Source organism: Lentzea sp. NPDC059081 (assembly GCF_042738015.1).
GTDB lineage: Bacteria > Actinomycetota > Actinomycetes > Mycobacteriales > Pseudonocardiaceae > Lentzea.
The window spans coordinates 493,806-548,819 of the sequence record NZ_JBHYGW010000004.1 but is presented as its reverse complement, the minus strand read 5'-3'; the positions used below and the strand labels follow the sequence as shown (position 1 = coordinate 548,819).

The following is a 55,014-nucleotide window of genomic DNA, read 5'->3' as shown; positions in this document are numbered from 1 at the left end:
GGCACGAGGAGGGCGCGACCCACATGGCCGACGGCTGGTCGCGCACGACCGGCAACGTCGGCGTCGCCATCGGCACGTCCGGTCCGGCCGGCACGAACATGATCACCGGCCTGTACACCGCGCAGGCCGACTCCGTGCCGATCCTGTGCATCACCGGCCAGGCCGCGGTCTCCAAACTGCACCAGGAGGCGTTCCAGGCCGTCGACATCGTCTCGATCGCCGCGCCAGTCACGAAGTGGGCCGTGCAGGTCAAGGAAGCCGCGCAGATGCCGTGGATCTTCCGGGAGGCGTTCCGGATCGCCCGCTCCGGCCGGCCGGGGCCCGTGCTGATCGACCTGCCGATCGACGTGCAGAAGCAGGAGATCGAGTGGGACTCGACGATCGACGAACCGTTGCCGGTGCCGAAGAACGCCCCGAGTGAGGCACGGGTCGAGCGCGCTCTGGAGATGCTGCTGGCCGCCGAACGTCCGCTGTTGCTCGCGGGTGGCGGTGTCATCCTCGGCGAGGCGTCGGCCGAGCTGCTGGAGCTGGCGGAACTGCTGCAGGTCCCGATCCAGGCCACGTTGATGGGCAAGGGCGCGATCGACGAGGACCACCCGCTCTACGCGGGCATGACCGGCATCCAGACCTCGCAGCGCTACGGCAACGCGTCGTTCCTGGAGTCCGACCTGGTGCTGGCGCTGGGTGCGCGTTTCGGCGACCGGCACACCGGCGATCTCGCCACCTACCGCGGCGACCGGAAGTTCATCCACGTCGACGTCGAGCCGACGCAGATCGGCAAGGTGTTCGGGCCGGACCTCGGGATCGTGGCCGACACCAGGCTGTTCCTCCAGGCGTTGCTGGAGAAGGCACGTGCGCACGCCCGCCCGGCGGGGGCGTGGGTCGAGCGGTGCCAGGAGCTCAAGCGGACCCTGCTGCGGCGCGAGGACTTCGACACCGTGCCGGTCAAGGCGCCGCGGGTGTTCAAGGAGATCAACGAGTTCTACGGCCCGGACACCTACTTCGTCACGGCCATCGGGCTCTACCAGATCTGGTCAGGCCAGCACCAGAAGGCGCACAAGCCGCGGCACTACCAGGTCTGCGGCCAGGCCGGTCCGCTCGGCTGGGAGATCCCGGCGGCGATCGGGGTCAAGAAGGCCAGGCCGGACGCAGAGGTGGTCGGCATCGTCGGCGACTACTCGTTCCAGTTCCTGGTCGAGGAGCTGGCGGTCGGCGCCCAGTACGACGTGCCGTTCGTGCTGATCATGCTGAACAACGAGTACCTGGGCCTGATCAGGATGGCCGAGGACCACGGCGGCTACGACATGAAGTACGAGGTCGACATCCACTACGACACCACGGGCTCGGACAACGTCAAGATCATGGAGGCCTACGGCTGCTCCGGCATCCGCGTGGCCGATCCGGGCGAGATCCGCGGTTCGCTGGAGTGGGCCCGCAAGGAGGCCGACCGCACGCGACGGCCGGTGCTCGTGGAGATCATGATCGAACGCGAGGGCAACACCGCGAACGGCACGTCGATCGCCGCGATGAAGGAATTCGAGCCTGTCCCGTGAGTCACGTGATCGTCGCGCCGGACAAGTTCAAGGGATCTCTCACCGCCCCGCAGGTCGCCGCCGCGGTCGCGCGCGGCCTGCGGGAGGCGCTCCCGGACCTGGACGTGCGCCTCCTCCCGGTGGCCGACGGCGGTGACGGCACGGTCGACGCCGCCGTCGCCGCCGGGTTCCTCAAGGTCGGGCGCTGGGTCACCGGGCCCGTCGGCAAGCCGGTGCCCGCGTCGTTCGCGGTGCGCGGCACGACGGCGGTGGTCGAGGTGGCCTCGGCGGCCGGGCTGACGTTGCTGGACCGGCCCGCGCCGCTCGACGCCACCAGTCACGGCGTCGGTGAGCTGCTGAAAGCCGCGTTGGACGTCGGGTGCTCGACGATCGTGCTCGGCCTCGGCGGCAGCGCGTGCACGGACGGCGGCGCGGGCATGCTCGAAGCGCTCGACGGGACGTCGTTCGACGGTGTCGACCTGGTGCTGGCCTCCGACGTGGACAACCCGCTGCTCGGGCCGGACGGCGCGGCGGCGGTCTACGGGCCGCAGAAGGGAGCTTCACCCGAACAGGTGGAGATCCTCGAACGGCGGTTGGCCGGGTTCGCCGAGCGCATCGGACCGGAGCACGCCGCACGGCCCGGTGCGGGGGCGGCCGGCGGGATCGGGTTCGCGGCGCTCGCGGTGCTGGGCGCGCGGTTCCGGCCCGGCATCGAGGTCGTGCTGGAGCTCGCCGGGTTCGCCGAGGCCGTCGCCGGCGCGTCGCTGGTGGTCACCGGCGAGGGCTCGCTCGACGCGCAGACCCGGCACGGCAAGGCGCCGTACGGGGTGGTGCGGGCCTCCGGTGACGTGCCGGTGGTCGCGGTCGCGGGACAGTGCTCGGTCGAACCCGGTGACCTGGGGCTGAAGGCTGCCTACGCGTTGCTGGACGTCGAGCCGGACGTCACCCGCTGCATGGCCCGTGCTGATTCGTTGTTGCACGTCCTCGGCGGTCGCATCGCCCGCGACTGGCTGTCAGAGTGAGGGACATGGACCTGGTCTTCCGCGCCCGCAGGGTCGTGACCCCGCAAGGCGAGATCGCGTGCGACGTCGGCGTCGTCGACGGCAAGGTCGTCGCCGTCGAACCGCGCATCGAGTCGCCGAACGTCGTGCACCTCGCGGACGACGAGGTGTTGCTGCCCGGCCTGGTCGACACGCACGTGCACGTCAACGACCCCGGCCGCACCGAGTGGGAGGGCTTCGAGACTGCGACCCGCGCCGCGGCGGCCGGTGGCGTCACGACGATCATCGACATGCCGCTCAACAGCATCCCGCCGACGGTCGAGACCGCCGCGCTGGAGATCAAGCGCAAGGCCGCGGCGGCCGTCTCGGTGGACGTCGGGTTCTGGGGCGGCATCGTCCCCGGCAACCTGGCGGACCTGAAGCCGTTGCACGAGGCCGGGGTCTTCGGCTTCAAGTGCTTCCTGCTGCACTCGGGGGTGGACGAGTTCCCGGCCGTGACGACCGCCGAGCTGGAGCTCGCGCTGCGGGAGCTGGCCACGCTCGACGCGTTGACGATCGTGCACGCCGAGGACGCGCACACGGTCCGCGACTCCGAACCGGACTACGCGGGGTTCCTCGCGTCCCGGCCGCGCGAGGCCGAGAACAAGGCGATCAGCGACGTCGTGGCGTTGACCCGCAAGACCGGCGCGCGGACGCACATCCTGCACCTCTCGTCGTCGGACGCCCTGTCGATCCTGGAGGCCGCGAAACGGGAGAGCCTGCCGATCACCGCCGAGACCTGCCCGCACTACCTCACGTTCACGGCGGAGGAGATCCACGACGGGCAGACGGAGTTCAAGTGCTGCCCGCCGATCCGCGAGGCCGAGAACCGCGAGGCGTTGTGGCAGGGCCTGCGCGACGGCGTGATCGACCTGGTCGTCAGCGACCACTCGCCGAGCACCGCCGACCTGAAGGCGGGCGACTTCGCCACCGCCTGGGGAGGCATCGCGTCGCTGCAGCTCGGCCTGCCCGCGGTGTGGACGGGTGCGCGGGACCGCGGCTTCCAGCTCACCGACGTCGTCCGCTGGATGGCCACGCACCCGGCCCGTCAGGCCGGGCTGGAGTCCAAGGGCGCCATCGAGGTGGGCAAGGACGCGGACCTCGTGGTGTTCGCGCCGGACGAGACCTTCGTGGTGGACAGGGACAAGCTCCACCACCGCAACCCCGTCACGCCGTACCACGGTCGCACCCTGCACGGCGTCGTGCGGCAGACGTGGTTGCGCGGCAGGGAAACCGGTACCACCCGGGCAAGCTCGCCCGAAGGAAAGCTGCTCAGAAGAGGAGAAGCATGACGGAGTGGACCCGGCTGCCCGATCTCGCCTCGCGCGCGGTCGGTGGTGGTGTGGTGTGGGCGAACGACGAGCTGTTCGCCGAGCGGGAGAACCTGATCAAACCCGCCGAGCCGGTCTACCAGACCTACACCTTCGGTCACAAAGGTCAGATCTACGACGGCTGGGAGACCCGGCGCCGTCGTGAGCCGGGCGTCGACCAGGCCGTCATCCGGCTCGGCATGCCCGGTGTGGTGCGCGGGGTCGTCGTCGACACGGCGTTCTTCAAGGGCAACTACCCGCCGTTCTGCTGGGTCGAGGGCGCGCAGGCCGACGGCTATCCGAACGCCGACGAGATCACCGAGTGGTTCCCGCTGGTCGAACGCTCCGCGCTCAAGGGCGACGAGAAGCACTACTTCGACGTACGGGACGGACGCCGCGTCACGCACGTACGGCTCACCATCGACCCGGACGGCGGTGTCGCGCGGTTGCGCGTGCACGGAGAACCGCTCGCGGACCCGCGGCTGCTCGTGGCCGGCATCGACCTCGCCGCACTGGAGAACGGCGCGGTCGTCCTGGGCTGCAGCAACATGTTCTACAGCTCGCCCAACAACCTCATCGCGCCCGGCCAGGCCACCGTCATGGGGGAGGGCTGGGAGACCGCGCGCCGCCGGGACGACGGCAACGACTGGGTGTCGCTGCGCCTCGCCGCACCCGGTGTCGTGAACCTCGTCGAGCTCGACACCAGCCACTTCAAGGGCAACGCGCCGGGCTGGGCGTCCGTCAGCGCATGCGACGAGCGCACGGACCCGGACACGTGGGTCGACCTCCTGCCGCGCACGAGGCTCCAGCCCGACACACGGCACCGGTTCGTCGTGACCGCCACCGAGGCGACGGCCGTCCGGCTCGACATCTACCCGGACGGCGGCATGGCCCGGCTGCGCGTCGTCGGCACCCCTACGAGTGACGGCCTCGCTCACCTGCAGGACATGTGGGCCAAAACGACTGACTGACCGTGGTTGTACGACCACAGAATGATTCTGTCCCCTACCTGAGTTGGTTGTTCACGTCACACGATCGGTGGAAGCGTTTCCTCCCGCAAGGTCGGGGACCTAGGGAGGAAATCCATGCAACCGATGATGCGCGCCGTCGGGGCCGCGCTCGCGAGTTCCGCATTGGTGTTGGGTGCGAGCCAGGTCGCGGTCGCGGCTCCGGAGGGGCAGCCGGAGTTCGGGGTGGGCGCGATCGACTGGAAGCCGTGCGAGGAGGTGCCGACGATCGACTGCGGTTTCCTGACGCTGCCGATCGACTACGCCAAGCCGGACGGTGAGAAGTTCCAGCTGGCCGTGTCGCGCCGCAAGGCGAACGACCCGGCGCAGCGCATCGGCGCGATGGTGATCAACCCCGGTGGGCCCGGCGGGTCCGGCGTCAACTTCTCGTTCGGCGCCGACCGGTTCTTCAGCAAGGAGATCGTCGACAAGTTCGACGTCATCGGCTTCGACCCGCGTGGTGTCGCGCGCAGCCAGCCGATCAAGTGCTCGGCGGAGATGCTGCAGAACCAGCCGTCGAGCTACCCGAAGAGCAAGGCCGAGTTCGACGCGTACGCCGTGTACAACAAGGCGCTGCGCGAGGACTGCCGCACGCAGTCCGGCCCGATCTTCGACCACGCCTCGACCGCCGACGTGGCGCAGGACATCGACTCCATCCGCCGCGCGCTGGGCGAGAAGAAGATCAACTACTACGGCGTCTCGTACGGCACGATCATGGGCCAGCACTACGCGGAGCGGTTCGGCAAGAACATCCGCGCCATGATCATCGACTCGAACATGGACCACAGCCTCGGCACCAAGCAGTTCCTCGACTCCGAGGCGCGCACCGCGGAGGACTCGTTCACCGAGTGGGTCAAGTGGAACGACCGCGACGCGTCGTCGCCGTTCCACGGCCAGGACCTCCGCAAGATCTGGAAGGACCTGCTGGCCAGGGCCGAGCGCGGTGAGGTGCCCGCTCCGTGGGACCCGGCTCTCAAGCTCACGCCGGAGGACCTCGGCGGCGGGGTGACGAGCATGGCCTACGGCCCCAGCTGGAAGGCGTTCGCCGACCAGGTCAAGGAGATCATCGACGGCCTGCCGGCGCCGAGGTCCGCGTTCTCGGCCTTCGCGGAGGAGACGTTCGCGAACCCGTTCCCCGGCATCTTCTGCAACGACTACAACCTGCGCGTCGGCTCGTGGGGCGAGTACCAGGCGCTGGCCGGGTCGGAGTTCCGGATCGCGCCGAACACCCGCGGCTCCTCACTCGGCCACGGCGCCATGATGGGCTGCGTCGGGTTCCCGAAGGCCACGAACCCGCAGCGCACGTTGAAGATCAAGAACTCGCCGAAGATCCTGCTCACCAATGCCAAGCACGACCCGGCGACGGCGTACGAGTGGGCGGTCAACGCGCACCGGCAGACCCGTGACACCACCGTCTTCGTGACCTACGAGGGCTGGGGCCACGGCGTCTACGACCGCAGCGAGTGCACGCTGAAGATCAACAACGAGTACCTCGTGTCGCTGAAGCTGCCGCGCAACGGCACCACGTGCGCCGCGGTGGAGCCGCCGGCGCAGTCGGTGATGTCCGCGAAGCCCAAGGTCCCCGCGGGCCCGTTCTAGGTCCTCGACGACCACCTCACGAACCGCGTCCGCCGGTGTGCTCACCGGGGGACGCGGTTCGTCCGCGTCACGCGGGAGAGTGAGGTGGAATGTCACTCCTCGTCACCTCACCGACGCGGTGAGGTCGCCGAAGCAGGCCCGTGAACCCCGTGAAACGCGGACGTAACACCTCCACGTCGACAGTTCACCTCCGCGAAACGTTCGGCGCGGGTTCGTGAAACAGGACATACCGATGCTCCCTGCAACCGACGTGCAGTGGAGGTCGAAGTGGATACAGGGGACACCGCCTGGGTGCTCACCAGCGCCGCCTTGGTGCTGCTGATGACGCCGGGCCTTGCCTTCTTCTACGGAGGCATGGTCCGTTCGAAGAGCGTGCTCAACATGATGATGATGAGCTTGGGTGCCATGGCCGTGGTCGGTGTCCTCTGGGTGCTGTTCGGGTACTCGATGGCATTCGGCGGAGACGTCGGCGGAGGCCTGCTGGCCAACCCGTTCGAGCACTTCGGCCTCAACGGGCTGCTGGCTGCCGAATCGCTGTTCGGCAAGATCCCGAGCACGGTGTTCGTGGCGTTCCAGGCGATGTTCGCGATCATCACGGTCGCGCTGATCTCCGGCGCCATCGCCGACCGCGCCCGCTTCGGCCCGTGGCTGCTGTTCGCCGGCCTGTGGGCCACGATCGTCTACTTCCCGGTCGCGCACTGGGTGTTCGACTTCGCCGACAAGGACAAGGACGGCAACGTCACCGACCCCGGCGGCTGGATCGCCAACAAGCTCCTCGCGATCGACTTCGCCGGTGGTACGGCGGTGCACATCAACGCCGGTGCCGCGGGTCTCGCGCTCGCCATCGTGCTCGGCAAGCGCGTCGGCTGGCCGAAGGAGCCCATGAAGCCGCACAGCCTGCCGCTGGTCGTGCTCGGCGCCGGTCTGCTGTGGTTCGGCTGGTTCGGGTTCAACGCCGGTTCCGCTCTCGGCGCCAACGGCACCGCGGGCGTCACGTTCATCAACACGACCGTCGCCACCTGCGCCGCGATGCTCGGCTGGCTGCTGACGGAGCGCATCCGCGACGGCAAGGCCACCACGCTCGGCGCCGCGTCGGGTGTCATCGCCGGCCTGGTCGCCATCACGCCCGCCTGCTCGTCGGTCACCCCGATCGGTGCCATCGCGGTCGGCGCGATCACCGGTGTCCTCTGCGCCCTGGCCGTGTCGCTCAAGTACCGCTTCGGCTTCGACGACTCGCTCGACGTCGTCGGCGTGCACCTCGTCGGTGGCCTGTCCGGCACGATCCTGATCGGTCTCTTCGCGAGCGAGGCGGCGCCCGCCAAGGTCAACGGCCTCTTCTACGGCGGCGGCTTCGACCAGTTGTGGCGCCAGGCGGTCGGCGCGTTCGCGGTGCTCGGCTACTCGTTCGTGCTGAGCCTGGCCCTGGGCTACCTGGTGAAGTTCACGGTCGGCTTCCGCGCCACCGAGGAGGCGGAGGTCGCCAGCATCGACGAAGCTGAGCACGCCGAGCGCGCCTACGAGTACGGCAGCCTGACCGGCGCTCGTGGTGTCGGCAAGCCGAGCGTGGCCGCGGGCGCGACCGCGGTCCTCGAGGGGAGCAACAAGTCATGAAGCTGGTCACCGCGATCATCAAGCCGTTCACGCTCGACGACGTGAAGGGCGCCCTCGAACAGCTCGGGGTGCTCGGCATGACCGTCAGCGAGGTGCAGGGCTACGGCCGCCAGAAGGGCCACACCGAGGTCTACCGCGGCGCCGAGTACTCGGTGGACTTCGTCCCCAAGATCAAGATCGAGGTCGTCATCGACGACGCCGCCGTCGACAAGGTGCTGGAGGCGGTCGTCGAGGCCGCCCGCACCGGCAAGATCGGTGACGGCAAGGTCTGGGTCACTCCGGTCGACACCGTCGTGCGCGTCCGCACCGGCGAGCGTGGAACGGATGCGCTGTAACAACTGAGGAGACGGTCCGTGGAGAACAACGAAACGGCCGTCGTCACGGCTGACGACCTGGTGCGAGCGCGCGAACGGCTGCTCGTGCCAGGTCGTCGTCGCTTGGCCGCCGAACCTCTGCGCGAGGCACTCGTGGACCTGCACGAGTTCTGGTTGACCAAACACGCGGGGGGAGCGGGGATATCCGGATCGGGTATCGCGCTCGTGGCGGTCGGCGGGCTGGGGCGGCGTGAGCTCGTGCCCTACTCCGACCTCGACCTGGTCCTGGTGCACAACAACGTCAAGAACGTCGACGCGGTCGCCGAGAAGCTCTGGTACCCGCTGTGGAACTCCGGCATCGGCCTCGACCACTCCGTCCGCACGGTCGGCGAGGCGCTCCGGGTCGCCGCGGGTGACCTGCGGACCGCGCTGGGGCTGCTGGACATCCGGCACATCGCCGGCGACCCCGAGGTGTCGCAGAAGCTCGCCGACGGCGCGCGGCAGGCGTGGCGCGGCAACGTGCGCAACCGGCTCGACGAGATCTCCGAGTCGTCGCAGAAGCGCTGGGGCCGCAGCGGCGAGATCGCCCACCGCGTCGAACCCGACCTCAAGCACGGCCGCGGCGGGTTGCGGGACATCACCATCCTGGACGCGCTGTCGATCGCGCAGGTGGTCGACCGGCCGTCCACCGACGTCGGCGAGGCCCGCAAGTTCCTTCTGGACGTGCGCACCGAACTCCGCCGTGTGGCGCGGAAACCCCGTGACGTGCTGCGGGCGCAAGACGGTGACGAGGTGGCTTCCGCGCTCGGGCTGGCCGACCGGTTTGCTTTGGCCCGTTCGCTCTCCTCGGCCGCACGGACGGTCGTGTACGCGTTCGACGTGGGGATGCGCACGGCCCGTGCGGCTGCACCGAAGCGTGGGCTCGGGGCGTTCCTCAGAGGACAGCCCCAGCGTCGTCCGTTGGACGAAGGCGTTGTGCTGCACGGGTCTGAGGTTTCCCTCGCCCGTGACGCGATCCCCAGCCGTGATCCGGCGTTGTTGTTGCGTGTCGCGACGGCGGCTGCACGCAGCAAGCACCCGATCGCGTCCGGGACGCTGACCCGGCTCGCGGACTCGGCGCCGGAGCTGCGCCAGCCGTGGCCGCGCGAGGCCCGCGAGGAGCTGCTGGCGTTGCTGGGCAGCGGCAACGGGCTCGTGGACGTCGTGGAAGCGTTGGACCGCACGGGTTTGTGGGGCCGCCTGTTCCCCGAGTGGGGTGCGGTGCGGGACCTGCCGCCGCGCGACGCCGCGCACATGTGGACGGTCGACCGGCACCTGGTGCAGGCGGTCGCGCACGCGGCCAGGCTCGCGACCACGGTGTCGCGCCCGGACCTGCTGCTGCTGGGCGCGCTCGTCCACGACATCGGCAAGGGCCGGCAGCAGGACCACTCCGAGGTCGGCGCCGCGCTGGCGACGCAGATCGGGGAGCGGATCGGGCTGTGGCCGCAGGACGTCGAGACGTTGTCGATGATGGTCCGCCACCACCTGCTGCTGCCGCACACCGCGACCCGTCGCGACGTCGAGGACGAGGCAACCGTGCACCGCGTGGTCGAGACGCTCGGCGGCGACGCGATCCTGCTCGAGCTGCTCCACGCGCTGGCCGAGGCCGACTCCCTCGCGACGGGGCCGGGCGTGTGGACGGACTGGAAGGCCGCGCTGATGACCGACCTGGTCAACCGCTGCCGCAAGGCGATGGCGGGGGAGGCGTTGCCCAAGCAGGAACCGCTCGACCCCGCGCACGTCGAGGCGGCGGAACGCGTAGCGGTGTCGGGGAAGTCGGAGGTGCTGCTGCAGAAGCAGGACCACGCGGCGGTCGTGACGGTGTTCGCGCCGGACCGTCCGGGAGTCCTGTCCAAGGCGGCCGGCGTGCTCGCGCTGAACTCGCTGGAGGTGCACGCGGCGACGTTGCGCTCGCACGGCGGGGCGACGGTGGACGCGTTCACGGTGTCGCCGCGGTTCGGGTCGCTGCCGGACGCGTCGCTGCTGCGCGAACAGCTCTCCAGGGCGATCGAGGGCTCGTTGCCGTTGGCGGACAAGCTCGCCGCGAAGGAACGCGACTACGGCGGTCCGCCGCTCGACCCGCCGCCTTCCCGGGTGCTCTGGTTCGACGACGAGGCGACCGGTGCCGTGGTGCTGGAACTGCGTGCCGCGGACCGGATCGGGCTGCTGCACCGCGTTGCCGCCGCATTGGAGCAGTGCGGCGTGGACGTGCAGTGGGCGCGTGTGTCGACATTGGGCGCGACTGTCGTCGACTCGTTCAGCATCACGTGCGACCAGCTCGACAAGAAGCGGATCGAGCGGGCGGTGCTGGAAGCGGCCAGGTAGAGGTTGAGTAGCACTACGCACAACCTCTCCGGGTGCTCACGCTCCTGAACGGACGCGGAACGCGGCAGTCTTCGTGGTGTCCGGGAAGCGTCCTCGAGGGGTGGACCGCTTCCGGGACGGGCAGAGGCGGTGGTGACGAGTGACGGCGCCGGGGGAGGCACCGCGCACTCGCACCGCCGCCGCGTTCCTCCTCGCATGACAACGAGACAGCTTCCTGGACAACCTCCGCGAGGTCCGGGCAGGGTCGAGTTCTCGTTGTTCTGACTGGGGAGGAAGAACGTTGAGGATCGCACTGGTCGCCGCCGTCGCGGCTGCCCTGATCATCCCGGCCACCGCTCAGGCCGCCGCACTCGCCGTGGAGGACCTCGGCACGCTGCCGGGTGACCTGCGCAGCACCGCGGCCGACATCAACGACTCCGGCACGATCGCCGGTGTCTCCTACGGATCGGGCACGAGCCAGCACGCCGTGCGCTGGGACCGGTTCGACGGGATCCGCAAGCTCGCCGACCTCGGGTTCGACTCGTGGGCGGGCGCCATCAACAGCAACAGCGTCGTGGTCGGGTACGCGGTCACGTCGGCCGGCCAGACCCAGGCGGTGAAGTGGAACCCGTCCGGCGCGCTGGTGCAGCTGACCGTGGCGGGCGCGACGAGCTCGGTCGCCTACGACGTCAACGACTCCGGCACCGTCTCGGGCACGGCGACGATCAACGGCGTGCCGCAGGCCGTGCTGTGGGACTCGACCGGTGGCGCGACGCTGCTCGGCGCGGGCATCGGCCTGCACGTGACGGGTGCCGGCTGGGTGGTCGGCACCTCGGGCAGCGACGTCGTCCGGTGGAACGCCTCCGGAGTGCGGACCGTGCTCGACAGCGGCACGCTGCTCGGCGCCAACCAGCTCGCCGACGCCACCGGGACCGTCGGTTCCAACGGCGTGCAGTGGTCGCGCAACGGCACCAAGATCGCGCTGGGCTCCGGGGCGCGGCCGTACGACCTCAGCGACAACGGCTGGACGGTCGGCGAGCTGTCGTCGCAGGCGTACCGCTGGGACACGTTCGGCGGCACCGGCGCACCGCTGGCGGCGTCGCCGTCGAGCGCGGCCGAGGTGAACAACTCCGGCGTCGTCGCGGGCACGGTCGGCACGTCCGCCGCGACCTGGGACATGAGTGGCACGCAGACGCTGCTGCCGGGGGTCTCCGGTGCCACGCGTCACAACGTGTCCGGGTTGAGCGAGGTCGGCCAGGTCATCGGGGTCGCGAACTTCTCGAACGGCACGTCGCACGCCGTCGTCTGGCGCTAGGAAGCTGTGCATTTTGTCGGAATTCGCGCGAGACTGAACGAGAGGGAAGGTCAAGACGTCTTCTAGGACATGACCGCCGTGTTGAACACGCAGATCGCCACCGTCCAGGTGAGGCCGCGCTCGCTCGTCGTCCTCGCCGGGATCCCCGGCGCGGGCAAGACGACGCTGCTCACGCGCCTGGACGCCGACGAGCCGGTCACCGTCCTCGACTCCGACCAGGTGCGCACGTGGCTCGAGCCGCGCGTGCGCCTGCCGTACAAGTTCTGGCGCCCGCTCGTGCACCTGACACACCGGGTGCGCGTGTTCTGGGCGGCGCTGTTCTGCCAGGGCCTGCTGGTCGTGCACGAACCGTCCACCAGGCCCGGCACGCGGTTCATGCTGGTGCTCGCCGGCCTGCTGTCGGGGCGCTCCCGCCACTTCCTGTGGCTGGACGCCTCGGCGGCCCAGGCCCTCGACGGCCAGATCGCCCGCCGCCGCGTCGTGCGCACCCACTCGTTCGAGCGACACGTCCGCCGCGGCTCGTCGATGCGCTCGCAGTTCGAGGCGGGCTGGGTGCCGTTCGGGTTCGCCGGCGTGACGCTGCTCACCCGTGCGGGAACCTCGGGTGGTCTGCGCATCATGGTGTCGTGATCAAGGCTGTCGTCTTCGACTTCGCAGGCACCCTGTTCGGGCGTCCCACCTACCGATGGCTGACACCCGAACACCTCGCGGTGCTGAGAGCGCCCGCCCCGTACATCGCACGCATGAACGCCGCCGAACGCGCCGTGTGGGCCGCTCGCGACCTCACGGCGCTGGCGAACCGCTCGGCCTACCTGACCCTGTTCCGGCTGGCAGGGCTGTCGATGACGAACGACCTCTTCCAGCGCCTGCACAACCCGGCGTTCTGGCTGCCGTACGCGGACACGGCCGACGCCCTGTCCGTCGTGCGGCCGCTGAAGGTCGGGGTGCTGAGCAACATCTCGTGGGACATCCGCCCGGTGTTCGCCCGCGAGTCGCTGGTGGTCGACGCGTTCGCGTTGTCGTTCGAGATCGCCTTCTCCAAGCCCTCGGTGCGGGCCTTCGAGGCGGCCTGCGTGCGGCTGGACGTCGAGCCGGCGGAGTGCCTCTACGTCGGTGACGACCCGGTGTCGGACGGGGCCGCGGTGGCGGCCGGGCTGACGTTCGCGCAGATCTCCACTGCTCCGGTCGGACGCCGTGAGCCGGTCCTGCTGGAGGCGCTGGCGAGCCACGGGATCGGGTGAACGCGAGGTTGGCTAGTCTGGAGGGCGTGTTCTCCACGCTTTCCGACCGGCTGACCACGGTCCTCCAGGGCCTTCGCGGCAAGGGCAAGCTCAGCGACGCCGACATCGACGCCACCGCGCGCGAGATCAGGGTCGCGCTGCTCGAGGCCGACGTCGCGCTGCCCGTTGTGCGCGGCTTCATCGCCAAGGTGAAGGAACGCGCCAAGGGCGCGGAGGTCCACCAGGCGCTGAACCCGGCGCAGCAGGTCGTGAAGATCGTCAACGAGGAGCTCGTCAACGTCCTCGGCGGCGAGACGCGGCGGCTGAACCTCGCGAAGAACCCGCCGTCGGTGATCATGCTGGCGGGTCTGCAGGGTGCCGGTAAGACGACGCTCGCCGGCAAGCTCGCGAAGTGGCTGAAGGGCCAGGGGCACACGCCGCTGCTCGTCGCCGCCGACCTGCAGCGCCCGAACGCCGTCACGCAGCTCCAGGTCGTCGGTGAGCGCGCGGGGGTGCCCGTGTTCGCGCCCGAGCCCGGCAACGGCGTGGGCAACCCCGTCGACGTCTCGCGCCGCGGCATCGCCGAGGCCAAGGCGAAGCAGCACGACATCGTCCTCGTCGACACGGCCGGCCGGCTGGGCGTCGACGAGGAGATGATGCAGCAGGCCGTCGACATCCGGGCCGCGGTCAACCCGGACGAGGTCCTGTTCGTGGTCGACGCCATGGTCGGTCAGGACGCGGTCAACACGGCCACGGCGTTCCGCGACGGCGTCGGGTTCACCGGTGTCGTGCTCACCAAGCTCGACGGCGACGCCCGCGGTGGTGCCGCGCTGTCGGTCCGCGAGATCACCGGCCAGCCGATCCTCTTCGCGTCCAACGGCGAGAAGCTCGAGGACTTCGACGTCTTCCACCCCGACCGGATGGCCTCGCGCATCCTCGGCATGGGCGACGTCCTGACGCTGATCGAGCAGGCCGAGCAGCACTTCGACCAGGAGCAGGCCGAGAAGGCCGCGGCGAAGCTGCACACCGGTCAGCTCACGCTCGAGGACTTCCTGGAGCAGATGCTCGCGATCCGCAAGATGGGCCCGATTGCGAACCTGCTCGGCATGCTGCCCGGCGCCGGGCAGATGAAGGACCAGCTCGCGATGCTGGACGAGAAGCACCTCGACCGCATCCAGGCGATCATCCGCGGCATGACGCCCGCCGAGCGCGACGACCCCAAGATGATCAACGCGTCGCGCCGCCTGCGCATCGCGAACGGCTCGGGCGTCAAGGTCAGCGACGTCAACGACCTGGTCAACCGCTTCTTCGAGGCCCGCAAGATGATGGCGTCGATGGCGGGCCGGATGGGTGGCTACGGCCCCAGCAAGACGCGCAAGGGCAAGAAGGGGAAGAAGGGCAAGGGCGGCCGCGGCCCGACGCCCCCGAAGGTCAAGGGCGGGATGCCCGGCATGTTCCCCGGGATGCCCGGCGGTCTGCCCGGTGGCTTCCCCGGCATGCCCCCCGGTGGCGGCCTGCCCAACCTCGGCGGCGGCATGAACGAGCTCCCGCCCGGCTTCGACCCGTCGAAGTTCAAGTTCGACGGCGACGACAAGAAGAAGTGACCATGCACCTGCGCGGCGTCGTCCTCCCGGACGGCGAGCCGCGAGACCTGTGGGTCGTGAACGGCCGCGTGCGCACCCAGCCCGTGCCGGGATCGCAGACCGTCGTCGACGGCGGCTTCCTCGTGCCGGGCCTGGTCGACGCGCACTGCCACGTCGGCCTGGGCCCGCAGGGCGGCGTGGAGCTGCCCGAGGCCGTCGACCAGGCGCTGACCGACCGCGCCGCGGGCACGTTGCTGATCCGCGACTGCGGCGCGCCGATCGACACCACGCCGTTGCAGGAGCGCCTGGACCTGCCGCGGATCATCCGCGCGGGCCGGCACATCGCCAAGCCGAAGCGCTACATCCCGCACATCGGCGTGGAGATCGAGTCCGACCTGGCCACGGCCGTGGCCGAGCAGGCCGCGTACGGCGACGGCTGGGTGAAGCTCGTCGGCGACTGGATCGACCGGGGCGCGGGCGACCTCGCTCCACTGTGGACGGATGACGAGCTGGCGCAGGCGATCAAGGTCGCCCACGACGCCGGTGCTCGCGTGACGGCTCACGTGTTCGGCGAGGACGCGCTGCCCGGCCTGATCAACGCGGGCATCGACTGCATCGAGCATGGCACCGGCCTGACCGACGACACGATCTCGCTGATGGCCTCCCGAGGCACCGCCCTGGTGCCCACGCTGATCAACATCGAGACGTTCCCCGGCATCGCCGAGAAGGCCGGTAAGTACCCCGCGTACGCGAACCACATGCGCGACCTGCACGCCCGCGTCGCCACGACGGTGTCGTCCGCGATCGAGGCCGGCGTGCCGGTCTACGCGGGCACCGACGCGGGCGGTGGCATCGCGCACGGCCGCATCGTCGACGAGATCGCCGCGCTGCACCGCGTGGGCATGAGCGCCTCGGACGCCATCGGCGCCGCGTCGTGGAACGCCCGCTCCTGGCTGGGTTTCCCCTCGCTGACCGAGGGCGCGGCCGCGGACATCGTGGTCTACGACTCGGACCCCCGCGAGAACCTCGAGGTCCTGCGGTCGCCGCGCATGATCATGCTGAGGGGCCGGGTCTACTAGGCGTTCGCCAAGGCTCCTGCCTGGTACGCACCGCCCTTCTGGTGCGTGATCACGGCCATCCGGTTGGCCGCGTTGATGAGCCCGACCAGGCACACCAGCGCGGCGACCTGCTCGTCGTCGAAGTGCTTGCGGACGTTGTCCCACGTCTCGTCGCTGACGCCGTCGCGGGTGAGCACCGTGCCCTCCTCGGTGAACGCGAGCGCCGCCTGCTCGGCCTCGGTGAACACCGTCGTCTCGCGCCACCCGGCGACGAGGTGCAGCCGCAACGGGTCCTCGCCCGCCGCCACGGCCTCCTTGACGTGCATGTCGAGGCAGAAGCCGCAGCCGTTGAGCTGGCTCGCGCGCAGGCTGACGAGCTCGGCCGTGATCGCGGGCAGCGGCGACTGGTGCACCGCCTGCCCGAGCCCGGCGAACCGCTTCGCGAGCTTGCCGCCGGTCTCGGTGCCGAAGAGGTCGAATCGGGGTTCCATCTGGTTTCCTCCCTCGTGGGCCTTGCTGGACGACCACGAGATGCCGAACCGCTTCTGGCTGTGACACCGCTGCTCTGTGACTCACGCCACTGTCACGCCGGCGGGGTGGGCGGCGTCTCGTGGGGAGACCCGTTTCTGGAGGGGGACCGATGCCGGACGTCGCGACCGACTCGTTCGTCAGCCACCGCAACCTGCTCTTCACGATCGCCTACGAGATGCTCGGCTCGGCCGCCGACGCCGAGGACGTGCTGCAGGAGACGTGGCTCAAGTGGGCGGACGTGGAGCACGACGTGGTCGAGAACCACCGCGCCTACCTGGTCCGCGTCGTCACCCGCCAGGCCCTGACGAGACTGCGCACCCTGGGCCGCCGCAAGGAGTCCTACGTCGGCTCCTGGCTCCCCGAACCCCTGCTGACCGCCCCGGACGTCGCCGAGGACGTGGAACTGGCCGACAGCGTCTCGATGGCGGTGCTGCTGGTCCTCGAAACCCTCACCCCGACCGAACGGGCCGTCTTCGTCCTGCGCGAGGTGTTCGACCTGGACTACGCCGAGATCGCGTCCGCCGTGGACAAGACCCCGGTCGCGGTCCGCCAGATCGCCCACCGCGCCCGCTCGCACGTGGCAGCCCGCCGCCCGCGCGAGGTGGTGACCCAGGCCGAGTCCCGCACCGCCCTGGCCGCGTTCCGGCGGGCCACCGAGACCGGCGACCTCCAGGCGCTGCTGGACCTGCTCGCCCCGGACGTCGTGTTCCTGGGCGACGGCGGCGGCGTGAAGCAGGCCGTGGCACGCCCGGTGGTAGGCGCCTCGAAGGTGGCGCGCATGCTGCTCGGCGGCCTGACCCGCGTGGCCGGCTGGACGATGGAGTCCGCCCAGGTGAACGGCTACCCGGCGCTGGTGTTCAAGTTCGACGGTGAGCTCGACACCGTGGTCGCGGTGCGGATCGAGGGCGGGCTGATCAGCGGCCTGTACGCGGTGCGCAACCCGGCGAAGCTGTCGCACATGGACCAGGAGACGACGCTGCGGCGGTGACGATCACCGCGCCACGAACCGCGCGACACCCTCGCCGACCGCCACGTGCCAGTGCAGGTGCCGGTTGTGCTGCTCGCTGCCGAGCGTGGTGAGCACCTGGCACCCGCCGTGCTGCTCGACGGCCAGCGCCGCGACTTCCTTGACGGTGCCGAGGAGTTCGACGGCCAGGTCGTCGTCGAGGTCGAGCAACGAGGTCACGTGCAGGGTGGGGATCACGATCACGTGGTCGGTGCCGAAGCCGGGGATCGGCGGGCGGAAGGCGAGCGTTCTTCCGGTTTTCGCGAGGACCTCCACGGCCACACGGCCCGGGATCACCTCGTCGCAGTACCAGTCAGGCCCCATGCCGCTCCACGCTAGCCGTGAGCGTCCGGTCTTCGGGGCCTCGTGGACCGCGCTCGGCATGCGTCTGGAGGCGCGGTCCGCGTACGTCCAAACCCGACGCCCGCCATCCCGTTCAACCGCCCGGAAACCCCGCCTCGGACAACGACGCAACGCAGTCCTCGGCGTCACCCACGCTGGTCATCCAGGTTTAGTCCCCGCCGCCCTACGCCGATCCGTTCAACGGAGATAGGACATCCGGCGGGGACCCGATCTGACCATCTTTTGGCCAGACGCTTGGCCCGGTTCCGTCGGTGCCGCAAAGTAACCTCGGATTCGGGGGCGGCAGCGTCCCCCAAGGGGGATCGCGGTCCCCACTCCAAGCGTATCGCGAGGGACCGACAGTGCCCGGTGCCTCTCCACCGCCGATCGCGAGGTGAGCTGATCATGAGGGTGCCGCAGCCGTTTGTTCACCGGCAGGTAGCCGAGGCGTGACTAGATTGCAGAGCGTGAGTGAGCCGGAGTCCCTGGAGCCCAAGCGCGGTTTCCTCGAGAGCGTGCGGGACATCAGCCGCAACCCGGAGCCGGAGCGGGTCGGCCAGCGCTGGGGTTTCGGCGCGTTCCTCCTGGTGGAGGCCGTTTTCATCCTGAGCGCCGTGTTCATCACGGCCGTGGCCAAGCAGTTCGGCGTGAGCCTGTACGACTCGGTGCCGCTGATCATCATCGGCTCGATCGTGCCCACGGTCCTCGCGGCCGGCACCGCCGTCGTCATCACCGTCGTGCGGGGCAACGGTCCCCGGATCGACCTCCGGTTCAGCATGACGAAGGAGGACCTGGCGACCGGGCTCAAGCTCGGCATCCTCGGGCTCGTCCTCACCTACTCCGCCGCCACGGTCTGGGCGAAGGTCGTCGGCGAGCAGAACGCCACGAGCGCCGTCGGCGACCTGTTGAGCGGTGCCAACCTGCCGCTCGCCGCCGCGATCACGATGTTCCTCTACGTCAGTCTCATCGGGCCGGTGTGCGAGGAGATCATCTACCGCGGCCTGCTGTGGGGCGCCGTCGAACGCCAGGGCTGGAGCCGCTGGGCCGCCTTCGGGCTCACGACCGTGATCTTCGCGATCAGCCACTTCGAACCGCTGCGGACGTCGCTGCTGCTCGTCATCGCCATCCCGATCGGCATCGCCCGCCTGATCACCCGCCGGCTCGGCGCGAGCATAGTGGCGCACGTGATGAACAACTTCCTGCCGGGCCTCACGCTCCTGCTCGTCTCCGCCGGGCTCATGTGATGGACCTGAACAGCGACCTCGGCGAGGGGTTCGGCATCTGGAAGCTGGGCGACGACAACGCCCTGCTCACCGTCATCACCAGCGCGAACGTCGCGTGCGGTTTCCACGCCGGCGATCCGTCGACGATGCGCAAGGTGTGTGTGGAGGCCGCGCGCAACGGCGTGCGGATCGGCGCACAGGTGTCCTACCGCGACCTCGCCGGGTTCGGACGGCGTTTCATCGACGCCGACCCCACTGAACTCGCGGACGAGGTGCTCTATCAGATCGGTGCGCTCGACGCGTGTGCGCGAGCAGCAGGCACCGAGGTCGCGTACGTGAAGCCACACGGCGCGCTCTACAACGCGACGGTGCACCACGAGAAGCAGGCCGAAGCGGTGGTCAACGGAGCCAAGGCGTTCAAGGACCTGCCGATCCTCGGACTGCCGGGTTCGCAACTCCTCGCGAAAGCGGCCAAGGCGGGTCTTCGGCCCGTGCAGGAGGCGTTCGCCGACCGCGGTTACACGCCCGAGGGGACCCTCGTGCCGCGCAACCAGCCGAACGCTCTGCTCACCGACACGGCCCAGGTCGTCGAACGCGCCAAGCGGCTCCTCGACGGTGAGCTCGTCGCGGTGGACGGCAGCGTCATCAAGATCGACGCGGAGTCGTTGTGCGTGCACGGCGACACGCCCGGAGCGGTCGAACACGCCCGAGCCGTGCGAGAGGCGCTGGGCACCGTGACGCCGTTCGCCTAGCCCCGATTCGGATCCACCGGCCCCCATCTGGCACAATTGCCCGCTGTCCGTCGTGGTCGGCCCCTCTGCCCGGGCCACGGCCGTGCGAACCATCGACACAGAGCTCTCGAGGAGTACCAGGCCAATGGCCGTCAAGATCAAGCTTCAGCGTCTCGGCAAGATCCGCCAGCCGTACTACCGCATCGTGGTCGCCGACGCGCGCACCCGTCGCGACGGCAAGGCCATCGAGACGATCGGCAAGTACCACCCGAAGGAAGAGCCGTCGTTCATCGCGGTCGACTCCGAGCGCGCGCAGTACTGGCTGGGCGTCGGCGCGCAGCCGACCGAGTCGGTCCAGCGCCTGCTGGAGATCACCGGTGACTGGCAGAAGTTCAAGGGCCTGCCGGGCGCCGAGGGCACGCTGAAGGTCAAGGAGCCCAAGACCTCCAAGGCCGACCTGTTCGCCGCCGCCCTGGCCGCCGCGAACGAGGAGCCGATGACCGAGGCGACCACGCCGAAGAAGAAGGCCGCCAAGAAGGACGACGCGCCCAAGGCTGACGCCGAGGCGACCAAGGACGAGGCGTGAGTTTGTTGGCTGACGCCCTCGAACACCTCGTTCGCGGCATCGTCGACCACCCGGACGACGTCCGGGTGAACCTCGTCACGACCCGCCGCGGCCGCACCCTCGAGGTCCACGTCCACCCGGACGACCTCGGCAAGGTGATCGGTCGTGGCGGTCGCACCGCGACGGCTCTGCGCACCGTGATGGCCGGCATCGGCGGTCGTGGTGTGCGGGTCGACGTCGTCGACACCGACCGCTGAACGAACTTCAAGGGCAAATGGACGTCGTTGTCGGCCGTGTGGCCAAGGCGCACGGGATCACCGGCGAACTCGCCGTCGACGTGCGCACCGATTCACCCGAACTGCGGTTCAAGCTGGGAGCCACGCTCCAGGCGAAGCTGCGCGACGGCACGTCCCGAAGCCTGACCGTGTCAGCCGCCCGGCCTCATGCCGGGCGGCTGCTCGTGCGTTTCGAGGAAGTCGTCACGCGTGACGTCGCCGAGGCGTTGCGCGGCACGTTGCTGCTGGGCAGCACCGACGACCTGCCGCCGACCGACGACCCCGACGAGTTCTACGACCACGAGCTCGAAGGGCTCGCGGCGGAGCACGTCGACGGCACGAGGATCGGCACGGTCAAGGAGATCATCCACGGGCCCGGCGGCGAGCTGCTGGTCGTGCTGATCGACCAGCGCGAGGCGCTGATCCCGTTCGTGCGCGAGATCGTGCCCACTGTGGACGTTCGCGGCGGCCGCGTCGTGATCGACCCGCCAGAGGGTCTCCTCGATGCAGATTGACGTCGTCACGATCTTCCCCGAGTACCTGGCGCCGCTGCGCGCGGCGTTGCTGGGGAAGGCGATCGACAAGGGCCTGATCAGCGTCGGCGTGCACGACCTGCGCGACTGGACCCAGGACGTGCACAAGGCCGTCGACGACAGCCCGTACGGCGGCGGTCCCGGCATGGTCATGAAGGCCGACATCTGGGGTCCCGCGCTCGACGACGTGTGCACGGACTCCACGCGCCTCATCGTGCCGACGCCGGCCGGTCGTCCGTTCACGCAAGCGGTTGCGCACGAGTACGCGACGGAGTCTCACCTCGTGTTCGCGTGTGGCCGCTACGAGGGCATTGACCAGCGTGTGGTCGATGACGCCGCACGGCGCGTGCGCGTCGACGAGGTGTCCATCGGCGACTACGTGCTCGTGGGCGGCGAGGTGGCGGTGCTCGCGATCGTGGAAGCGGTCGCACGGCTGCTGCCCGGCGTGCTCGGCAACCCGAAGTCGCACGCCGAGGACTCGTTCCAGGACGGTCTGCTGGAAGGCCCGAGCTACACGCGGCCGGAGGTGTGGCGCGAGCTCGCGGTGCCGGACGTGCTGCGGTCGGGCAACCACAAGCTGATCAACCGGTGGCGGCGTGACCAGTCACTCGCCCGGACCTTCGACCGGCGCCCCGACCTGCTGGAATCGCTGCCGGACGACGCGTTCGACAAGCACGACCGCGCCTTCCTGGCCCGTCTGCGCGAGGGTGGCGAATAGCCCGATTTCGTTCCGGAGTGCCTGGTCTGGCACACTGGAACAGTTGCCGCAGCCGGTTGTCGTACCGGCATGCGCTCCAAGCCGACCCCCATCATGTCGTGCACAGTCATGGAACATGCTCTGGGGAGTTCACAGACACACGTGAGGACCACCGATGAACATCCTGGACGCACTTGACGCCCAGTCGCTGCGCTCCGACGTCCCGGCCTTTCGCGCCGGTGACACGCTGAAGGTTCACGTCCGCGTCATCGAGGGCTCGCGCGAGCGCGTCCAGGTGTTCCAGGGCGTCGTGATCCGTCGCCAGGGCGGCGGCATCCGCGAGACCTTCACCGTCCGCAAGGTCTCCTTCGGTGTCGGCGTCGAGCGCACCTTCCCGGTGCACTCCCCGAACATCTCCGAGATCGAGGTCGTCACCCGCGGTGACGTGCGTCGCGCCAAGCTGTACTACCTGCGCGAGCTGCGCGGCAAGGCCGCCAAGATCAAGGAGAAGCGCGAGGCCCGTCCGGTCTCCTGACCGGTGGCTTCGAGCCCAGAAGACTTCGAGGACGCCTCCGCACCGGATGAACCGGAGCGGGGGCGTACTCCTGTCTGGAGAGATGTTCTCTACGTCGTCGTGACCGCCGTCGTGCTGACGGTGCTGATCCAGGCGTTCGTGGTGCGGGTCTACGTGATCCCCTCGGCGTCGATGGAGCGCACGCTGCACGGCTGCACCGGTTGTGAGAACGACAGGGTGCTGGTCGACAAGATCGTCTACCGCTTCGGCGACATCGCGCCGGGCGAGGTGGTCGTCTTCCGCGGCCCCGAGGCGTGGACCAACAACGACTTCCGCACCGCGCCGTCGACGAACCCCGTCGCGCGTCTCGTGCAGAACGTCGGGTCGCTGCTGGGCATCTCGCCCGCGAACGAACGCGACTTCGTCAAGCGCGTGATCGCCCTTCCCGGTCAGACGGTGATGTGCTGCGACGAGCAGCACCGCGTCGTCGTGGACGGCAAACCGCTCGACGAGCCCTATGTGTACTGGCAGCCGGGAACCTCGCCCGCGAACCACGAGCCGTTCGCCCCGGTGCGCGTGCCGGATGGACGGTTGTTCGTGATGGGCGACAACCGGATGAACTCCACCGACTCGCGCAAACAGGGCGGCGGGGGCGTAGCGGGCACCGTGCCCGTCGAGAACGTCATCGGCAAAGCCCGGTACGTCGTGTTCCCGAAAGATCGTTGGAGTGTTGTGTCGGATCACAACCCGCAGCCCCTAGGCTGATCTCGTGGTTGACGTCGATCCAGAGCACACGCCGTCCAGCGACGAGCCCAGTTCGGACGCTTCGGATAAAGCTTCGAAGAAGAAGAAAAAGGGCAACTTCTGGAAAGAGCTGCCCGTCCTCATCGTGGTGGCGTTCGGCCTCGCGATCCTCATCCAGGTCTTCCTCGGCCGCGTCTACATGATCCCGTCGGAGTCCATGGAGACGACGCTGCACGGGTGCACGGACTGCTACGGCGACCGCGTGCTCGTCGACAAGGTCACCTTCCGCTTCACCGAACCCGCGCCCGGCGACGTGATCGTGTTCCGCGGGCCGCCGTCGTGGCAGAACGACTTCGTCTCCGCGGAGCCCGGCAACCCGATCTCGGAGGGCCTGTCGTGGCTCGGGTCGCTGATCGGGCTGCCGTCGGCGAACGAGGAGGACTTCGTCAAGCGCGTGATCGCCGTCGGCGGGCAGACCGTGAAGTGCTGCGACGAGCAGAACCGCGTGACGGTGGACGGCAAGCCGCTCGACGAGCCGTACAAGCACTTCGACGAGGGCGTGCCGGCCGAGCAGGAGTCGTTCGAGGAGCTCAAGATCCCGGACGGGATGCTGTTCGTGCTCGGCGACAACCGCAACCACTCGTGCGACTCGCGGTGCCAGGGGCAGGGCGGGCTCAACGGGCTCGTGCCGGTGGCCGACGTGATCGGCAAGGCGCGCGTGATCGTGCTGCCCCCGTCGAGGTGGGGCGGGGTGTCGGACCACAACCCGCAGGTCGTCTCGATGGGTGCGCCGGGATGGCAGGAGAGCGTGCCGATGGGCCTCGGTATCGTCGCGGCGTGGCCGCTTCTGCTGCTCGGACGTCGAGTGCGAGACCGATTCCGCCGATGACCATGCTCTTACCGCCCCGCGCGGTGGTGCGGGGGTCCGCGGGGAACTGGGCGCTGCAGAGCACGCTGGAGCGCAGGGGACTGGGGCCTGTCGCCGGCGTGGACGAGGCGGGCCGTGGTCCGTGCGCGGGGCCGTTGGTGATCGCGGCGTGCGTACTTCGACCGGGTGATGCTTCGCGGTTCGAGGGCCTGAACGACTCGAAGCTGATGACGGCGGCGGCGCGCGACAGGATGTACGACCTGGTGCTCAAGCGCGCGCTCGACCACTCGGTGATCGTCGTGCCGCCCGCCGACATCGACTGGCTGGGCATCCACGTCATGAACATCGAGGGCATGCGGCGCGCGGTGGCGCAGATGTCGACGCACCCCGGCTACGTGCTGACGGACGGCTTCAAGGTGCCGGGGATGCCCGCGCCGAACGTGGCGGTGCTCAAGGGCGACCAGGCCGCGGCGTGCGTGGCGGCGGCATCGGTGCTGGCCAAGGTCACGCGCGACCGGATTATGGCCGACCTGCACGAGCGTCATCCCCAGTACGGGTTCAACGTGCACAAGGGGTACTGCACGCCCGACCACACGGCCGCGCTGATGGAGCACGGGCCGTGTGCGGAGCATCGGTGGTCGTATGTAAATGTGGCAGCGGCGGCTGCCAAGCACGGTCTCGCCGCGCCGCACAGGGTGGCGCGCGCCACGACCGCGACGGCCGTGGTCCAGAATGAGGCAGCCCCGGCTGATGCCGGGGAGCTCGCGACGAGGGAGGGCGCGGAGCAGATGATGACCCGCGCGGAGGCGTAATGAGTGCAGAGGATCTCGAGAAGTACGAGACCGAGATGGAGCTGTCGCTGTACAAGGAGTACCGCGACATAGTCAGCCAGTTCTCGTTCGTCGTGGAGACCGAACGTCGTTTCTACCTGGCCAACTCGGTGGACGTGCAGGTGCGCAACGCCGACGGCGAGGTGTACTTCGAGGTGCGCATGTCGGACGCGTGGGTGTGGGACATGTACCGCCCCGCGAGGTTCGTCAAGAACGTTCGTGTCATCACGTTCAAGGACGTGAACGTGGAGGAGCTGGACAAGCCGGACCTGCGCTTGCCGGAGAGCGGGCCGTTCCCGAGCTGAGCGCGGCGGGTCCACCTCCGCTCGACGTGTGCGGTTGCCGGCCGCGTGGTCCCGTGTCACGGGTGCGGGACCACGCGGCCGGCACGCGTCTGTCCCACGCGGTTCGAGGCCTGCTGCCGAGGCGTTCCTCGCTCGTGCGGGCCGGCCGCGCGGTCTTCTAGCACACCCCACCGACAACTCCGCCGTTCCAAGATCGACAACGGCCGACTTGTCCACAGCCGCCGAGTTGTCCACAGATTCCCCTCGGCCCCACCCGCCACCCCGCCCCACCCCGCAAGGTCGTATCCAACGACCCGCAGGGAGGCGAGGCAGTGGTGGTGGCACGGGCACTGGTCGAGACCAGGCAGCAGGAGCTGGGGCGTCAGGGCGAGGAGCTGGCGTGCAGGTACCTGGAGGGGCAGGGCCTGGCGGTCCTGTCGCGGAACTGGACGTGCCGCGACGGTGAGCTCGACGTCGTGGCGGTGGAGGGCGGCCGCCTGGTCGTCTGCGAGGTCAAGACGCGGTCCGGTCCTGTCTGGGGCCGTCCGGACGAGGCCGTGGACGCGGACAAGCTGTCCCGCCTGCGCCGCACGGCGCTGCGGTGGCTGGCCGCGCACGGCGTCGGCTGGTGCAACGTCCGCGTCGACCTGATCTCGGTCACGTGGCCGCCGGACGGCGAAGCGCGCCTGCAACACCTGCGGGGAGCCTGAGATGGCTCTGGCGCACGCGTGGTCGGTCGCTCTCTACGGCGTCGACGGGCTGGCTGTCGAGATCGAGGCCGACGTGGGCACGGGCCAGCCGCGCACCCATCTCCTCGGGCTTCCCGACGCGGCCCTGCACGAGTCGAAGGAGCGCGTGAAGGCCGCTGTCCGCAACAGCGAGGAGGAGTGGCCGAAGCAGCGCATCGTGCTGGGCCTGTCGCCGGCGAACCTGCCGAAGGGCGGCAGCAGCTACGACCTCGCGATCGCCTGCGCCACCCTGGCCGCGGCGGGCTCGGTCCCGCCGGAGCGCCTCGTCACGACGGTCCTGCTGGGCGAACTGGCGCTGGACGGCCGCGTCCGCGCGATCCGCGGCGTCCTGCCGTCGTTGCTGGCGGCCAGGCGCGCGGGCCTGACGACGGCGGTGGTCCCGGTCGACTCGCTGCCCGAGGCATCGCTGGTCGACGGCATGGAGATTCACGGCGCGCACACCCTGGCCGAGGTCCTGGCCTGGCTGAGGGCGGAGGCGACGACGCTCGCGGCACCCCCACCCGTGGACGACCTACCCCTGCCGGCGGTCCCCGACCTGGCCGACGTGGTGGGTCAGCCGGAAGCGCGCTGGGCCCTGGAGGTGGCTGCCGCGGGAGCCCACCACCTGCTGCTGTCGGGTCCGCCCGGCACGGGCAAGACGATGCTCGCCGAACGCCTGCCGGGCCTGCTCCCACCCCTGACCCGCCAGGAGGCCCTGGCCGTCACGGCGGTCCACTCGGTGGCGGGCGTCCTGTCGTCCGGCTACCCGCTCGTGGCCACGCCACCGTTCGTCAACGTGCACCACACGACGTCGATGGCGGCCCTGATCGGCGGCGGCAGCGGCATGGCGAAGCCGGGCGCCGCCTCCCGGGCCCACCGCGGAGTGCTGTTCCTCGACGAGGCCTGCGAGTTCGGCCAGAAGACGATCGACACGCTCCGCACCGCGCTGGAGGAAGGCGAGGTCCGCATCCCGCGCCGCGACGGCATCGCCCGCTACCCGGCCCGCTTCCAGCTGATCCTCGCCACCAACCCGTGCCCGTGCGCGCCGCCGAAGGAGATCGACTGCGTCTGCACGCCCACGGTCCGGCGTCGTTACCAGTCCCGCCTGTCCGGCCCGCTGCTCGACCGGGTCGACCTCCGGGTGCGCATGAGAGCCACCACGGCCATGTCGAACGCCGACGCGTCCCCACCGGAACCGACGGCCGTGGTCCGCGAACGAGTCCTGAAGGCCCGCTCCAGAGCCGCCACCCGCTGGCAGGCCCACGGCCACACCTGGCCCACCAACGCCCAGGTGCCGGGCCCGGCCCTGCGCCGCGAGTTCGCCCTGCCCCGCCCCACCACGGCGCTACTGGACCGAGCCCTGGCCACCGGCGCCCTGACGGGAAGGGGAGCCGACCGTTGCCTGCGCGTCGCCTGGACCCTGGCCGACCTGGCCGAGGCCGACCGGCCGACGTCCGACCACGTGGCAGCGGCCCTGAACTTCCGAGAACGCCGAGCCCCCACCCCCTGACCCTGTGCCCGCCAAGCCGCCGGGCCCGGAGCACCGAGCCTCGACTCCGGTCCCGGCTCCCAGCCGAGCGGGCGCCTGCCCCCTCGCAGGCGCCCGCTCACCCGAGCCGCCGGGCGCGGAGCCCCACTCCCACTCCGCGCCCGGCACCCGAACCCCGGACGCCGCCCACCCCAACCGGCGGTCGTCCGGCCCAGGAGCGGGCCGCTCGACCCCTTCCCAGGAGCGGCCCGCTCCCTCCCGCAGTCCCGACCAAGGAGCCAGACCATGACCGCACTCCTCGCCCACGCGACCCCCGCACGCCTTCCTCTGTCGTGCACAGTCCGAAGGCGCTCCGCAGGCCTCAGCCCACCGACCCCCTGGCGCCCCGACCCGTGGCACCGCTGGCTGCCCTGGTGGTGGCTCCGATGACCACACCACCCGCCCCGCCTCATGCGCCCTCACGCGCCGACACCGTTCGCCTGGCCAGGGCCTACCTGTCCCGCGTCGCCGAGCCGTACCCGGCGGCGTTGGCGGCGCTGGTCGCCCAGGTCGGCCCGGTCGAGGCCGCGGAGCTGGTGCGCGCGGGCGAGGTCTCGCCGTCCGTCGCCAGCCAGACCTCGGCGCGGCGGGCCGAGGAACGCGCCCACGAGGACCTCGAGCGGATCGCCAAGATCGGTGGGCGGTTGGTCGTTCCCGAGGACGACGAGTGGCCCAGGTGGCCGTTCGTCGCGTTCGGGGTCGCGGCACAGCGGTGTGGCGGCGAGCCGCTGGCGTTGTGGGTGCGGGGCCCGCACGACCTCGCCGAGGTGTCCGAGAAGGCGGTGGCGGTGGTCGGCTCCCGGGCTGCCAGCGGCTACGGCGAGCACGTCGCCGGCGAGTTCGCGTTCGGACTGGCGCAGGCCGGCGTGACGGTGGTGTCCGGCGCCGCCTACGGAATCGACGGCGCTGCTCACCGCGGCGCGCTCGGCGCCGCCGGGCTCACCGTCGCGGTCTTGGCGTGCGGCGTGGATTGCGCTTACCCCGCCGGACATCAGGGTCTGCTGGCCAAGATCTCGCGGGAGGGCCTCGTCGTCAGCGAGTACCCGCCGGGAGTCACGCCGGCGCGGCACCGGTTCCTCACCCGCAACCGGCTCATCGCGGCGCTGGGCGGCGGCACGGTCGTCGTCGAGGCAGGGCGCCGCAGCGGAGCCAAGAACACCGCCGCCATCACCCTGGCCCTCGGCCGACCGCTGATGGTGGTGCCGGGCCCGGTGACGTCCGCCAGCTCGGCCGGATGCCACGAGCTGCTGCGCGACGGGCAGGCGGAGCCGGTCAGCTCCGTGGCCGAGATCGTCGAGTCGGTCGGCCGGTTCGGCGACGACCTGGCCACCGAGCCCACCGAGAAGGACAGCGCGCTCGGGGCGCCGCAGGGCGAGGCCATGCGCGTCTACGAGGCCCTGGGGCGGCGGTGCGGTGTCAGCGACGAACTCGTGTCGGTCGAGTCCGGGGTGCCGCTGGAACGGGTGCGGGCACTGCTGCCCGAGCTGGAGCTCGCCGGGTTGGCGCTGCAGGTCGACGGCGGCTGGCAGAAGGTGGAGGTGAGGTGATCACGACGACCTGAAGGTCCATTGTGGACGGAAGGCCGGCGTCGCCGCGACTACCAATGCGGGGAGGATCGACCAGAACCTGAGGCCGAAGTCCGTCGCGATCCACGCGGCGATGGCGGGCGGCTTCTGCTGCTGCCGGGGTGCGGAAGCCCGCCGCTGCTACGGCTTGCGGGCCGGTTCCTGCTTGCGCGCGGGCTGGTCGCTGGCGGCTGATTGCAGGCGGGCTGATTGCAGGCGGGCTCGCGTCCGGCGGCCTGGTTGTAGGCGGGCTCGCGTCCGGCGGGGTGGTCGCCGGTGGGCTGGTCGCGGTCGCGCAGCGCCAGGGCGACGAGCGCGTCATCGGCCAGGTCGGCGGCCAGGGCAGCGGCCGGGTCGCCCTCGCGACGATGTCGCCCAGGCCGAAGTCCGGCGGGGCCGTCCTGGGGCCTGGCGTCGGCGGCGTCCGGTCTGCCTCGGGTTCTGCAGGTCCGGGGAGGCGACGATGCCGAAGGCGGGCAGCCCCTCGGGGCGATCTTCCGCGCTGCACGGCGGCCGGTTGATCGGCTGTTCGGACGGTGGTTATCGCTACCGCCACTACTCCGAAAGGTGATCTGTGCGGGCCGCTTCGGCCCTGGTCGTCACAGGGAGTTGAGACGTGGTGGCCTTCACGATCATGAGAGCGCTCCCAAATGGCGCGGGGGTGTGGCGATACTTGACCAATCGCCCCGACTGGCGCAGCGTCTTGGCCTATGTCCCCGCCGCCGCATGGTCGGACACGCCGTGTCGATCTCGTTCGCCTGCGCGAAAAACTGCCCTCGGGCGTTTCGGAGGCGTTGCGGCAGTACGAGCGGCATCTGATGTTGGAACGCGATCTGTCGCCGCACACGGTGCGTGCTTACATCGGTGATGCCGTCGCGTTGCTCGGACATGTCGCCGGGAATAGTCCTGATGAAGCCGATGTGGGCCGAATCGACCTGACGAATCTGCGGTCTTGGCTTGCCGCGCAACGCACTGCCGGTGCCAGCCGCACGACGCTCGCGCGCCGGGCCGCTGCCGCGCGGGCGTTCACGGCGTGGGCGCATCGCGCCGGTCATCTGCCGGTCGATCCCGGGCCGCGGCTGGCTGCGCCCAGGCCCCATCGGACGTTGCCGTCCGTGTTGCGCGAAGACCAGGCGAAGGACGCGATGGCCGCCGTATCCTCTGGCGCGTCCGAGGGGGATCCGGTTGCGCTGCGTGATCAGGCCGTGGTGGAGTTGCTGTACGCCACAGGTATCCGCGTGGCCGAACTCTGTGGTCTTGATCTCGACGACGTGGACTACTCCCTGAGGGTGATTCGAGTTCTGGGCAAAGGTGGACGCGAACGCAGCACGCCGTTCGGCGTGCCGGCCGAGCGAGCGCTGCGTCGGTGGCTGGACGAGGGGCGAAACGCCCTGGTAGCACCGGATTCGCCGCCGGCGGTGTTCCTCGGTGCCCGGGGTGGCCGGCTGAACCAGCGGGCCGTCCGCACACTTGTTCACGAGGTCGTCGCCGTGGTGCCGGACGCGCCGGACATCGGGCCGCACGGGTTGCGCCACTCCGCCGCGACCCATTTGCTGGAAGGAGGAGCGGACCTGCGCACCGTCCAAGAACTGCTTGGTCACGCTACGCTCGCAACGACTCAGCTTTACACACACGTCACTGTCGAACGGCTGAAGGCGATCCATGACCGAACCCACCCCCGTTCCTGACGCCGCAGGGGGAGGATCGCGTACGGCGACCGTGCCCCCTGACCCCGTCCTGCCCGCACCGGCTTCGAAGCAGGCGAGCAACGGGCACCGTCAGAACGGCGCGCCGTGCACCGAGGCGAGCTCAGAGCCCGGTGCCGACACGCAGGTCAACGGCGCGCCCGCGGGCGCCCAGACCGCGGTGACGCGTGCGGACGTCCGGTCGGGTGACGACGTCGAGGCCGGCATCGTCGCCCTGTGGCGCAGCTACGGCGAGTCCCGCGACCAGGGCCAGCGCGACCGGCTGGTGCTGCACTACGCGCCGCTGGTCAAGTACGTCGCCGGCCGGGTCGGCACCGGCCTGCCCGCGCACGTCGACGTGGCCGACCTGATCCAGTCCGGCATCTTCGGCCTGGTCGACGCGATCGAGAAGTTCGAGCCGGAACGCGGTCTCAAGTTCGAGACCTACGCCATGCAGCGCATCCGCGGCGCGATCCTCGACGACCTGCGCTCCCAGGACTGGGTGCCGCGCTCGGTCCGCAGCCGCGCCCGCGACGTGGAACGAGCCCTCGAACGCCTCGGCGCCAAGCTGCAGCGCACGCCCACCGACCGCGAGCTCGCCGCAGAGCTCAAGATCGGCCTGGCCGAGCTGCGCGAGCTCTACGGCCAGCTGCAGCTCACCAGCGTCGTGGCCCTGGACGAGCTGATCGCGCCGAACAAGGGCGGCTCCTCCCTCGCCGAGTCGTTGCCCGACGACGCCGCCGAGGACCCGGTGGCGAGCCTCGTCGACCAGGACAGCCGCCGCCAGCTGGCCGACGCCATCGCCCAGCTCGCCGAACGCGACCGCGTGGTCGTGACCCTGTACTACTTCGAGAACCTGACCCTCGCCGAGATCGGCAAGGTCCTCGGCGTGACCGAGTCCAGGGTCTGCCAGCTGCACACCCGCGCCGTCCTGCGCCTGCGCACCAAGCTCAACGAGCAGTCCGAGGCCTGACCGCGCCTCCTCCCTCCACCGCAACCCGGCGCGTGCCGGGCTGCTCGAAAGCGGCACCGAAAAACCGTGTGTGCCTCACATCTGGGGTTTGAGGCCTCCTTTCCGACCCCTTTCGGGGTGAATTCACTCGAACGGGTGGCACCCGGAATTCCCGGGCACGCCGCGTGCCCGATCGGGCATCGCGAAGGCCGGCGAGCTGTCGGCGGGATCGCCACGAAGATCCGCATGGCGAATGTTTCCGGCGTTGGGGTCTCGGGCGCCGGAATGAGCGGATGACTGGCTGAGCGGGTGATGGCCTGCGATCGATGAGCCGGTTGTGCTGCGCCGAGGCGCGGATTGCAGCGGGCCGGCCGGGAAAACGAAGATCGGGTCGGCCGAGCAGTCGTGAATGTCGCGCGCCTCCGAGGCTGTGTCGAGCGGCTAGATCAAGTGGTCTGGAATCGGGCGCCTTCATCAGCGGTCGGAAGATGCAAAGGCCGGCTCAGGCTGAATGCGGAAGACAGCGGGTGAAAAGGGGCTGCCTACGGCTGAAGGGGCCTTCTGCGGCTGAGGGGGCCGACGAGGCCGTGGAGGAGGCCGGTCGGGAGGCAGGACTTCGTGGCCTCCCGACCGACCTCGGGCGCTCGCGGCGCGCGATGTAGGGGCGCGCCGTTCAACCGGGCCGCCCGGGACGGCGGGAGCGCCGGGGGAGCGCCGCGCGGCCGGTCGGGGTGCGCGCGGCGGGTGGGCTAGGTGCCTCTGGACGGGGCGTTGAGCGGGAGCAGGCGCACCCGGCCCGGCGACACCAGGCGGAGCGGGTCCAGGTAGGCGTGGCCGCGGCGGGCGCCCCAGTGCAGGCACGGGGACGGGCAGTGGCCCGGTTGCAGATGACCGATCACGTCGCCCCTGCGGACCTGGCGGCCCGCCGGCACGGCCGGGGTGACCGGCTCGTAGGTCGTGCGGAGGCCGCCCTCGTGGTGCAGCGACACGAGCGTGCGGGCCGCCACCGCGCCCGCGTAGACCACCAGGCCGTCGGCCGCGGCCAGGACGGGCGAGCCGGAGGCCGCGGACAGGTCGACACCCCGGTGGCCCGGCCCGAACGGGGTGGCGGGTGCCTCGAACGCGCGGACCACCTGGTGCGGTGCGGGCACGGGCCAGGCGAAGCGCGACTCGGGCGGGGACAGGAGCGTCGTCGCCAGGACCAGGGCGGTGGGGAGGAGGGGCATGGGTCCTACGGTCGGCCACGGGCTGCCTCGGGGACCAGCGGCGATCGGGGATCTGTGGATTACTCGCCGGTTGTGGACAACCTCCCTGCCGGTCGCGGGGGCGATTCGAAGTTTGTCGGGGATGAGGAGTAGACTTTTGGGCGCGTCCCGTCTGTGCGCGGGGCGACTTCGCGTGCCAACGCAGATCCGACCAGCTGGTTCCAGTCCGGTCGAGTCACGACGTCCGACGGTCCCGACGGTGCAGAGATGCCCCCTCGGGTGCGGACGACGGCGGAGGCACCAGGGCTGAAGGCCTTCCGGGCCGGAGGCGTCAACCGGATCGACGCGCGAGGCCAGACCTGGCGCGTCCTACAGATGAGGTGCGAACCGGCCATGGCCGTCGTAACCATGAAGCAGCTGCTCGACAGCGGCGTGCACTTCGGGCACCAGACGCGGCGCTGGAACCCGAAGATGAAGCGCTACATCTTCACCGAGCGCAACGGCATCTACATCATCGACCTGCAGCAGACGCTGACCTACATCGACCGGGCTTTCGAGTTCGTCAAGGAGACGGTCGCGCACGGCGGGTCGATCCTGTTCATCGGCACGAAGAAGCAGGCGCAGGAGGCCATCGCCAACGAGGCGCTCCGCGTCGGCATGCCCTACGTGAACCAGCGCTGGCTGGGCGGCATGCTCACCAACTTCTCGACGGTCCACAAGAGGCTCCAGCGCCTCAAGGAGCTCGAGTCGATGGAGCAGACCGGCGGTTTCCAGGGTTTCACCAAGAAGGAAATCCTGATGATGAACCGCGAGAAGGACAAGCTGGAGCGCACGCTCGGCGGTATCCGCGACATGTCCAAGGTGCCCAGCGCCGTGTGGATCGTGGACACCAAGAAGGAGCACATCGCGGTCGGTGAGGCTCGCAAGCTGAACATCCCGATCGTGGCGATCCTCGACACGAACTGCGACCCGGACGAGGTCGACTACCCGATCCCGGGCAACGACGACGCGATCCGGTCCGCCGCCCTGCTGACCAAGGTCGTGGCCGAGGCCGCCGCCGCCGGTCTCGTGCAGCGCTCCGGTGGCCGCCGCGACGCCGCGGAGGGCCAGGACAAGCCCGAGGTCGCGAGCGACGAGCCGCTGGCGGAGTGGGAGCAGGAGCTCCTCGCCCCCGCCGCCGCCGAGGCCCCGGCCGAGCAGCCCGCCCAGTCCTGATCTCCCCCACGAGGTGCCCGCGACCAGCGGGCACCTCGTGACTCAAGCGCGTACATCGCAGAAGGAAAACGATGGCGAACTACACCACCGCGGACGTCAAGAAGCTCCGCGAGCTGACCGCCGCCGGCATGATGGACTGCAAGAAGGCCCTCGACGAGGCCGACGGCGACTTCGACAAGGCCGTCGAGATCCTCCGCATCAAGGGCGCCAAGGACGTCGGCAAGCGCGCCGAGCGCACCACGTCCAACGGCCTCGTCGCCGTCAAGGACGGCGCGATGGTCGAGCTGCGCTGCGAGACCGACTTCGTGGCCAAGAACGCCGACTTCATCGCCTTGGCCGACGACATCGTCGCGATCGCCAAGGCCAACAAGGTCGCCGACGTCGAGGCCCTCAAGGCCGTCGAGGTCGACGGCAAGACCGTGGACGCGCTGGTCCAGGAGTTCTCCGCCAAGATCGGCGAGAAGCTCGAGCTGGCCAAGGCCGTCGACTTCGACGGCACCGTCTCGGTCTACCTCCACAAGCGTGCCGCGGACCTGCCGCCGGCCGTCGGCGTGCTGGTCGAGTACACCGGCGACAACGCCGAGGTCGCCAAGGGTGCCGCGATGCAGATCGCCGCGATGCGCCCGAAGTTCGTCTCCCGTGACGAGGTCCCCGAGGACCTGGTCGCGAACGAGCGCCGCATCGCCGAGGAGACCGCTCGCGAGGAGGGCAAGCCCGAGGGCGCGCTCCCCAAGATCGTCGAGGGTCGCGTCAACGGCTTCTTCAAGGACGTCGTCCTCCTCGAGCAGGCTTCCGTGACGGACAGCAAGAAGACGGTCAAGGCTCTCCTGGACGAGGCCGGCGTGACGGTGACCCGTTTCGCCCGGTTCGAGGTCGGCCAGAGCTGATTGCCATGAGGGCGGGGTTGCGGCACACCAGCGACCCCGCCTTCAGCATGTTCGAAGACTGCTCCACGGCGCGAGGAGAGGACCTGTGAGCGAAGAAGGTAGCCACGGCTACAACCGGGTGATGCTCAAGCTCGGTGGCGAGATGTTCGGCGGCGGTGGCGTCGGTGTGGATCCCGACGTCGTCCAGACAGTGGCCAAGCAGATCGCGGCCGTCCACAAGTCCGGCGTGCAGGTGGCCGTCGTGATCGGTGGTGGCAACTTCTTCCGCGGGTCCGAGCTCCAGAACCGCGGCATGGACCGCTCGCGCGCCGACTACATGGGCATGCTCGGCACGGTCATGAACTGCCTGGCGCTGCAGGACTTCCTCGAGCGCGAGCACGGCATCGACACCCGCGTGCAGACCTCCATCCAGATGACGCAGGTCGCGGAGTCCTACATCCCCCGCCGCGCGATGCGCCACCTCGACAAGGGCCGCGTCGTGATCTTCGGTGGCGGCGCGGGTCTGCCGTACTTCTCCACGGACACCACGGCCGCCCAGCGCGCGCTGGAGATCGGCTGCGAGATCGTCCTGATGGCCAAGGCCGTCGACGGCGTCTACACGGCCGACCCCAAGATCGACCCGGACGCGCTGATGTTCGACAACATCACCCACCGCGAGGTGCTGGAACGCGGCCTCAACGTCGCCGACGCCACGGCCTTCAGCCTCTGCATGGACAACAACATGCCGATCCTCGTCTTCAACCTCCTCACCGAGGGGAACATCGCGCGAGCGGTCCGTGGTGAGAAGATCGGCACCCTGGTGAGCACCCCCGGTGGCCGTCCGGCCTTCTAGACCTGGTGGGATCTCCCCAGGACCGGGAATTGGGCACGAACACGCAGAGCAAGGAGCAGTCGTGATCGACGAGACCCTCCTCGACGCCGAGGAGAAGATGGAAAAGGCGGTTTCGGTCGCGAAGGAGAACCTCTCCTCCGTTCGAACCGGTCGTGCGACTCCCTCGATGTTCAACCGCATCAACATCGACTACTACGGCTCGATGACCCCGCTGAACCAGATGGCCAGCATCACGGTCCCCGAGGCGCGCATGGCGGTCGTGAAGCCGTACGACGCGAGCCAGCTCAACGCCATCGAGAAGGCGATCCGGGACTCCGACCTGGGCGTCAACCCGAGCAACGACGGCACCATCATCCGCATCGTCATCCCGCAGCTCTCCGAGGAGCGCCGCCGGGACATGGTGAAGGTGGCGAAGCAGAAGGGCGAGGACGCGCGCGTCTCCGTCCGCGGTGTCCGCCGCAAGGCGAAGGAAGAGATCGACAAGCTCGTCAAGGACGGCGAGGTCGGCGAGGACGACGGCGCCCGCGGTGAGAAGGAGCTCGACGCTCTGACCCACAAGTACACCGCGCAGGTCGACGAGCTCGTGAAGCACAAGGAAGCCGAGCTCCTCGAAGTCTGATGTCCCCGTTGGTTTCGCCCGGCCTCCCCGGCGCAGGCGTCGTAACAGCCCAGGCCGGGCGGAGGTCGTGATGGGAGCACCAGTGGCAGGCAGTCCCGCGGAGGTGCCAGCGTCGAAGCCGTCGCGTGCGGGACGTGATCTCCGCGCGGCGATCCTGGTCGGTGTCGGGCTCGGCGCGGTGATCATCCTGTCGCTGCTCACCGTCCGGCAGACCTTCATCGGCATCGTCGCGGCGGCAGTGGCGGTGTCGACGTGGGAGATCGCCGGTGCCTTCAAGAAGGCCGGCATCACCGTCGCCCTGTGGCCTGCGTTGATCGGCGGTCAGGCGATCCTCTGGCTGTCCTGGCCGCTGGAGCGCTCCGGCATGATGACCGCGTTCGTGGTCACCGTGCTGGTGTGCATGATCTGGCGGTTCCGGGGCGGCTCGGACGGCTACCTGCGCGACCTCAGCGCGTCGGTGTTCACCGTCGCCTACGTGCCGCTGTTCGCGGCGTTCGCGGCCATGCTCGTCGTCCCCGAGGACGGCGTGGGCCGCGTGTTCGCGTTCATCATCGGGGTCGTGCTGTCCGACGTCGGCGGCTACGCGGCCGGTGTCTTCCTGGGCAAGCACCCGATGGCCCCGAAGATCAGCCCGAAGAAGTCCTGGGAGGGCTTCGCGGGCTCGTTGACGGCCGGTGTCGTCGGCGGCGCGATCACGGTGACGACGCTGCTCGACGGCCAGTGGTGGCAGGGCGCGCTGTTCGGTGCCGCGCTCGTCGTCACGGCCACCGCGGGCGACCTGGTCGAGTCGCTGATCAAGCGCGACCTCGGCATCAAGGACATGGGCACGCTGCTGCCTGGCCACGGCGGCCTGATGGACCGGATGGACTCGCTCCTCCCGTCCGCCGTCGCCTCCTGGCTGCTGCTGCACCTCTTCATCCAGTAGCAGTTAGTCGTCGAACGGGTCGTCCACCTCGGAGCGCGGCTCGGCCTCGATCACGCGGGACGGGTCGATCACGGAGAACGCCATCCCCGCGTGGTCCTCGACCACGGTGATGCGCCCGAACGGGGTGTCGTAGGGCTCGACGGTCACCCGCCCGCCGAGTTCCAGCACCCGGTACGCCACCGAGTCGATGCCGATCTCCGGCGCGGCGTTGAAGTACACCATCCAGTGCGACCGTTCCCCGTACGGGAACTCGCGGCCCATCTTCTGCCGGCCGATGACCTCCGTGCCCTCGATGGAGTACGAGGCGTAGTCCAGGCGGTGGCCGTCGCCGATCTGGGTGATGTCGTAGTTGCAGAGCTCACCGAAGAACTCGTCGGCCGCCGCACCGTCACGGGTGTTCAGCTCGGCCCACGCGTAGGCGCCGTGGCCCGCGACGCCGAAGCGCCAGTCCGGCGGCACGTGCCGGAAGCCGACGACGGCACCGGTCGGGTCGGCGATCACCGTGCTCTGGGTGTGGTCGGGTTCGTCGCCGGGGTTGCGCAGAACGGACCCGCCGAGGTGGAAGACCTTCTCGGCGGTGGCCCGCGCATGGGGCGTGACCAGGTACAACCGCCACGGTTCCGGCTCGCCCCCGGGGAGGCCCGCGACGGGCACGCCGTCGACCATGGCCACGGTGTAGCCGTCGTCGTCGGCGTAGTGCCAGCCGAAGAGACCGGTGTAGAACTCGATCGCGCCCTTGAGGTCGTCGACGGTTCTTTCGGCCCAGCACGGACTTCCGCTGAGCAGTGGTGCGAGCTGGGGCGTGTTGGGCGCGATCGACACTGACGCCTCCTGGCAGGGAGAGATGCGGTTACGCTACGCCGTAACTGGACGAATTCGTACGGTCACCTGCAAATCGACGTCCTACAGTTGTCCTCGTGAGGGGATTCGTGCGGGCGGCGCTGAACGCGGTGCGTCCGGTGGAGGTCGTGCCGAGCCCGAACATCTGGCACTGGCCTGACGTCTACGAGGTCGAGAACCGCGCGCAGGACGTGCACGGCGCCATCTGGTCGGCGATGAGCGACGAGTGCCCGTTCGACGGACTGGACGTCGTGGACGTCGGTTGTGGAGACGGCTTCCACCTGCCGTTCTTCGCGCGCACCGCGAAGTCCGTGACGGGCGTCGAACCGCATCCTCCGCTCGTCGTCCGCGCCGGGCACCGCGTCGCCGAGGTGCCGAACGCCCGCGTCGTCGCCGGTCCCGCGCAACGGTTGCCGCTCGACGACGCCTCGGCCGACCTGGTGCACGCCCGCACCGCCTACTTCTTCGGGCCGGGCTGCGAACCGGGGATGCGCGAGGCCGACCGCGTGCTCCGCCCCGGTGGCGCGCTCGCGATCGTCGACCTCGACGGCGCGGCCGACCCGTACGGGCCGTGGCTGCGTGCCGACGAACCGCGCTACAACCCGTCGGTCGTCGAGAAGTTCTTCGCGGACAACGGGTTCTCGCTCCGGCGGGTCACCGCCGAGTGGCGCTTCGAAAAACGGGAGGACCTCGAAGCGGTGCTGCGCATAGAGTTCTCCGCCGAGGTCGCCGAACGCGCGATCGCGTCGGTGACCGGGCTGAGCTTCCCCGTCGGCTACCGGCTGCACGTGCGCCGCAAGCCGAAGGGGCTGATCTTGTGATCCGCGAGATGCAACACCTCACCCGCCGGCTGTGGTCGCACAGCGCCAACTGGCACGTCGGAGACCTTGCCTGGCAACGGTTCCAGCACGTCGGACGGGAGCCCGAGTGGCAGCGGGAGCTGTGGGAGCGCGACGGCGAGGTGGCCGCGTGGGCGTGGGAGAGGCAGGGCAAGACCCTCTACCTCCAGGTCGACCCGGCGCACCCCGACCTCGCCGACGAGGTGCTGAAGCGCTTTCCCGACCGCGAGGTGATGATCCTCGACGCCGAGCGGCACCTGATCGAGGCTCTCGAACGCCAGGGGTACGCGCGGCTCGACACCGACTACCAGGTGTTCATGACGCACGACCTGCGCGAACTGCCCGAGGTGGAGGTGCAGGAGGGGTTCACGGCCCGGTCGATCACCGAGGCCGACCTGGCCCGGCGGGTCGAGGTGCACCAGGCGGTGTGGCACCCGTCGCGGCTGACGGAGGAGAGCTACCGCAACGTGATGGCGGCGTGGCCGTACCGGGCGGATCTCGACTGGGTCGTGGAGGCGCCGGACGGGCGGTTCGCCGCCAAGTGCCTGATCTGGTTCGACGACCTCAACCGCGTGGGTGAGCTGGAACCCGTTGGGACGCATCCGGATTTCCGCCGAATGGGGCTCGGCGCCGCAGCCTGTTACGGAGCTATGCGCGCATTGCGCGACCTGGGCGCCGATCAGGCGATCGTGTACCCGTTCCACGGTGGTCCGGCGGAGAAGTTCTACGAGAGCTTGGGTTTCCGGCCGTACGCGCGAACACTGAACTACGCGCGGTAGCGGACTAGGCTCCTGTTCGTGGAGAAGCGAATCGCAGGCAGGGTGAACCGGCAGGTCGGCGTCGTCGGGCTGGGGTGCTGGCAGCTCGGGGCCGACTGGGGCGAGGTGGACGAGAGCGAGGCGCTCGCACTGCTGCACGCCGCCGCCGACACGGGTGTCGACTTCTTCGACACCGCCGACGTGTACGGCGACGGACGCAGCGAGACGCTCGTCGGCCGGTTTCTGAAGGAGCGCAAGGACGACAACGTCTTCGTGGCGACGAAGATGGGGCGGCGGCTGCCGGAGCAGACCACGGAGGGGTACAACCGGGAGAACTTCCTCGCGTGGAACGACCGGAGCCGCCGCAACCTGGGCGTCGACACGTTGGATCTCGTGCAGCTGCACTGCCCGCCCACGGCCGTGTACAGCCGTGACGAGGTGTACGACACGTTGGACGAGATGGTCGAGCAGCAGCGGATCGCCGCGTACGGCGTGTCGGTGGAGAAGGTCGAGGAGGCGCTGGCGGCGATCAGGCGTCCGCACGTGGCCAGCGTGCAGATCATCCTGAACGCGTTCCGGCTCAAGCCCCTCGAGGAGGTGCTGCCGGCCGCTGCCGAGGCGGGGGTCGCGATCATCGCGCGGGTGCCGCTCGCGTCCGGGTTGCTGACCGGGAAGTACACGGCGGACACGACGTTCGGCGCGGACGACCACCGCAACTACAACCGCAACGGCGAGGCGTTCGACGTCGGCGAGACCTTCTCCGGGGTCCCGTACGAGGTCGGCCTGGAGGCCGTGGAGCGGTTGCGGCCGCTGGTGCCGGAAGGCGCCACGATGGCGCAGTTCGCGTTGCGCTGGATCGTCGACCAGCCGGAGGTGACGGTCGTGATCCCCGGTGCGCGCAACGTGGAGCAGGCTCGCGCCAACTCGGGTGCGGCGGCGCTGGAGCCCGTGGACGCCAAGGCCGTCGCGGCGGTGTACGACGAGCTCGTCCGGCCGCACGTGCACGACCGGTGGTAGCTCACTCCTCGGCGAGGATGGCGTAGAGCTTGCGCCGCAGCTCGTTGTAGAGCTCGACCGTGCGCGCCTTCTGCTCGGGCGTGCCGGCGTGGGAGATCTGCTCCATCGCGGCGCCGAGCAACCGGACCGCGGTGCGCAGCTCGCCGTCGACCGGGTCGAGCTGGATGTCGATGTCGCGCCAGGGCGGGGCCGTGTGCTCCGTCCTGCCGTGCTCGGTGAGGGTGAACAGCTTCTTGCCTCCTTCTTCCTCCGCGGAGACGAGGCCCTCGTCGGCGAGCATCTGCAGCGTCGGGTAGACGGAGCCGGGGCTCGGGCTCCACACGCCGCCGGTGCGCCTGGCGATCTCCTGGATGATCTCGTAGCCGTGCATCGGCCGTTCTGCCAGCAAGGACAGCACGGCCGCCCGGACGTTGCCGCGCCTTTGACGGCCGCCGCCCCTGCCACCGCCCCCGAAGGGACCGTGGCGATGCCTGTGGTGGTGATCTCTGTGGTGTGGTCGCATCATCATGTCGTTAACGATATATCGGAAACTATCGCGATGCAACGGTCTTGTGTGCCCGAAGTTCGTGGGACACTAGATGTGCTATGACCTCGCTTCCCCTTGTCTTCGACGCGCCCAAGCGCGGCCTGCCGCCGCGCCACCTGGTCGACCTCTCGCCCGCCGAACGTGCCGACGCCGTTGCGGCCCTGGGTGAGAAGCCGTTCCGGGCGAAGCAGCTGTCGAACCACTACTTCAGCCGCCTGACCGTCGACCCGGCCGAGATGACCGACATCCCGGCCGCCACGCGCGACAAGCTCGTCGCCGACCTGATGCCGCCGCTGTTCACGGTCGTGCGCAAGGTCACCACCGACGAGGGCACCACCGCGAAGACGCTGCTGCGCGCGCACGACGGCACCCTCATCGAGTCGGTGCTGATGCGCTACCCGGACCGCGCGACGCTGTGCATCTCGTCGCAGGCGGGCTGCGGCATGGCGTGCCCGTTCTGCGCGACCGGCCAGGGCGGCCTGCAGCGCAACCTGTCGACCGCGGAGATCGTGGACCAGGTACGCCTCGGTGCCGCCGCGATGCGCGACGGCGACCTGCCCGGCGGCCCCGGCCGGCTGTCGAACATCGTGTTCATGGGCATGGGCGAGCCGCTCGCGAACTACAAGCGCGTGATCGAGGCCGTGCACCGCATCACCGCCCCGGCGCCGGACGGCCTGGGCATCTCCCAGCGCACCGTCACGGTGTCGACGGTCGGCCTGGTGCCGGCGATCCGCAAGCTCACCGAGGAGAAGCTGCAGGTGCGGCTGGCCGTGTCGCTGCACACGCCGGACGACGAGCTGCGCAACACGCTCGTGCCGGTGAACACGCGGTGGGACGTGTCCGAGGTGCTGGAGGCTGCGCGCGGGTACGCGGACCAGACCGGCCGCCGCGTGTCCATCGAGTACGCGCTGATCCGCGACATCAACGACCAGGGCTGGCGGGCCGACCTGCTCGGCAAGAAGCTGCGCAAGCACCTCGGCCAGCTGGTGCACGTGAACCTGATCCCGCTGAACCCGACGCCGGGCTCGAAGTGGGACGCGTCGCCGAAGCCGGTGGAGCGCGAGTTCGTGCGGCGCGTGCGGGAGCAGGGTGTGGAGTGCACCGTGCGGGACACGCGTGGGCAGGAGATCGCGGCTGCGTGCGGTCAGCTGGCGACGGAGGGCTGAGCCCGCTTCGGGCCGGAACCTGAGCACGGGCGGTTGCGTCACCGCGAGAACAGGGACCTGCCGCGCGGCGATCACCTAGGACCGGCAGCACTGGCAGTGGTTGCACGTGGTCTACTGCGACGAGCATCGCGTGCACGTCTGAGGGGACTGCGACACATGGGTGTCATGTACGACTACTTCTCCGCGCCGTCCGACGAGGTGGCGGCGGAGGCGATCGCCGATGGGCCGCTGCAGCGGTTTCCCACGGTGGAGACCAAGTCGCTCGACCCGGCCGTCGTGATGGGACAGCTCGAAGGGCTGCTGACCGGCCGTAGCTGGGACGACGTCCGCGAGGATCCCCAGTGGGCTCAGGGCCTCGCGATCGAGCACGACGGTGAGGTGCTGGTCCTCGCCGTCACCGACGGTCTGCGGGACGCGCTCGCTGCCGCCGGTGACCTGGACGAGGTCGCGGTGAGGTGGGCGGGGATCGAGGAACTGGACGGGTTCGAGCCGGCTGTGCTCGCCGAGACCCTGCGCGACCTCAAGGCCTTGGCGGTGGAAGCGGTGAAGAACGGCGAGCAGCTCTACTGCTGGGCCTGCGTCTAGGGCTTCACTTCCGTCAGCGCGCCGGTCGCGACGTCGAACACGAAGCCGCGGACCGAGTCCTTCACCGGCACGAACGGGTTGCCGGTGATGCGGGCGATCGACTGTCGCACGTCCTCCTCCAGGTCGCCGAAAGCCTCTGCGGCCCAAGGGGGTTTGACGCCGACGTCCTCCTGGATGGAGCGCTTGAAGTCGTCGTCGGTGAACGTCAGCATGCCGCAGTCGGTGTGGTGGATCAGGATGATCTCGCGCGTGCCGAGCAGGCGCTGGCTGATGGCGAGCGACCGGATCTCGTCCTCGGTCACCACGCCGCCGGCGTTGCGGATGACGTGTGCCTCGCCCTCCTGCAGGCCCAGCACGCGGTAGACGTCGATGCGGGCGTCCATGCAGGCCACGACGGCGACGTGCTTGGCGGGTGGCAGGGGGAGCGGGCCGCTGAACTGGGCGGCGTAGGTGGCGTTGTTGGCGAGCAGCTCGTCGGTGACGGACATGGTGCGGGTCCCTTCGCCTGGGCGTATGGCTTGAGCCAACTGCCGCATGCGCATACCTGCAACAGTGCCCAGGGGATGAGAAAGGCCCCCACTCGGACACAAGCGGGGGCCGACATTTCTCAGAGGGTCCAGTTCTGGCTCGCCGTGCCGTTGCACGACCAGATCACCAGCCTGGTGCCGTCGGCGGACGAGCCGCCGGCCGTGTTGAGGCACTTGCCGGACTGCGGGTTGCGCAGCGTGGTCCCGGAGCGCGTCCACGCCTGGGCGCCGGTGCCGTTGCAGCCCCACAGCTGCACGACGGTGCCGTCAGCCGTGCCCGAGTTCGACACGTCCAGGCACTTCCCCAAGGCGCGCAACGTGTCGCCGTTGCGGGTCCACTGCTGAGCGCCGGTGCCGTTGCAGCCCCAGAGCTGGATCGCGGTGCCGTCGGCGGTGCCGGAGTTGCTGACGTCCACGCACTTCCCGCCGATGCCGACGATCGTGCCGCCGCTGCTGCCGGACGAGATCAGGAACTGGCTGCGCGCCACGTTCCAGTGCGTCGCCAGGTACGAGCCGGAGGCGGGGTTGGTGTGGAAGTAGTCGTCGCCCTTGCAGTCGATCTGGTTCTCCGGCGCACCGGGACAGACCTTCACCAGGCCACCGGGCGGGTTGGGGATGCCGCCGTCGTCGTAGCACATGATGTCCTCGTCGTCCCAGCAGTGACCGAACTGCGTGGAGTTCGGCGCGGACCGCTGCACGGCGCCCAGGGTGTGCAGCAGCTCGTGGCCGCTGGCCTGCCACGTCCAGCAGCTCGTGCCCACCGAGGCGTACGAGGGGCCGGAGTTGTAGCCGTTGTCGCTGCCGGGCCGGTCGTCGCCCGGCGCGCCCCAGGCCAGGCCGCAGCCGCTGGAGTCGTACCAGAACAGGTACTTGCGGTCGGTGCGGTTGTAGCCGCGGGCCGCGAGCTGGTCGGCGATCGCGGAGGGGGAGGACATCGCCGACTGCGGCACGACAACGTTGTCGACGACCGCGCGACAGGCCGAGTTGGTCACGAAGCGCACGTGCCGGACGCCGCCGCCCAGCCGCGAGGCCGCCTCGACGAACGAGTCGTCGATCTGGTCGGCGAACGTCTGGAACTGGCCCACGAGCTGCGAGTACCGGTCCGCCGACTGGTCGCCGCGCACGTACACGGCCTGCACGCGCTTGCCGCTCGTGCCATCGCCGTCGCAGACGACGGACTGGATGGAGACGTCGGAGGCCGTCGGCTGCCGGAACTCGTTCGGCAGGTCGTCGACAACAGGGCTGAGCAGGGTCAATGCCGCTAACAACACGCCAAGAGACATGAAAGACCGCCTTGAGGAGCGAGGGCAGGGTTAGCGGTCTAGACCATCTCGAACGGTAGCGAACGAGGCACGGACTGTCAGCGGACAGAACAGGACAGGTCTGGTGGCGCGGTCTCCGCGAAGAACGCCGGTCGCCTCGGCAGGCTCCTCGCGAACCCCGAGCCGAGCACGAAACCGTTGTACAGCTGCAAGATCCCCAACTCCGACGACCGCACGACGTCGTCCTCGTCCGCCTGTGTTCCCGCGGGGCCGGGTCCTCAGCTGACGGGTTCCAGACCCACGGGTGCCGCGCTGTCGAACGTCTCGCGCGCCTCGGCGACCGCCTCGTAGTTCTGCTGCGCCCACACCCGCAGCGCGGCCAGCGGCGCGGTGACGCTGCGACCTAGTTCGGTCAGCTCGTACTCGACGCGCAACGGCACCGAGGGGTAGACCGTGCGCGTGATCAGCCCGTCGCGTTCCAGCGTCCGCAGCGTCTGGGTGAGCATCTTCTGGCTGATGCCGTCCAACCGGCGCTTCAGCTCGCCGAACCGCTTGGGCCCGTCCTCCAGGTCACCGATCGCCAGCGCCGTCCACTTGGATGCGACCATGTCCAGCAAGTCGCGGCACGGACACATCTTGAGGTAAACGTCCCTGATCACAGGTAGTTTCTACCAGGTACCCAGTGCACTAAATAGTGCCTGATTGCCGAAAGTGACCAGGTCTCCCAGACTTGGTGGCATGCGAGCGATCACCCAGAACGAGTTCGGCGGACAGGAAGTCCTCACCCTCGGCGACGTGCCCAAGCCCACCCCGGTGCCCACGGAGGTGCTGGTCAGGGTGCACGCGGCGGGCATCAACCCGGTCGACTGGAAGACCCGTGCGGGCAGCGGCATGGCCGGGCTGCAGAGCTTCCCGCTCGTCCTCGGCTGGGACGTCTCCGGCGTCGTCGAGGAGGTCGGTTTCGGTGTGACGACGCTCAAGCCGGGTGACGAGGTCTACGGCATGCCGCGCTTCCCGCACGCCGCGAGCGCCTACGCCGAGTACGTCACGGCGCCCTCCCGCCACTTCGCGAGGAAGCCGCGGGGCATCACGCACGTCGAGGCGGCCGCACTGCCGCTGGCCGCGCTCACCGCGTGGCAGGTGCTCAAGGACACCGCGGACGTGCAGCCGGGGCAGAAGGTCCTGGTCACGGCGGCGGCCGGCGGTGTGGGCCACCTCGCGGTCCAGATCGCGAAGGCGCGGGGCGCGTACGTCATCGGCACCGCCCGCGAGGCCAAGCACGGGTTCCTGAAGGACATCGGTGCCGACGAGGTGGTCGACTACACGAAGGGCGACTACGAGGGGACCGACGTCGACGTGGTGGTCGATCTCGTCGGTGGTGCCTCACCGGCGCCGGTGCGGCCCGGCGGGCTGTTCGTCGGCGTTCCGTCCGGAGTGGACAGGCCGGTTCGCGACGACATCAGGACCAGCCCGATCCTGGTCGAGCCCGACCGCGCTGGGCTCGAGGCCATCACCGCGCTGGTCGAGTCGGGCGAGCTCAGGGTGCACGTCGACGCCACGTTCCCGCTGGAGGACGCCGGAAAAGCGCATGCCCTGGGCGAGACGGGCCGCACCCAGGGCAAGATCGTGCTGGAGGTCTAGCGGCGCCAGGACGTCTTGCGACGGGCGGCGTCCCACACCAGCAGTGCGATGATCGTGACACCGGCGGCGATGAGGAAGATGTTCTCGGTTTTGCCGTGGTGGTTGCCGATCAACATCAGGAAGCAGAAGACCGCGGACAGCCAGCCGGCGATGCGGGTGCCCTTGGGCAGCGTGCCGTGCCAGCCCCAGTCGGCCGACGGCTCCTCGTGAGGGTCGACGGCAGGACGCTTGTCCAGTTCCGAGGACGAAGCCACGGTTTCCTCCACTGCTCATCCGGATTACGCCGTCATCGTCGCACATGTGGGTCGGGACGGATGTGTGAGGTCGCGCGCGCACGACTGACGGGCCAGGTCGCGCCGGTCTAGGCTCGGCGCGGCCCACCCGTCCGATCTCGTGAAGGCACCTCGACTTGACCGGCTTCTCTCCCGCCGAGGCCTCCGCCCCGGACACGTTCGCCCCCGTCGAGATCGGTCTGCACGGAGTGCGCAAGCGCTTCGCCGACCAGGTGGCGGTCGACGGGGTCTCGGTGAACGTGCACGAGGGCGAGTTCTTCTCGGTGCTCGGCCCGTCCGGCTGCGGCAAGACCACGGTCCTGCGCATGATCGCCGGGTTCGTCGACCCCGACGAGGGCCGCATCGAGCTCGACGGCAACGACATGGTGGGAGTTCCTCCGTACCGGCGGGACGTCAACACGGTCTTCCAGTCGTATGCGCTCTTCCCGCACATGACGGTGTGGGACAACGTCGCGTACGGCCTGAAGCGCAAGAAGGTCCGCGGCGCCGAGCTCAAGAAGCGCGTCGGCGAGCACCTCGAGCTCGTGCGGCTCTCGCAGTTCGCCAAGCGCAGGCCCGCACAGCTCTCCGGTGGCCAGCAACAACGCGTCGCCATCGCCCGTGCGCTCGCCGCCGGTCCGCGGCTGCTCCTGCTCGACGAACCTCTCGGCGCCCTCGACGCCAAGTTGCGCAAGGAACTGCAGATCGAGCTGATGCGCATCCAGCGCGAGGTCGGCACGACGTTCCTCTACGTCACGCACGACCAGGAGGAGGCGCTGGTCCTCTCGCACCGCATCGCCGTGATGAACGGGGGCAGGATCGAGCAGGTCGGCTACCCGGAGGACGTCTACGAACGGCCAGCGACCCGGTTCGTCGCCGGGTTCATCGGCACGTCCAACATCCTCGACGCCGAGGTGTCCGGTGTGGACGGTGGACTGGTCGCGCTGACGGCGCCCGGTGCCACGAACCTGCGCGCCAAGTTCGGCGGCAGCGTCAGCCACGGCAAGAAGGTCGCCGCGACCGTGCGCCCGGGGAAGGTGCACCTGTTCGACGAGACCGCGCGACCGCCGACGGGCTGGTGCGTGCTGCAAGGCGTCGTGCAGGACGTCGTCTACACGGGCGTCTCCACCCAGTTCGTCGTCGACACCCCCGGCGGCGTGCTGTCGGCGTTCGTGCAGAACGCCCGGCGCATCGACGACGCGGGCGCGCCCGGCCAGGCCGTGCGGATGGCGTGGGACCCGGAGTTCACCGTGCTGCTGGAGAACACCGATGGCTGAGCACGTCCGGATCGCCCGGCTGTGGGACGTGGACAGCCCGCGGGTGACCCGGCGCACGATGCTGGGCTCGATGGCGTTCTTCGCGCTCGCGGCGTGCGCGGTCGGTCCCGCTCCCGCGAACGACGGCGGCACCGGCGGCGCGGGCGAGGCCGTGAACCTCCAGGACGAGCCGAAGCTCAACTTCTACAACTGGACCGACTACATCGCGCCGGAGACGTTGCCCGGCTTCACCGCGGTCAGCGGCATCGAGGTCACCTACGACAACTTCTCCACCAACGACGAGATGGAGGCCAAGATCGCGTCCGGCCAGGCCGGCTACGACCTGGTGGTGCCGAGCGACAACTTCCTGCGCCGGTTCCTGCGGTCGGGCCTGCTGCAGCCGCTCGACCACGACGCGATCCCGAACCTGCGCAACCTGGAGCAGCGGTTCGTGGAGGCCGAGTACGACCCCGGCAACCGGTACTCCGTCCCGTGGGCGTGGGGGACGACCGGTCTCGCGTACTCGAGGTCGCAGATCGGCGGCGAGGTCACCGGCTTCGACGCCTTCGACCTGCCGAACGCCCTCGGCCGCAGCTCGATCCTCGACGAGGCCCGCGACGGCATGGCGATCGGGCTGCTCAAGCTCGGCCACGACCCGAACACGACCGATCCGGGACAGATCGACGAAGCGGTGGACTTCCTGCTGTCGTTGAAGAAGAAGCTCGGCCAGATCAACTCCGACGTGATCGAGCCGCTCACGTCCGGTCAGGTGCGGCTCGCCCAGTCGTACTCCGGCGACGCGTTCCAGGCCCGGGCCGCCAGCGACGACATCGGCTACGCCATCCCGGCCGAGGGCGGACTGTCCTACGTGGACCTGCTCGTCATCCCGAAGGACGCGCCGCACGCCGCCAACGCGCACCGGTTCATGGACTTCATCCTCGGCGCGGAGACGGGCGCGGCGCTGTCCAACGCCGTCCGGTACGGCAGCCCCAACGCCGCCGCGAAGCCGTTGGTCGACAAGGAGCTGCTGAACGACCCGGTGGTCTACCCGCCGCCGGAGCAGCTGGCGAAGCTCCCGTTCACCAAGGACCTCGGCGGCGCCGCCGAAGCGCTCTACGCGGACGCCTGGACGAAGGTCAAGACCGGCTGACGGGGAACGACCTCATCCCCCTGATCACCACCGAGTCGCGGAACGTCGCCGGACCCGTCTGCCGCAGGTCCGGCATGCGGCGGGCCAACGCGCGCAACGCCACGTCGCCCTCCATGCGCGCGAGCGTGGCGCCGAGGCAGTAGTGGATGCCGCTGGAGAACGCGAGGTGCTCCGGCTTGTGCACGCGCATCACGTCGAACCTGTGCGGCTCCGGGTAGACCTCCGGGTCGCGGTTCGCGGCGCCGATCAGCAGCGTCACCCACTCGTCCTCGCCGATCCCGTCGACCCGCTCGTGCGCGATCCTGCTGGTCAGCTGCACCGGCGACGCCCAGCGCAGCGTCTCCTCGACGACGGCGGGTGCGAGGTCGGGGTCGGCCAGGAAGAGCCGCCACTGCGCGGGGTGGTCGAGCAGGGCGCGGGTGGCGTTGCCGATCAGGTTCACCGTGGTCTCGAAGCCCGCGACCAGCAACAACACCAGCGTGCCGAGCATCTCCCGCGCGGTCAGCCTCTGCTCAGCCTCGGCGGCGACCAGCGAGCTGATCACGTCGTCACCCGGCGTCTGGCGGCGTTGCGCGATGAGCCGGTCGAACAGCGCGAGCACCTTGTCGTTGGCGTTGGCCATCTCCGCGGTGACGCCCGAGTCGAACGACGCGGCGACCAGCGCGCCGTAGTCCGCGAACTCCGCCGTGTCCTCCTCGGGAATGCCCAGCAGGTCGCTGATCACCGAGATGGGCAGCGGCGCCGCGAAGTCCTCGATGAGGTCGAACTCGTCCCGCGTCAGGAGCGCGTCGGCGACCTTCTCGACGCGGGCCCGGTACTCGTCGATCTTCTTCGGGCTGAACGCGGGCGTGGCGAGCCTGCGCAGCCGGGTGTGGTCGGGCGGGTCCTGCTCCAGGAACGACTCGGGCAGCAGGCTGCCGCCGGGCACGTGGGCGCCGCCGGTCGGCCGGACGCCGAACCGCCGGTCGCGCAGGATCCTGTTGGCCAGCGGGTGGCTCGTCGTGACCCAGATGCCCCCGTCGCGCGTCAGCGGGCCGTGCGCGCGCAGCCGTTCGTAGATCGGGTGCGGGTCTTCATGTCCGGTCAGCTGTTCCAGCATGGCCTACCCCCTGGTAGAAGGTCGTGAGCACGAGCCGGGGAGCGTCGAGGGGCGCGAGCCGCCCGGCGGCGATGCCCTCCCAGGCGCTGTAGACGCCGGTGTAGAGGATCTGCGTGATCCACCACGCGGGCAGGTCGGCACGCAGCCGCGTGCCTTGCAACCGGGTGATCAGGTCGATCACCGGCTGGTCCATGGTGTTGAGGCGCGTGCTGAGGCGTTCGTCGTCCTGCAGGTTCGGAAAGCGCAGCAGGAACTCGACGCGCGGCCCCAGCGGCACGAGCTTCGCGATCAGCGCGTCGACCGCCTCGTCGGTGCCGAGGTCCACGCTCGAGATGGCCGCGTCGACGAGGTCGAGAGCCTCGCCCGCGACCGCGCGGATCAGGTCCGCCCTGGTCGGGTAGCGCTTGTGGAGTGTGGTCCTGCCGACACCGGCCGCCCGCGCGACGTCGCTCAGCGACGCCGTCGGGTCCTTGAGCAGCACCGATGTCGCCGTCTGCAGGAGGTGAACACTCATGTTCGCAACGGTACACGGATGTTCAGCTGGCAGGATGTGCGTTCGTGCTCCGACGCTGGCTGAAGGCCACCGGCCTCCTCGCCCCGACCGGGATCTGGCTCGGGTTGTTCCTGATCGCGCCGCTGGTGGTGGTCGTCGAGTTCAGCTTCGCGACCAGGAACACCGGGGTGGCGCGGGCGGTGCTGCCGTGGACCGCGCAGGCCTACCTGACGGCGCTGGACCCGGCGTTCCTGCCGATCTTCGGCCGGACCCTGCTGTACGCGGTGGCCACGACGGTCGCGTGCCTGCTGCTCGGGTTCCCGCTGGCGTGGTTCATCGCCCGGCACGGCGGCAGGTACCGGACGGCGTTGCTCGCGGCGGTGCTGATCCCGTTCTGGTCGAGCTACCTCGCGCGGATCTACGCGTGGAAGGCGCTGCTCGACGGCGAGGGCCTGGTGAACACGGTGCTCGGCTGGGCAGGGCTCGGCCGCGACGGCGGGTTCCTGCTCACGCACGGCGCGGTGGTGCTCGGCCTGACGTACGGGTTTCTGCCGTTCATGGTGCTGCCGCTGTACGTGGCGTGCGAGCGGTTCGACTTCCGGCTGGTGGAGGCCTCGTACGACCTCGGGCACGGGCGGGTGTCGACGTTCCTGCGGGTCGTGCTGCCGGGGATGACGAGCGGGGTGCTGGCCGGGTCGTTGCTGGTCCTGGTGCCGGCGGCGGGCGACTTCGTGACGCCGAAGCTGCTCGGCGGGGTCGGGCAGTCGACGTTCGGGTCGGTGATCGACGACCAGTTCCGCGGCGGCAACAACTGGCCGCTCGGGTCGGCGATGGCCGTGCTGCTGCTCGTGCTGGTGGTCGTCGTGCTCGTGCTGCGCGGACGGCGTGGGGAGGACGTGCTGTGAACCGTCGTCCGTGGGTGCTCGGCGCGGTCGTGGCGCTGGTCTTCTTGTTCCTCTACGCGCCGATCGCGTGGCTGGCCATCGCGTCGTTCAACTCGTCGCGGTCGCTGTCGCGGATCAGCGGGTTCTCCCTGCGGTGGTACGCGGAGCTCGCTGACGACACACGGGTCTTCGCCTCGCTGCGGCTGACCTTGGAGCTGGCGCTGGCGTCGGCGGTGATCTCCACGGTCATCGGGACGCTGGCGGCGTTCGGGCTGCGGCGGGCGTTCCCCGGCCGTGGCCTGTGGACGGTGCTGCTGTCGTTGCCGTTGGTGGTGCCCGAGGTCGTCATGGGCGTGGCGATGCTGGGGTTCTTCGTGAAGCTCGTCGGTGTGCCGCTGGGGTTCGGGCCGCTGCTGTGCGCGCACGTGGCGTTCTCGCTGAGCTTCGTGGTCGTCGTGGTGCGGTCGCGGGTGTCCGGAATGGACGCTCGGATGGAGGAGGCGGCGGCCGACCTCGGTGCGTCGCCGTTCGTCGCGTTCCGGACGGTCACCCTGCCGCTGGTGGCGCCCGCGGTGGTGGCCGGTGCGGCGTTCGCGTTCCTGCTGTCGTTCGACGACGTGGTGATCTCGTCGTACCTGACCGGTGTCGGGTCGACGACGTTGCCGGTGTTCGTCTACGCGCAGGCGTCGAAGCGCGGGATCTCGCCGGAGATCGTGGCGCTGTCGACGGTGATGGTGGCGGCGACGGCACTGCTGCTGGTCGCCGGTGTGGTGGTCGCGTCGTGGCGGGCGCGGCGAGCCGGGCGCGCGGCCGTGCTGGTCTGAGTCAACTTTCGTCGCTGCGGATTCGATACTCCAGCGTGCCGCGCGGACATGGGACGTCTCGTTAGCTTGAGGGCGTGACTACTGTTCTGCGGGCCAGGGGAGAGGCGTTCCTCGCCGACACCCTGGCCCGGTTCCGGACGCTGACCCCGGTCCGGCTGATCGGGGACCTGCTCGTCCTCGTCGCCGCGATCCTGCTGGACCTGTGGCCGGGGCCGTGGGCGGAGACCAGGGCGGCGGGCTGGACGGTCGTCGCGTACGTCGCCGCCTACGTCGTGCTGTTGCCGGCGCGGCACCTGCTGCCGGCGACGCTGATGATCGCGGGCGCGGCGATCCCGTTCGGCGGGCCGGCGTTCATGGTCGTGCTGAGCTACACGGCCGGGCGCCGGATCGAGTCGTGGGTCAAGGCCGTGGTGTCGACGACGCTGACGCTCGTCGTCGTGGTGCTGATGTGGGACTGGGAAGCGCGGCCGATCGACCTCGACCCCGTCTACGCGATGCTGATCCTGATCACCATCTTCGGCGTGGGCGTGGCGCTGCCGTTCCTCGTCGGCCGGTACCTCGCGCAGCGCGAGGCGCTCGTGCAGGCGATGCGGGACCGCGAGGCGCGCATGCGGGGCGAGCACAAGCTGTTGTCGCGGCAGGTGCGCCTGCGGGAGCGCAGCCGCATCGCGCAGGACATGCACGACAGCCTGGGCCACCGGCTGTCGTTGATCTCCGTGCACGCCGGCGCGCTGGCGATGGACCCGTCGCTGGGGGAGAAGCAGCGCGAGGCGATCGGGGTGCTGCGCTCGGCGGCGTTGACGGGCATGGAGGAGCTACGGGCGATCATCGGGGTGTTGCGAGCCGAGGACGGCCCCGACGACGACCCCGCGACACGGACCGTGGAGTCCATCGACTCGTTGGTCGGCGACGCGCGCAAGGCCGGTGTGCTGGTCAGTCTGGTCCGAGGTGGGCAGGCGCACCCGTTGCCGTCCCGTGTGTCTCATGCGGCCTATCGCGTCGCACAGGAAGGTCTCACCAACGCGTCGAAGCACGCACCGGGCGCCGCCGTGCAGGTGACGGTGAAGTACGAGCCGGACGCACTGGTTGTGGAGGTGCGCAACAACCCGTCGCGCAACGGCTCGCCGGGGGGTGCGCCGGGCGTCGGCCTGATCGGCCTCACCGAACGCGTGCGCCTGGCCGGCGGCATCCTGCACGTGGGAGGGCTGCCGTCCGGGGGCTTCCGGATCGCGGCCGTGCTCCCGTACGAGGAAGCCCCGCTGCCGGACGAGCCCGAGGACGAGCAGGACGAGACCGAGTCGCCGCGCGGCATCCGCAAGTGGGCGGGCGTCGGCTCGATCGCGGGCGCGACGCTGGTGCTGGCCGTGATCATCGGTGGCTTCACCTACCTCGGCACGCAGCCCGTGACCGAGGTCGTGTCGCAGGAGAACCTCGACCGGATCCAGGTGGGCCAGTCCGAGGCGGACGTGATGAAGCTGCTCCCGTCCGGCGACGAACCCCTGGTGGCAGACGGTGAACGCAAGTCGCAGGCCACCCGGGAGCCGCCGGGCGCGCGGTGCGTCTACCACATCACCGACGAGCAGTCGTACCTCGCGAAGGGCACCAGGGTGGTGCGTTTCTGCTTCCGGGACGGCAAGCTGGTCGAGAAGAAGATCCACGTGCAGAGGAACGGTTCATGATCCGGGTGCTCATCGCCGACGACGAGCCGCTGATGCGAGCGGGCATCAAGGCCATCCTCGGCACCGCCGACGACATCGAGCTGGTGGCGGAGGCGGGCGACGGCCGCGAGGCGCTGCAGATAGTCCGCGAACGCCGAGTCGACGTGGCGGTGCTCGACATCCGCATGCCGCGGATGGACGGCCTGGCGTGCGCGAAGGAGCTGCGCGTCGTCGCACCGTCCGTGCGCGTCGTGATGCTGACGACGTTCGGCGAGGACGAGAACATCGTGCGCGCGCTGTCCGACGGCGCCGCCGGCTTCCTGCTGAAGGACTCCGCACCCGAGGAACTCCTACGGGCCGTGCGCGCCGTCAACAACGGCGAGGCCTACCTCTCGCCGATGGTCACCTCTCGCGTCGTGGGCATGGTCGCAACCTCGGGCCAGCCGAAGCGCCAGGAGGCGCAGAAGGCCGTCGAGGGCCTGACCGACCGCGAGGTGGAGGTGCTGGCACTGCTGGGCCAGGGCATGTCGAACGCCGACGTGGGCGCCCGCCTGCACATGTCGGAGGCAACGGTGAAGACGTACGTCTCCCGCCTCCTGGCCAAGCTGGGCCTGACGAACCGAGTGCAAGCAGCCCTGCTGGCGCGGGACGCAGGCATAGCGAACTAGTCACCCAACGCACGCAAGGCCAAGCGCGGGCCAGTGGGGGCGGGACCGCGTGGCCGAGCGCGCGGCCCAGGGTCGGCCGCAACCTGGGCACGGACGCGCGGCAGAGGCTGAGGACGCGCGGCGAATGACGCAGCCGACCAGGAACCAGGTCAGGCCCGAGCCCGAGGCCTTGGCCCCAGCTCACTCTCCCGGAATGCGGGGGTTCGCGAGGTCGTGCTGGTTGTCCCGGAGCCCCCCCCTCCCTGTTTCTGCGAAACCCACCACCACGAAAGAAAGGACGCGCAACCCACCCGAAACAAAACAACCCCCCCCCTCCCAACAACGGACCACAAA

Annotated in this window: 58 protein-coding genes (1 of these 58 cut by a window edge); 47 read left to right on the top strand and 11 right to left on the bottom strand. The window is 69.9% G+C overall.

Annotated elements, in window-relative coordinates; all coding sequences use genetic code 11:
- From gcl to ACFWV3_RS13035, 13 genes are all read left to right on the top strand, one after another.
- Positions 1 to 1,553 carry the 3' portion of a glyoxylate carboligase gene (gene gcl, locus ACFWV3_RS13095; protein ID WP_382411306.1) on the top strand. It extends 145 nt beyond the left edge of the window, so only the last 1,553 of its 1,698 coding nucleotides appear in the window; its start codon lies off the left edge, out of view; it ends in the stop codon at positions 1,551 to 1,553.
- Positions 1,550 to 2,554 (top strand): glycerate kinase, encoded by a 1,005-nt coding sequence (locus tag ACFWV3_RS13090; protein ID WP_382411305.1) that lies wholly within the window; start codon positions 1,550 to 1,552, stop codon positions 2,552 to 2,554. The genes gcl and ACFWV3_RS13090 overlap by 4 nt, the downstream gene beginning before the upstream one ends.
- A 5-nt stretch (positions 2,555 to 2,559) precedes the next feature.
- A complete protein-coding gene (allB, locus tag ACFWV3_RS13085) occupies positions 2,560 to 3,864 on the top strand; it encodes an allantoinase AllB (RefSeq protein ID WP_382411304.1) in 1,305 nt (434 codons plus the stop codon).
- Entirely contained in the window at positions 3,861 to 4,853 is a 993-nt protein-coding gene (gene alc / locus ACFWV3_RS13080) for an allantoicase (protein ID WP_382411303.1), read from the top strand. Before allB ends, alc begins: the two co-directional genes overlap by 4 nt.
- A gap of 114 nt (positions 4,854 to 4,967) precedes the next feature.
- Positions 4,968 to 6,488: an alpha/beta fold hydrolase gene (locus tag ACFWV3_RS13075; RefSeq protein WP_382411302.1), complete on the top strand. Its 1,521-nt coding sequence runs from the start codon at positions 4,968 to 4,970 to the stop codon at positions 6,486 to 6,488.
- A gap of 267 nt (positions 6,489 to 6,755) precedes the next feature.
- Positions 6,756 to 8,099 (top strand): ammonium transporter, encoded by a 1,344-nt coding sequence (locus tag ACFWV3_RS13070; RefSeq protein ID WP_382411301.1) that lies wholly within the window; start codon positions 6,756 to 6,758, stop codon positions 8,097 to 8,099.
- On the top strand, positions 8,096 to 8,434 hold the full coding sequence (locus tag ACFWV3_RS13065) for a P-II family nitrogen regulator (RefSeq protein WP_382411300.1): 339 nt from the start codon (positions 8,096 to 8,098) through the stop codon (positions 8,432 to 8,434). Before ACFWV3_RS13070 ends, ACFWV3_RS13065 begins: the two co-directional genes overlap by 4 nt.
- A gap of 18 nt (positions 8,435 to 8,452) precedes the next feature.
- Positions 8,453 to 10,777 carry a [protein-PII] uridylyltransferase gene (locus ACFWV3_RS13060; protein WP_382411299.1) on the top strand — a complete coding sequence of 775 codons (2,325 nt, stop codon included), beginning with the start codon at positions 8,453 to 8,455 and terminating at the stop codon, positions 10,775 to 10,777.
- Between the two features lie 280 nt (positions 10,778 to 11,057).
- On the top strand, positions 11,058 to 12,071 hold the full coding sequence (locus ACFWV3_RS13055; protein ID WP_382411298.1) for a hypothetical protein: 1,014 nt from the start codon (positions 11,058 to 11,060) through the stop codon (positions 12,069 to 12,071).
- Positions 12,072 to 12,140: 69 nt separating this feature from the next.
- The gene (locus tag ACFWV3_RS13050) at positions 12,141 to 12,701 is read left to right on the top strand and encodes an AAA family ATPase (protein WP_382411297.1); all 561 of its coding nucleotides are present in this window, start codon (positions 12,141 to 12,143) and stop codon (positions 12,699 to 12,701) included.
- Positions 12,698 to 13,312, top strand: coding sequence for an HAD family hydrolase (locus ACFWV3_RS13045; RefSeq protein ID WP_382411296.1), 615 nt, complete (start codon positions 12,698 to 12,700; stop codon positions 13,310 to 13,312). Before ACFWV3_RS13050 ends, ACFWV3_RS13045 begins: the two co-directional genes overlap by 4 nt.
- Positions 13,313 to 13,338: 26 nt before the next feature.
- Positions 13,339 to 14,895, top strand: a complete 1,557-nt coding sequence (ffh, locus tag ACFWV3_RS13040; protein ID WP_382411295.1) for a signal recognition particle protein — start codon at positions 13,339 to 13,341, stop codon at positions 14,893 to 14,895.
- Between the two features lie 2 nt (positions 14,896 to 14,897).
- Positions 14,898 to 15,953 (top strand): amidohydrolase family protein, encoded by a 1,056-nt coding sequence (locus ACFWV3_RS13035; RefSeq protein ID WP_382411336.1) that lies wholly within the window; start codon positions 14,898 to 14,900, stop codon positions 15,951 to 15,953.
- Here ACFWV3_RS13035 and ACFWV3_RS13030 read toward each other — a convergent pair.
- Positions 15,950 to 16,423: a carboxymuconolactone decarboxylase family protein gene (locus ACFWV3_RS13030; RefSeq protein ID WP_382411294.1), complete on the bottom strand. Its 474-nt coding sequence runs from the start codon at positions 16,421 to 16,423 to the stop codon at positions 15,950 to 15,952. The genes ACFWV3_RS13035 and ACFWV3_RS13030 overlap by 4 nt on opposite strands.
- 149 nt (positions 16,424 to 16,572) lie before the next feature.
- On the opposite strand from ACFWV3_RS13030, the gene ACFWV3_RS13025 reads away from it, so the two are divergent.
- Positions 16,573 to 17,451 carry an RNA polymerase sigma-70 factor gene (locus ACFWV3_RS13025; RefSeq protein WP_382411293.1) on the top strand — a complete coding sequence of 293 codons (879 nt, stop codon included), beginning with the start codon at positions 16,573 to 16,575 and terminating at the stop codon, positions 17,449 to 17,451.
- A gap of 3 nt (positions 17,452 to 17,454) precedes the next feature.
- Here the strand turns inward: ACFWV3_RS13025 and ACFWV3_RS13020 are convergent, their stop codons facing one another.
- Entirely contained in the window at positions 17,455 to 17,793 is a 339-nt protein-coding gene (locus ACFWV3_RS13020) for an HIT domain-containing protein (RefSeq protein WP_382411292.1), read from the bottom strand.
- 485 nt (positions 17,794 to 18,278) lie between these two features.
- Between ACFWV3_RS13020 and ACFWV3_RS13015 the strand changes: the two genes are divergently transcribed.
- From ACFWV3_RS13015 to ACFWV3_RS12940, 16 genes are all read left to right on the top strand, one after another.
- Positions 18,279 to 19,055 carry a CPBP family intramembrane glutamic endopeptidase gene (locus ACFWV3_RS13015; RefSeq protein ID WP_382411291.1) on the top strand — a complete coding sequence of 259 codons (777 nt, stop codon included), beginning with the start codon at positions 18,279 to 18,281 and terminating at the stop codon, positions 19,053 to 19,055.
- On the top strand, positions 19,055 to 19,786 hold the full coding sequence (locus ACFWV3_RS13010; RefSeq protein WP_382411290.1) for a LamB/YcsF family protein: 732 nt from the start codon (positions 19,055 to 19,057) through the stop codon (positions 19,784 to 19,786). Before ACFWV3_RS13015 ends, ACFWV3_RS13010 begins: the two co-directional genes overlap by 1 nt.
- Positions 19,787 to 19,910: 124 nt before the next feature.
- A complete protein-coding gene (rpsP, locus tag ACFWV3_RS13005) occupies positions 19,911 to 20,351 on the top strand; it encodes a 30S ribosomal protein S16 (protein WP_382411289.1) in 441 nt (146 codons plus the stop codon).
- Entirely contained in the window at positions 20,348 to 20,587 is a 240-nt protein-coding gene (locus ACFWV3_RS13000) for an RNA-binding protein (protein ID WP_030468017.1), read from the top strand. The genes rpsP and ACFWV3_RS13000 overlap by 4 nt, the downstream gene beginning before the upstream one ends.
- Before the next feature lie 17 nt (positions 20,588 to 20,604).
- Entirely contained in the window at positions 20,605 to 21,120 is a 516-nt protein-coding gene (rimM, locus tag ACFWV3_RS12995; protein WP_382411288.1) for a ribosome maturation factor RimM, read from the top strand.
- The gene (gene trmD, locus ACFWV3_RS12990) at positions 21,110 to 21,856 is read left to right on the top strand and encodes a tRNA (guanosine(37)-N1)-methyltransferase TrmD (protein ID WP_382411287.1); all 747 of its coding nucleotides are present in this window, start codon (positions 21,110 to 21,112) and stop codon (positions 21,854 to 21,856) included. Before rimM ends, trmD begins: the two co-directional genes overlap by 11 nt.
- A gap of 154 nt (positions 21,857 to 22,010) precedes the next feature.
- Positions 22,011 to 22,370 (top strand): 50S ribosomal protein L19, encoded by a 360-nt coding sequence (gene rplS / locus ACFWV3_RS12985; RefSeq protein WP_090051001.1) that lies wholly within the window; start codon positions 22,011 to 22,013, stop codon positions 22,368 to 22,370.
- Positions 22,371 to 22,469: 99 nt separating this feature from the next.
- On the top strand, positions 22,470 to 23,114 hold the full coding sequence (gene lepB / locus ACFWV3_RS12980; protein ID WP_382411286.1) for a signal peptidase I: 645 nt from the start codon (positions 22,470 to 22,472) through the stop codon (positions 23,112 to 23,114).
- 4 nt (positions 23,115 to 23,118) lie between these two features.
- Positions 23,119 to 23,982 carry a signal peptidase I gene (gene lepB / locus ACFWV3_RS12975; protein WP_382411285.1) on the top strand — a complete coding sequence of 288 codons (864 nt, stop codon included), beginning with the start codon at positions 23,119 to 23,121 and terminating at the stop codon, positions 23,980 to 23,982.
- Positions 23,979 to 24,773 carry a ribonuclease HII gene (locus ACFWV3_RS12970; RefSeq protein ID WP_382411284.1) on the top strand — a complete coding sequence of 265 codons (795 nt, stop codon included), beginning with the start codon at positions 23,979 to 23,981 and terminating at the stop codon, positions 24,771 to 24,773. Before lepB (ACFWV3_RS12975) ends, ACFWV3_RS12970 begins: the two co-directional genes overlap by 4 nt.
- Complete coding sequence (locus tag ACFWV3_RS12965) at positions 24,773 to 25,096, top strand: DUF2469 domain-containing protein (RefSeq protein WP_030479657.1); 324 nt, start codon at positions 24,773 to 24,775, stop codon at positions 25,094 to 25,096. The genes ACFWV3_RS12970 and ACFWV3_RS12965 overlap by 1 nt, the downstream gene beginning before the upstream one ends.
- Before the next feature lie 317 nt (positions 25,097 to 25,413).
- The gene (locus tag ACFWV3_RS12960; protein WP_382411283.1) at positions 25,414 to 25,785 is read left to right on the top strand and encodes a YraN family protein; all 372 of its coding nucleotides are present in this window, start codon (positions 25,414 to 25,416) and stop codon (positions 25,783 to 25,785) included.
- 1 nt (position 25,786) lies between these two features.
- Positions 25,787 to 27,313 (top strand): YifB family Mg chelatase-like AAA ATPase, encoded by a 1,527-nt coding sequence (locus ACFWV3_RS12955; protein ID WP_382411282.1) that lies wholly within the window; start codon positions 25,787 to 25,789, stop codon positions 27,311 to 27,313.
- Between the two features lie 404 nt (positions 27,314 to 27,717).
- Positions 27,718 to 28,878 carry a DNA-processing protein DprA gene (gene dprA / locus ACFWV3_RS12950; RefSeq protein WP_382411281.1) on the top strand — a complete coding sequence of 387 codons (1,161 nt, stop codon included), beginning with the start codon at positions 27,718 to 27,720 and terminating at the stop codon, positions 28,876 to 28,878.
- A gap of 728 nt (positions 28,879 to 29,606) precedes the next feature.
- A complete protein-coding gene (locus ACFWV3_RS12945; protein ID WP_382411280.1) occupies positions 29,607 to 30,584 on the top strand; it encodes a tyrosine recombinase XerC in 978 nt (325 codons plus the stop codon).
- Positions 30,559 to 31,554, top strand: coding sequence for a FliA/WhiG family RNA polymerase sigma factor (locus tag ACFWV3_RS12940; protein ID WP_382411279.1), 996 nt, complete (start codon positions 30,559 to 30,561; stop codon positions 31,552 to 31,554). The genes ACFWV3_RS12945 and ACFWV3_RS12940 overlap by 26 nt, the downstream gene beginning before the upstream one ends.
- Positions 31,555 to 32,282: 728 nt before the next feature.
- On the opposite strand, the gene ACFWV3_RS12935 is transcribed toward ACFWV3_RS12940, so the two are convergent.
- The gene (locus ACFWV3_RS12935; RefSeq protein ID WP_382411278.1) at positions 32,283 to 32,759 is read right to left on the bottom strand and encodes a M23 family metallopeptidase; all 477 of its coding nucleotides are present in this window, start codon (positions 32,757 to 32,759) and stop codon (positions 32,283 to 32,285) included.
- A gap of 372 nt (positions 32,760 to 33,131) precedes the next feature.
- Here ACFWV3_RS12935 and rpsB point away from each other — a divergent pair, with 372 nt between their 5' ends.
- The 5 genes from rpsB (at position 33,132) to ACFWV3_RS12910 (ending at position 37,216) form a co-directional block, all read left to right on the top strand.
- Positions 33,132 to 33,953, top strand: coding sequence for a 30S ribosomal protein S2 (gene rpsB / locus ACFWV3_RS12930; RefSeq protein ID WP_382411277.1), 822 nt, complete (start codon positions 33,132 to 33,134; stop codon positions 33,951 to 33,953).
- A 71-nt stretch (positions 33,954 to 34,024) separates the two neighbouring features.
- Positions 34,025 to 34,840, top strand: coding sequence for a translation elongation factor Ts (tsf, locus tag ACFWV3_RS12925; RefSeq protein ID WP_382411276.1), 816 nt, complete (start codon positions 34,025 to 34,027; stop codon positions 34,838 to 34,840).
- Between the two features lie 121 nt (positions 34,841 to 34,961).
- Complete coding sequence (gene pyrH, locus ACFWV3_RS12920) at positions 34,962 to 35,672, top strand: UMP kinase (protein ID WP_382411335.1); 711 nt, start codon at positions 34,962 to 34,964, stop codon at positions 35,670 to 35,672.
- A 61-nt stretch (positions 35,673 to 35,733) separates the two neighbouring features.
- Complete coding sequence (gene frr / locus ACFWV3_RS12915) at positions 35,734 to 36,291, top strand: ribosome recycling factor (RefSeq protein ID WP_382411275.1); 558 nt, start codon at positions 35,734 to 35,736, stop codon at positions 36,289 to 36,291.
- Between the two features lie 70 nt (positions 36,292 to 36,361).
- Complete coding sequence (locus ACFWV3_RS12910; RefSeq protein WP_382411274.1) at positions 36,362 to 37,216, top strand: phosphatidate cytidylyltransferase; 855 nt, start codon at positions 36,362 to 36,364, stop codon at positions 37,214 to 37,216.
- Positions 37,217 to 37,219: 3 nt separating this feature from the next.
- On the opposite strand, the gene ACFWV3_RS12905 is transcribed toward ACFWV3_RS12910, so the two are convergent.
- Positions 37,220 to 38,038, bottom strand: coding sequence for a VOC family protein (locus ACFWV3_RS12905; protein WP_382411273.1), 819 nt, complete (start codon positions 38,036 to 38,038; stop codon positions 37,220 to 37,222).
- A 95-nt stretch (positions 38,039 to 38,133) separates the two neighbouring features.
- On the opposite strand from ACFWV3_RS12905, the gene ACFWV3_RS12900 reads away from it, so the two are divergent.
- The 3 genes from ACFWV3_RS12900 to ACFWV3_RS12890 are packed head-to-tail and all read left to right on the top strand — an operon-like array spanning position 38,134 to position 40,670.
- Complete coding sequence (locus ACFWV3_RS12900; RefSeq protein ID WP_382411272.1) at positions 38,134 to 38,877, top strand: class I SAM-dependent methyltransferase; 744 nt, start codon at positions 38,134 to 38,136, stop codon at positions 38,875 to 38,877.
- A gap of 8 nt (positions 38,878 to 38,885) precedes the next feature.
- The gene (locus ACFWV3_RS12895) at positions 38,886 to 39,674 is read left to right on the top strand and encodes a GNAT family N-acetyltransferase (protein WP_382411271.1); all 789 of its coding nucleotides are present in this window, start codon (positions 38,886 to 38,888) and stop codon (positions 39,672 to 39,674) included.
- Positions 39,675 to 39,692: 18 nt separating this feature from the next.
- Positions 39,693 to 40,670: an aldo/keto reductase gene (locus tag ACFWV3_RS12890; RefSeq protein ID WP_382411270.1), complete on the top strand. Its 978-nt coding sequence runs from the start codon at positions 39,693 to 39,695 to the stop codon at positions 40,668 to 40,670.
- Position 40,671: 1 nt separating this feature from the next.
- On the opposite strand, the gene ACFWV3_RS12885 is transcribed toward ACFWV3_RS12890, so the two are convergent.
- On the bottom strand, positions 40,672 to 41,067 hold the full coding sequence (locus tag ACFWV3_RS12885; protein WP_382411269.1) for a PadR family transcriptional regulator: 396 nt from the start codon (positions 41,065 to 41,067) through the stop codon (positions 40,672 to 40,674).
- Positions 41,068 to 41,255: 188 nt separating this feature from the next.
- Between ACFWV3_RS12885 and rlmN the strand changes: the two genes are divergently transcribed.
- Together rlmN and ACFWV3_RS12875 are read left to right on the top strand one after the other, a co-directional pair.
- A complete protein-coding gene (gene rlmN, locus ACFWV3_RS12880; RefSeq protein ID WP_382411268.1) occupies positions 41,256 to 42,362 on the top strand; it encodes a 23S rRNA (adenine(2503)-C(2))-methyltransferase RlmN in 1,107 nt (368 codons plus the stop codon).
- Positions 42,363 to 42,518: 156 nt separating this feature from the next.
- Positions 42,519 to 42,947: a hypothetical protein gene (locus ACFWV3_RS12875; protein WP_382411267.1), complete on the top strand. Its 429-nt coding sequence runs from the start codon at positions 42,519 to 42,521 to the stop codon at positions 42,945 to 42,947.
- Here ACFWV3_RS12875 and ACFWV3_RS12870 read toward each other — a convergent pair.
- The 3 genes from ACFWV3_RS12870 to ACFWV3_RS12860 form a co-directional block, all read right to left on the bottom strand.
- Positions 42,944 to 43,435, bottom strand: a complete 492-nt coding sequence (locus ACFWV3_RS12870; RefSeq protein ID WP_382411266.1) for a beta-class carbonic anhydrase — start codon at positions 43,433 to 43,435, stop codon at positions 42,944 to 42,946. The genes ACFWV3_RS12875 and ACFWV3_RS12870 overlap by 4 nt on opposite strands.
- Before the next feature lie 119 nt (positions 43,436 to 43,554).
- Positions 43,555 to 44,730 carry a ricin-type beta-trefoil lectin domain protein gene (locus ACFWV3_RS12865; protein ID WP_382411265.1) on the bottom strand — a complete coding sequence of 392 codons (1,176 nt, stop codon included), beginning with the start codon at positions 44,728 to 44,730 and terminating at the stop codon, positions 43,555 to 43,557.
- Positions 44,731 to 45,014: 284 nt separating this feature from the next.
- Entirely contained in the window at positions 45,015 to 45,371 is a 357-nt protein-coding gene (locus ACFWV3_RS12860) for a winged helix-turn-helix transcriptional regulator (RefSeq protein ID WP_382411334.1), read from the bottom strand.
- Between the two features lie 103 nt (positions 45,372 to 45,474).
- On the opposite strand from ACFWV3_RS12860, the gene ACFWV3_RS12855 reads away from it, so the two are divergent.
- Positions 45,475 to 46,377, top strand: coding sequence for an NADP-dependent oxidoreductase (locus tag ACFWV3_RS12855; protein ID WP_382411264.1), 903 nt, complete (start codon positions 45,475 to 45,477; stop codon positions 46,375 to 46,377).
- On the opposite strand, the gene ACFWV3_RS12850 is transcribed toward ACFWV3_RS12855, so the two are convergent.
- Positions 46,374 to 46,631 (bottom strand): DUF2631 domain-containing protein, encoded by a 258-nt coding sequence (locus tag ACFWV3_RS12850; RefSeq protein ID WP_382411263.1) that lies wholly within the window; start codon positions 46,629 to 46,631, stop codon positions 46,374 to 46,376. The two genes, ACFWV3_RS12855 and ACFWV3_RS12850, sit on opposite strands and share 4 nt — an antisense overlap.
- A gap of 155 nt (positions 46,632 to 46,786) precedes the next feature.
- On the opposite strand from ACFWV3_RS12850, the gene ACFWV3_RS12845 reads away from it, so the two are divergent.
- Both ACFWV3_RS12845 and ACFWV3_RS12840 read left to right on the top strand, forming a co-directional pair.
- Positions 46,787 to 47,926, top strand: a complete 1,140-nt coding sequence (locus ACFWV3_RS12845; protein WP_382411262.1) for an ABC transporter ATP-binding protein — start codon at positions 46,787 to 46,789, stop codon at positions 47,924 to 47,926.
- The gene (locus ACFWV3_RS12840) at positions 47,919 to 49,055 is read left to right on the top strand and encodes a spermidine/putrescine ABC transporter substrate-binding protein (protein WP_382411261.1); all 1,137 of its coding nucleotides are present in this window, start codon (positions 47,919 to 47,921) and stop codon (positions 49,053 to 49,055) included. The genes ACFWV3_RS12845 and ACFWV3_RS12840 overlap by 8 nt, the downstream gene beginning before the upstream one ends.
- Here the strand turns inward: ACFWV3_RS12840 and ACFWV3_RS12835 are convergent.
- The gene (locus tag ACFWV3_RS12835) at positions 49,042 to 50,154 is read right to left on the bottom strand and encodes a cytochrome P450 (protein ID WP_382411260.1); all 1,113 of its coding nucleotides are present in this window, start codon (positions 50,152 to 50,154) and stop codon (positions 49,042 to 49,044) included. The two genes, ACFWV3_RS12840 and ACFWV3_RS12835, sit on opposite strands and share 14 nt — an antisense overlap.
- Positions 50,129 to 50,668, bottom strand: a complete 540-nt coding sequence (locus ACFWV3_RS12830; RefSeq protein WP_382411259.1) for a TetR/AcrR family transcriptional regulator — start codon at positions 50,666 to 50,668, stop codon at positions 50,129 to 50,131. The genes ACFWV3_RS12835 and ACFWV3_RS12830 overlap by 26 nt, the downstream gene beginning before the upstream one ends.
- 44 nt (positions 50,669 to 50,712) lie before the next feature.
- On the opposite strand from ACFWV3_RS12830, the gene ACFWV3_RS12825 reads away from it, so the two are divergent.
- From ACFWV3_RS12825 to ACFWV3_RS12810, 4 genes are all read left to right on the top strand, one after another.
- Positions 50,713 to 51,552 carry an ABC transporter permease gene (locus ACFWV3_RS12825; protein WP_382411258.1) on the top strand — a complete coding sequence of 280 codons (840 nt, stop codon included), beginning with the start codon at positions 50,713 to 50,715 and terminating at the stop codon, positions 51,550 to 51,552.
- A complete protein-coding gene (locus ACFWV3_RS12820; protein ID WP_382411257.1) occupies positions 51,549 to 52,355 on the top strand; it encodes an ABC transporter permease in 807 nt (268 codons plus the stop codon). The genes ACFWV3_RS12825 and ACFWV3_RS12820 overlap by 4 nt, the downstream gene beginning before the upstream one ends.
- A 74-nt stretch (positions 52,356 to 52,429) precedes the next feature.
- Positions 52,430 to 54,034: a sensor histidine kinase gene (locus ACFWV3_RS12815; RefSeq protein WP_382411256.1), complete on the top strand. Its 1,605-nt coding sequence runs from the start codon at positions 52,430 to 52,432 to the stop codon at positions 54,032 to 54,034.
- Positions 54,031 to 54,681 carry a response regulator gene (locus ACFWV3_RS12810; protein ID WP_382411255.1) on the top strand — a complete coding sequence of 217 codons (651 nt, stop codon included), beginning with the start codon at positions 54,031 to 54,033 and terminating at the stop codon, positions 54,679 to 54,681. Before ACFWV3_RS12815 ends, ACFWV3_RS12810 begins: the two co-directional genes overlap by 4 nt.
- Positions 54,682 to 55,014: the final 333 nt, after the last annotated feature.

What these genes read in the sequence shown, in the direction of transcription:
- ACFWV3_RS13030 (WP_382411294.1), bottom strand. Translation starts at nt 16,423, where the DNA reads ATGGAACCCCGATTCGACCTCTTCGGCACCGAGACCGGCGGCAAGCTC.
- rpsB (WP_382411277.1), top strand. Translation starts at nt 33,132, where the DNA reads ATGGCCGTCGTAACCATGAAGCAGCTGCTCGACAGCGGCGTGCACTTC.
- ACFWV3_RS12940 (WP_382411279.1), top strand. Translation starts at nt 30,559, where the DNA reads ATGACCGAACCCACCCCCGTTCCTGACGCCGCAGGGGGAGGATCGCGT.
- trmD (WP_382411287.1), top strand. Translation starts at nt 21,110, where the DNA reads ATGCAGATTGACGTCGTCACGATCTTCCCCGAGTACCTGGCGCCGCTG.
- rlmN (WP_382411268.1), top strand. Translation starts at nt 41,256, where the DNA reads ATGACCTCGCTTCCCCTTGTCTTCGACGCGCCCAAGCGCGGCCTGCCG.
- ACFWV3_RS12910 (WP_382411274.1), top strand. Translation starts at nt 36,362, where the DNA reads ATGGGAGCACCAGTGGCAGGCAGTCCCGCGGAGGTGCCAGCGTCGAAG.
- tsf (WP_382411276.1), top strand. Translation starts at nt 34,025, where the DNA reads ATGGCGAACTACACCACCGCGGACGTCAAGAAGCTCCGCGAGCTGACC.
- ACFWV3_RS12855 (WP_382411264.1), top strand. Translation starts at nt 45,475, where the DNA reads ATGCGAGCGATCACCCAGAACGAGTTCGGCGGACAGGAAGTCCTCACC.
- ACFWV3_RS13065 (WP_382411300.1), top strand. Translation starts at nt 8,096, where the DNA reads ATGAAGCTGGTCACCGCGATCATCAAGCCGTTCACGCTCGACGACGTG.
- ACFWV3_RS12945 (WP_382411280.1), top strand. Translation starts at nt 29,607, where the DNA reads ATGTCCCCGCCGCCGCATGGTCGGACACGCCGTGTCGATCTCGTTCGC.
- ACFWV3_RS13025 (WP_382411293.1), top strand. Translation starts at nt 16,573, where the DNA reads ATGCCGGACGTCGCGACCGACTCGTTCGTCAGCCACCGCAACCTGCTC.
- ACFWV3_RS12955 (WP_382411282.1), top strand. Translation starts at nt 25,787, where the DNA reads ATGGCTCTGGCGCACGCGTGGTCGGTCGCTCTCTACGGCGTCGACGGG.
- ACFWV3_RS13010 (WP_382411290.1), top strand. Translation starts at nt 19,055, where the DNA reads ATGGACCTGAACAGCGACCTCGGCGAGGGGTTCGGCATCTGGAAGCTG.
- rplS (WP_090051001.1), top strand. Translation starts at nt 22,011, where the DNA reads ATGAACATCCTGGACGCACTTGACGCCCAGTCGCTGCGCTCCGACGTC.
- ACFWV3_RS12810 (WP_382411255.1), top strand. Translation starts at nt 54,031, where the DNA reads ATGATCCGGGTGCTCATCGCCGACGACGAGCCGCTGATGCGAGCGGGC.
- ACFWV3_RS12935 (WP_382411278.1), bottom strand. Translation starts at nt 32,759, where the DNA reads ATGCCCCTCCTCCCCACCGCCCTGGTCCTGGCGACGACGCTCCTGTCC.
- ACFWV3_RS12875 (WP_382411267.1), top strand. Translation starts at nt 42,519, where the DNA reads ATGGGTGTCATGTACGACTACTTCTCCGCGCCGTCCGACGAGGTGGCG.
- pyrH (WP_382411335.1), top strand. Translation starts at nt 34,962, where the DNA reads ATGCTCAAGCTCGGTGGCGAGATGTTCGGCGGCGGTGGCGTCGGTGTG.
- ACFWV3_RS13075 (WP_382411302.1), top strand. Translation starts at nt 4,968, where the DNA reads ATGCAACCGATGATGCGCGCCGTCGGGGCCGCGCTCGCGAGTTCCGCA.
- ACFWV3_RS12860 (WP_382411334.1), bottom strand. Translation starts at nt 45,371, where the DNA reads ATGTGTCCGTGCCGCGACTTGCTGGACATGGTCGCATCCAAGTGGACG.
- ACFWV3_RS12840 (WP_382411261.1), top strand. Translation starts at nt 47,919, where the DNA reads ATGGCTGAGCACGTCCGGATCGCCCGGCTGTGGGACGTGGACAGCCCG.
- ACFWV3_RS13020 (WP_382411292.1), bottom strand. Translation starts at nt 17,793, where the DNA reads ATGGGGCCTGACTGGTACTGCGACGAGGTGATCCCGGGCCGTGTGGCC.
- rimM (WP_382411288.1), top strand. Translation starts at nt 20,605, where the DNA reads ATGGACGTCGTTGTCGGCCGTGTGGCCAAGGCGCACGGGATCACCGGC.
- ACFWV3_RS13035 (WP_382411336.1), top strand. Translation starts at nt 14,898, where the DNA reads ATGCACCTGCGCGGCGTCGTCCTCCCGGACGGCGAGCCGCGAGACCTG.
- ACFWV3_RS12965 (WP_030479657.1), top strand. Translation starts at nt 24,773, where the DNA reads ATGAGTGCAGAGGATCTCGAGAAGTACGAGACCGAGATGGAGCTGTCG.
- ACFWV3_RS12830 (WP_382411259.1), bottom strand. Translation starts at nt 50,668, where the DNA reads ATGAGTGTTCACCTCCTGCAGACGGCGACATCGGTGCTGCTCAAGGAC.
- allB (WP_382411304.1), top strand. Translation starts at nt 2,560, where the DNA reads ATGGACCTGGTCTTCCGCGCCCGCAGGGTCGTGACCCCGCAAGGCGAG.
- ACFWV3_RS12870 (WP_382411266.1), bottom strand. Translation starts at nt 43,435, where the DNA reads ATGTCCGTCACCGACGAGCTGCTCGCCAACAACGCCACCTACGCCGCC.
- rpsP (WP_382411289.1), top strand. Translation starts at nt 19,911, where the DNA reads ATGGCCGTCAAGATCAAGCTTCAGCGTCTCGGCAAGATCCGCCAGCCG.
- ACFWV3_RS12835 (WP_382411260.1), bottom strand. Translation starts at nt 50,154, where the DNA reads ATGCTGGAACAGCTGACCGGACATGAAGACCCGCACCCGATCTACGAA.
- dprA (WP_382411281.1), top strand. Translation starts at nt 27,718, where the DNA reads ATGACCACACCACCCGCCCCGCCTCATGCGCCCTCACGCGCCGACACC.
- ACFWV3_RS12895 (WP_382411271.1), top strand. Translation starts at nt 38,886, where the DNA reads ATGCAACACCTCACCCGCCGGCTGTGGTCGCACAGCGCCAACTGGCAC.
- alc (WP_382411303.1), top strand. Translation starts at nt 3,861, where the DNA reads ATGACGGAGTGGACCCGGCTGCCCGATCTCGCCTCGCGCGCGGTCGGT.
- ACFWV3_RS13050 (WP_382411297.1), top strand. Translation starts at nt 12,141, where the DNA reads ATGACCGCCGTGTTGAACACGCAGATCGCCACCGTCCAGGTGAGGCCG.
- ACFWV3_RS12970 (WP_382411284.1), top strand. Translation starts at nt 23,979, where the DNA reads ATGACCATGCTCTTACCGCCCCGCGCGGTGGTGCGGGGGTCCGCGGGG.